43 protein-coding genes (2 of these 43 cut by a window edge) are annotated in these 57671 nt (G+C 59.4%); 20 read left to right on the forward strand and 23 right to left on the reverse strand.

Annotation, left to right across the window (positions count from 1 at the left end; translation table 11 throughout):
* The 3 genes from glmU to Q5Q88_RS04440 form a co-directional block, all read left to right on the forward strand.
* Nucleotides 1–966, forward strand: partial view of a bifunctional UDP-N-acetylglucosamine diphosphorylase/glucosamine-1-phosphate N-acetyltransferase GlmU gene (gene glmU / locus Q5Q88_RS04430; protein ID WP_302741977.1) — the 3' portion only. The gene continues 435 nt to the left of window position 1, outside the view; the window shows 966 of its 1401 coding nt (coding positions 436–1401); its start codon lies beyond the left edge, outside the window; it ends in the stop codon at nt 964–966.
* A 264-nt stretch (nt 967–1230) separates the two neighbouring features.
* The gene (locus Q5Q88_RS04435) at nt 1231–2217 is read left to right on the forward strand and encodes a ribose-phosphate pyrophosphokinase (RefSeq protein WP_302741979.1); all 987 of its coding nucleotides are present in this window, start codon (nt 1231–1233) and stop codon (nt 2215–2217) included.
* Between the two features lie 697 nt (nt 2218–2914).
* Nucleotides 2915–3865, forward strand: a complete 951-nt coding sequence (locus Q5Q88_RS04440) for a hypothetical protein (RefSeq protein ID WP_302741981.1) — start codon at nt 2915–2917, stop codon at nt 3863–3865.
* Between the two features lie 199 nt (nt 3866–4064).
* On the opposite strand, the gene Q5Q88_RS04445 is transcribed toward Q5Q88_RS04440, so the two are convergent.
* The 6 genes from Q5Q88_RS04445 to Q5Q88_RS04470 form a co-directional block, all read right to left on the reverse strand.
* Nucleotides 4065–4724: a hypothetical protein gene (locus Q5Q88_RS04445; protein ID WP_302741983.1), complete on the reverse strand. Its 660-nt coding sequence runs from the start codon at nt 4722–4724 to the stop codon at nt 4065–4067.
* Nucleotides 4725–4732: 8 nt separating this feature from the next.
* A complete protein-coding gene (locus Q5Q88_RS04450) occupies nt 4733–5461 on the reverse strand; it encodes a hypothetical protein (protein WP_302741984.1) in 729 nt (242 codons plus the stop codon).
* Nucleotides 5461–11349 carry a hypothetical protein gene (locus tag Q5Q88_RS04455; RefSeq protein WP_302741986.1) on the reverse strand — a complete coding sequence of 1963 codons (5889 nt, stop codon included), beginning with the start codon at nt 11347–11349 and terminating at the stop codon, nt 5461–5463. The genes Q5Q88_RS04450 and Q5Q88_RS04455 overlap by 1 nt, the downstream gene beginning before the upstream one ends.
* On the reverse strand, nt 11346–11963 hold the full coding sequence (locus Q5Q88_RS04460; protein WP_302741988.1) for a hypothetical protein: 618 nt from the start codon (nt 11961–11963) through the stop codon (nt 11346–11348). The genes Q5Q88_RS04455 and Q5Q88_RS04460 overlap by 4 nt, the downstream gene beginning before the upstream one ends.
* A gap of 103 nt (nt 11964–12066) precedes the next feature.
* Nucleotides 12067–12825, reverse strand: coding sequence for a SipW-dependent-type signal peptide-containing protein (locus Q5Q88_RS04465; protein ID WP_302741990.1), 759 nt, complete (start codon nt 12823–12825; stop codon nt 12067–12069).
* A 60-nt stretch (nt 12826–12885) separates the two neighbouring features.
* Nucleotides 12886–13428 (reverse strand): signal peptidase I, encoded by a 543-nt coding sequence (locus tag Q5Q88_RS04470; protein ID WP_302741991.1) that lies wholly within the window; start codon nt 13426–13428, stop codon nt 12886–12888.
* A gap of 335 nt (nt 13429–13763) precedes the next feature.
* Here Q5Q88_RS04470 and pth point away from each other — a divergent pair, with 335 nt between their 5' ends.
* The 4 genes from pth (at nt 13764) to Q5Q88_RS04490 (ending at nt 18480) form a co-directional block, all read left to right on the forward strand.
* The gene (gene pth / locus Q5Q88_RS04475; RefSeq protein ID WP_302741993.1) at nt 13764–14393 is read left to right on the forward strand and encodes an aminoacyl-tRNA hydrolase; all 630 of its coding nucleotides are present in this window, start codon (nt 13764–13766) and stop codon (nt 14391–14393) included.
* Nucleotides 14394–14681: 288 nt separating this feature from the next.
* The gene (locus tag Q5Q88_RS04480) at nt 14682–15518 is read left to right on the forward strand and encodes a sulfide/dihydroorotate dehydrogenase-like FAD/NAD-binding protein (RefSeq protein WP_302741995.1); all 837 of its coding nucleotides are present in this window, start codon (nt 14682–14684) and stop codon (nt 15516–15518) included.
* Nucleotides 15506–16912, forward strand: coding sequence for an NADPH-dependent glutamate synthase (gene gltA / locus Q5Q88_RS04485; RefSeq protein ID WP_302741997.1), 1407 nt, complete (start codon nt 15506–15508; stop codon nt 16910–16912). The genes Q5Q88_RS04480 and gltA overlap by 13 nt, the downstream gene beginning before the upstream one ends.
* Nucleotides 16913–17175: 263 nt before the next feature.
* Entirely contained in the window at nt 17176–18480 is a 1305-nt protein-coding gene (locus Q5Q88_RS04490; protein WP_233546206.1) for a putative ABC transporter permease, read from the forward strand.
* Between the two features lie 370 nt (nt 18481–18850).
* On the opposite strand, the gene Q5Q88_RS04495 is transcribed toward Q5Q88_RS04490, so the two are convergent.
* The 5 genes from Q5Q88_RS04495 to purE all read right to left on the reverse strand — a co-directional run bounded on the left by Q5Q88_RS04495 (nt 18851) and on the right by purE (nt 23029).
* A complete protein-coding gene (locus Q5Q88_RS04495; protein WP_118654048.1) occupies nt 18851–19267 on the reverse strand; it encodes a molybdenum cofactor biosynthesis protein MoaE in 417 nt (138 codons plus the stop codon).
* Between the two features lie 87 nt (nt 19268–19354).
* The gene (locus Q5Q88_RS04500; protein ID WP_118654047.1) at nt 19355–20281 is read right to left on the reverse strand and encodes a nucleotidyl transferase AbiEii/AbiGii toxin family protein; all 927 of its coding nucleotides are present in this window, start codon (nt 20279–20281) and stop codon (nt 19355–19357) included.
* On the reverse strand, nt 20269–21030 hold the full coding sequence (locus Q5Q88_RS04505; protein WP_118654046.1) for a type IV toxin-antitoxin system AbiEi family antitoxin domain-containing protein: 762 nt from the start codon (nt 21028–21030) through the stop codon (nt 20269–20271). The genes Q5Q88_RS04500 and Q5Q88_RS04505 overlap by 13 nt, the downstream gene beginning before the upstream one ends.
* Nucleotides 21031–21472: 442 nt before the next feature.
* Nucleotides 21473–22195, reverse strand: a complete 723-nt coding sequence (locus Q5Q88_RS04510; RefSeq protein WP_302742001.1) for a class B sortase — start codon at nt 22193–22195, stop codon at nt 21473–21475.
* 360 nt (nt 22196–22555) lie between these two features.
* Nucleotides 22556–23029 carry a 5-(carboxyamino)imidazole ribonucleotide mutase gene (gene purE, locus Q5Q88_RS04515; RefSeq protein WP_294122212.1) on the reverse strand — a complete coding sequence of 158 codons (474 nt, stop codon included), beginning with the start codon at nt 23027–23029 and terminating at the stop codon, nt 22556–22558.
* Between the two features lie 359 nt (nt 23030–23388).
* Here purE and Q5Q88_RS04520 point away from each other — a divergent pair, with 359 nt between their 5' ends.
* Together Q5Q88_RS04520 and Q5Q88_RS04525 are read left to right on the forward strand one after the other, a co-directional pair.
* Nucleotides 23389–27720, forward strand: coding sequence for a SpaA isopeptide-forming pilin-related protein (locus tag Q5Q88_RS04520; RefSeq protein WP_302742003.1), 4332 nt, complete (start codon nt 23389–23391; stop codon nt 27718–27720).
* Complete coding sequence (locus tag Q5Q88_RS04525) at nt 27717–28511, forward strand: class B sortase (RefSeq protein WP_302742005.1); 795 nt, start codon at nt 27717–27719, stop codon at nt 28509–28511. The genes Q5Q88_RS04520 and Q5Q88_RS04525 overlap by 4 nt, the downstream gene beginning before the upstream one ends.
* 326 nt (nt 28512–28837) lie before the next feature.
* Here Q5Q88_RS04525 and Q5Q88_RS04530 read toward each other — a convergent pair whose 3' ends face one another.
* Complete coding sequence (locus tag Q5Q88_RS04530) at nt 28838–31717, reverse strand: M28 family peptidase (RefSeq protein ID WP_302742007.1); 2880 nt, start codon at nt 31715–31717, stop codon at nt 28838–28840.
* A gap of 240 nt (nt 31718–31957) precedes the next feature.
* Here Q5Q88_RS04530 and Q5Q88_RS04535 point away from each other — a divergent pair, with 240 nt between their 5' ends.
* The gene (locus tag Q5Q88_RS04535) at nt 31958–33007 is read left to right on the forward strand and encodes a YafY family protein (protein ID WP_302742009.1); all 1050 of its coding nucleotides are present in this window, start codon (nt 31958–31960) and stop codon (nt 33005–33007) included.
* Nucleotides 32994–33914 (forward strand): YafY family protein, encoded by a 921-nt coding sequence (locus Q5Q88_RS04540; protein ID WP_302742011.1) that lies wholly within the window; start codon nt 32994–32996, stop codon nt 33912–33914. The genes Q5Q88_RS04535 and Q5Q88_RS04540 overlap by 14 nt, the downstream gene beginning before the upstream one ends.
* A gap of 21 nt (nt 33915–33935) precedes the next feature.
* Here the strand turns inward: Q5Q88_RS04540 and Q5Q88_RS04545 are convergent, their stop codons facing one another.
* Both Q5Q88_RS04545 and Q5Q88_RS04550 read right to left on the reverse strand, forming a co-directional pair.
* The gene (locus Q5Q88_RS04545; RefSeq protein WP_302742013.1) at nt 33936–36863 is read right to left on the reverse strand and encodes a helicase C-terminal domain-containing protein; all 2928 of its coding nucleotides are present in this window, start codon (nt 36861–36863) and stop codon (nt 33936–33938) included.
* Entirely contained in the window at nt 36860–37819 is a 960-nt protein-coding gene (locus tag Q5Q88_RS04550; RefSeq protein ID WP_294122189.1) for a D-alanine--D-alanine ligase, read from the reverse strand. The genes Q5Q88_RS04545 and Q5Q88_RS04550 overlap by 4 nt, the downstream gene beginning before the upstream one ends.
* A gap of 170 nt (nt 37820–37989) precedes the next feature.
* Here Q5Q88_RS04550 and rlmN point away from each other — a divergent pair, with 170 nt between their 5' ends.
* A complete protein-coding gene (rlmN, locus tag Q5Q88_RS04555; protein ID WP_302742016.1) occupies nt 37990–39036 on the forward strand; it encodes a 23S rRNA (adenine(2503)-C(2))-methyltransferase RlmN in 1047 nt (348 codons plus the stop codon).
* A 310-nt stretch (nt 39037–39346) separates the two neighbouring features.
* Here rlmN and Q5Q88_RS04560 read toward each other — a convergent pair whose 3' ends face one another.
* From Q5Q88_RS04560 to rpmH, 9 genes are all read right to left on the reverse strand, one after another.
* Nucleotides 39347–39598 carry a hypothetical protein gene (locus Q5Q88_RS04560; RefSeq protein ID WP_302742018.1) on the reverse strand — a complete coding sequence of 84 codons (252 nt, stop codon included), beginning with the start codon at nt 39596–39598 and terminating at the stop codon, nt 39347–39349.
* Between the two features lie 8 nt (nt 39599–39606).
* Nucleotides 39607–40425 carry a ParB/RepB/Spo0J family partition protein gene (locus Q5Q88_RS04565; RefSeq protein WP_302742049.1) on the reverse strand — a complete coding sequence of 273 codons (819 nt, stop codon included), beginning with the start codon at nt 40423–40425 and terminating at the stop codon, nt 39607–39609.
* 43 nt (nt 40426–40468) lie between these two features.
* Nucleotides 40469–41269, reverse strand: a complete 801-nt coding sequence (locus tag Q5Q88_RS04570; protein WP_118654033.1) for a ParA family protein — start codon at nt 41267–41269, stop codon at nt 40469–40471.
* A 666-nt stretch (nt 41270–41935) separates the two neighbouring features.
* Nucleotides 41936–42709 carry a 16S rRNA (guanine(527)-N(7))-methyltransferase RsmG gene (gene rsmG / locus Q5Q88_RS04575; RefSeq protein WP_118654032.1) on the reverse strand — a complete coding sequence of 258 codons (774 nt, stop codon included), beginning with the start codon at nt 42707–42709 and terminating at the stop codon, nt 41936–41938.
* Between the two features lie 102 nt (nt 42710–42811).
* Nucleotides 42812–43393 (reverse strand): R3H domain-containing nucleic acid-binding protein, encoded by a 582-nt coding sequence (locus tag Q5Q88_RS04580; RefSeq protein WP_199588913.1) that lies wholly within the window; start codon nt 43391–43393, stop codon nt 42812–42814.
* A 60-nt stretch (nt 43394–43453) separates the two neighbouring features.
* A complete protein-coding gene (locus Q5Q88_RS04585) occupies nt 43454–44233 on the reverse strand; it encodes a YidC/Oxa1 family membrane protein insertase (protein ID WP_118654030.1) in 780 nt (259 codons plus the stop codon).
* A gap of 30 nt (nt 44234–44263) precedes the next feature.
* Entirely contained in the window at nt 44264–44476 is a 213-nt protein-coding gene (yidD, locus tag Q5Q88_RS04590; protein WP_233546205.1) for a membrane protein insertion efficiency factor YidD, read from the reverse strand.
* A gap of 20 nt (nt 44477–44496) precedes the next feature.
* Nucleotides 44497–44832 (reverse strand): ribonuclease P protein component, encoded by a 336-nt coding sequence (gene rnpA / locus Q5Q88_RS04595; RefSeq protein ID WP_294122178.1) that lies wholly within the window; start codon nt 44830–44832, stop codon nt 44497–44499.
* Between the two features lie 6 nt (nt 44833–44838).
* Complete coding sequence (gene rpmH / locus Q5Q88_RS04600; protein WP_039910401.1) at nt 44839–44982, reverse strand: 50S ribosomal protein L34; 144 nt, start codon at nt 44980–44982, stop codon at nt 44839–44841.
* A 358-nt stretch (nt 44983–45340) separates the two neighbouring features.
* On the opposite strand from rpmH, the gene Q5Q88_RS04605 reads away from it, so the two are divergent.
* The 8 genes from Q5Q88_RS04605 to Q5Q88_RS04640 form a co-directional block, all read left to right on the forward strand.
* Complete coding sequence (locus Q5Q88_RS04605) at nt 45341–46648, forward strand: HAMP domain-containing sensor histidine kinase (protein WP_302742025.1); 1308 nt, start codon at nt 45341–45343, stop codon at nt 46646–46648.
* A gap of 53 nt (nt 46649–46701) precedes the next feature.
* Nucleotides 46702–48468 (forward strand): DnaA/Hda family protein, encoded by a 1767-nt coding sequence (locus tag Q5Q88_RS04610; protein WP_302742027.1) that lies wholly within the window; start codon nt 46702–46704, stop codon nt 48466–48468.
* A 232-nt stretch (nt 48469–48700) separates the two neighbouring features.
* Nucleotides 48701–49804 carry a DNA polymerase III subunit beta gene (dnaN, locus tag Q5Q88_RS04615; RefSeq protein ID WP_294123333.1) on the forward strand — a complete coding sequence of 368 codons (1104 nt, stop codon included), beginning with the start codon at nt 48701–48703 and terminating at the stop codon, nt 49802–49804.
* Nucleotides 49805–49968: 164 nt separating this feature from the next.
* Complete coding sequence (locus Q5Q88_RS04620; RefSeq protein WP_294123328.1) at nt 49969–51054, forward strand: DNA replication/repair protein RecF; 1086 nt, start codon at nt 49969–49971, stop codon at nt 51052–51054.
* Nucleotides 51055–51129: 75 nt separating this feature from the next.
* Complete coding sequence (locus Q5Q88_RS04625) at nt 51130–51501, forward strand: DciA family protein (protein WP_118654023.1); 372 nt, start codon at nt 51130–51132, stop codon at nt 51499–51501.
* Nucleotides 51502–51738: 237 nt separating this feature from the next.
* The gene (gyrB, locus tag Q5Q88_RS04630) at nt 51739–53763 is read left to right on the forward strand and encodes a DNA topoisomerase (ATP-hydrolyzing) subunit B (protein WP_302742031.1); all 2025 of its coding nucleotides are present in this window, start codon (nt 51739–51741) and stop codon (nt 53761–53763) included.
* A gap of 21 nt (nt 53764–53784) precedes the next feature.
* The gene (gene gyrA, locus Q5Q88_RS04635) at nt 53785–56550 is read left to right on the forward strand and encodes a DNA gyrase subunit A (protein WP_302742050.1); all 2766 of its coding nucleotides are present in this window, start codon (nt 53785–53787) and stop codon (nt 56548–56550) included.
* 402 nt (nt 56551–56952) lie between these two features.
* On the forward strand, nt 56953–57671 hold the 5' portion of the coding sequence (locus Q5Q88_RS04640; protein ID WP_302742033.1) for a glycoside hydrolase family 3 C-terminal domain-containing protein. It continues 1690 nt past the right edge of the window; only the first 719 of its 2409 coding nucleotides appear in the window; its start codon is at nt 56953–56955; its stop codon lies beyond the right edge, outside the window.

The following is a 57671-nucleotide window of genomic DNA, read 5'->3' on the forward strand; positions in this document are numbered from 1 at the left end:
GGCTACGGCCGCATCGAGCTCGCCGCAGACGGCTCGGTCAACCGCATCATCGAGCAGAAGGATTGCACGCCCGAGCAGGATGCCGAGCTGCTGGAATGCAATGCCGGCTGCTACGCCTTCGACGGTGCGCTGCTCGCCGCCCACATCGGCGAAATCGGCAACGACAACGCGCAGGCTGAGTACTACTTGCCCGACATGGTCGAGATCCTCAAGGGCCACGGCCATGCCGTCACCATCTTCCACTGCGATGACTACCGCGACGGCCTGGGCGTGAACAGCCGCGTGCAGCTCGCCGAGCTCACCGCCATCGCGCGCGACCGCATCAACGAGCACCTCATGACCGAGGGCGTCACGTTCATCGATCCCGCCCAGGCGTGGATTTCCCCCGACGCGACAATCGGTCGCGACACGGTCGTGTGGCCGCAGACCCACCTCATCGGCACCTGCCGCATCGGAGAGGGCTGCCAGCTCGGCCCCAACACCCGCCTCACCAACGTGGTCGCCGGCGACAACTGTTCGCTCGACGAAACCGTGGCCATCGATGTTGCGATCGAGAACGGCGTCACTTGCGGCCCCCGCTGCTACCTGCGCCCGGGTACGCACCTGCTCGACCGCGCGCACGTGGGCACGCATGTGGAGATCAAGAAGTCCACCATTGGCGTGGGCTCCAAGGTGCCGCACCTCTCCTACATTGGCGACACCACCATGGGCGCCGGCGTCAACGTGGGCGCGGGCTCCATCACCTGCAACTACGACGGCAAGAACAAACACGCCACCACCATCGGCGACCGCACGTTCATTGGCTCGGACACCATGATGGTCGCCCCCGTGAACATCGGCGACGACGCGATCACCGGCGCGAGCAGCTGCATCACACGTGACGTGCCCAGCGGCGCGCTCGCCGTCGAGCGTAGCGACCAGCGCATCATCGAGGGCTACACCGAGAAGCGCCGCGCTCGCCTCTAAGTTTCAATTGGGGACAGGCACAAATTGAACATGCCGCCCGAGGTGCTTCGCCAAGGGTCCGCCGGCCATCCGTCACTTCGGAAGGCCGGCTTTTTCATGAACGCCGCAGGCCCAACATATTTTCAATTTGTACCTGTCCCCAATTGAAATACCGCCCCTCTCACCGATGAAGTTTCCTTGGGCGGATTATCGATGGTCAAATAGCTGGCAAAGTGGCTAATATATAGAAGGTGTATGGATGTTGTGGCGTATAAAGGAGAAGTCATGCCAACAACCGATCCCAAGAAGACCGTTGATATGAGCAAGATCCTGCGAGTGTACTCCGGTTCCTCCAACCGTCCGCTCGCCCAGAAGATCGCCAACCAGCTCGGCGTTGAGCTCTCCGGACTCACCCTCAAGCAGTTCGCCAACGGCGAGATCTACGCCCGTTACGACGAGACCGTCCGTGGCGCCGACGTGTTCCTCATCCAGTCCGTCGCCGGCGGGAACGTCAACGACATGCTGATGGAGCTCCTCATCGCCACCGACGCCGCCAAGCGCGCCTCCGCCCGCTCCATCACCGCCGTCATCACCCACTACGGTTACGCCCGTCAGGACCGCAAGGCCGGCCCGCGTGAGCCCATCACCGCCCGCCTCGTCGCCAACCTGCTCGAGTGCGCCGGCGTCGACCGCATCATCACGCTCGACCTGCACCAGGGCCAGATTCAGGGCTTCTTCGACATCCCAGTGAACCACCTTTCCGCGTTGCCGCTCTTTGCCGATTACTATGACGCCAAGGGCTTCGATACCGACAATCTGGTCGTTGTCTCCCCCGACGTGGGTCGCGCCAAGGCCGCCAAGAAGCTCTCCGACATGCTCGGCTGCAGCCTCGCCATCGCGCACAAGGGCCGTCCACGCCACAACGCGGCCGAAGTCATGGGCATCATTGGCGATATTGAGGGCAAGACCTGCATCATCAACGACGACATGATCGACACCGCCGGCACCCTGTGCGCCAACGTGCGCGAGCTCAAGGCTCTCGGTGCGGGCGACATCTACGTGTGCGCAACCCACGGCATCTTCTCCGGCGAGGCCATCCAGCGCCTGAACGATGCGCCTATCGTCGAGTGCCTGGTCACCGACGCCATCCCCGTTGAGGAGGGCGGCAAGATCAAGACCATCTCCGTCGCCGGTGAGTTCGCCGAGACCATCTCCGCCGTGTACTACGAGCAGTCCGTAAGCACGCTCGTGGGCGGCGACTTCGCCATGTAAGGTAGCCGCGCTCATAGCTGCACCAAGCAGAGTTCTGCGGCAGGTTGCCCCCGTCTTCCAGGCTGGAGCCTGGGAAACGGGGGCTTTTTCTTTCCGATCAACTCCGTTTTCGTTCATGGAGAGCCTTACCTCCATGGTGCTCCACTAAGAAGCATCTAGGTTCTAGAAAAATGGCTAATTATTACCGTTTTGTATCCCTCAAATGATCCTAGAAGCAGTTCTTGGTGCCATCAACCACCCTCATTCGGCCCTATTCGCTTGTTTGTGCCCATTTTTAAGCAGTTTCGCCGCGTTTTCTTTGACCACAAGAGCCCAAGACCGTCGGAATCGTCCGCCAGCAGCCGACGGACGATACAAAACGGTAATTTTTAGCCACTTTTCCCAATTCACGTTTCTCGTGCCACGGGCGCGCGCCTTGATGTAGCTTCTTTACATGGACGCACTTGTTTTTTCACATATTTCGGCCTTGCGCGCAATCAGGCGTGCACGAGGGGCGTATTCTGCCGTTCCGTGGAGGTCGCTTACCGTCGCCGAACAACGCCGAGTTCTAGCGAATTGCAAGCCCAACCTCTCGACACTCGATTTTGATTATCTTGGTCGCTATGCCCTTTGGAATGGCGAGGACGGTGAGCGCCTTGACGTTCTCGTATCTGACCCAATATGTCGCCGAGCCAGAAAGCCCCTGACGTGCCATGTTATGTCGCGCGATCTTCCCGCTGGATCCATCCTCGAAATCGAGCGCGGTCTTTACTGCACCTCCCCCGCGTTCACCGCATATCTCTATTCGCGTGGCCGCTCCGTCCCAGAAATCGCCACGCTCCTCATGGAGCTTCTTGGAACGTATTCCCTGCCTCACGATGCAACGCTTTCCATTGCGAGGGGCGAAACGTGGTCGTCAATGGACGGCATCCGGATCCCCAATTCCGCGTCAGCCGAAACGCACCTCAGCGGCCTCGACACCTCCACCGAGATCGACCCAGAGATTAACGACGTCTCCGACACGTCCCTTGGCGCGCCCGACGGAGCAGCAACGCACCGCACACACGGCAACCAGCAGGTCGAGATTGAACAGACCCATTATTCATGCGAGCCCGCAGCCACCATAAAGCAACTCAGGGCAATCGCGAAGTGGACCAAAAGCAGCCGCGACCATGCCTTTCGCCGAGCGGTCGACCTCGTCGCACCCAATTCCGCCTCGCCGGCAGAAACCATCCAGTACTGCATGCTCGGATTCCCCATGCAGTACGGGGGCTTTAATTGCGCCGCGCTACCCGACGGCATGCTGCTCAACCACTGCATCGACTTTACGCATGACGCAGTGCTCATGTCATCGGGCATGCCCTATGCCGTTGCCGATGTTTTCATTCCCGCAGCCAACGTCGACGTTGAATACAACGGCACGGGGCACGAGGAGCTCCCCGCTCGCATCCACGACGGCAACCGCAACAACGGCCTTCGCTGCATGGGTATCATCGTTATCGTTATTCAACGCGACCAAATGCGCGACATCCAAGCGCTCGAAGCCATCGCGCGCATCATATACCGCTTTGCCCACGTGCGGTTTAGGTACCAAGGAAAAGGCCATCGCACCAAGCAGGCAAACCTGCTCAACGCCCTTCGAGGTGCGGTGGGGCTTAAGCCCGTGTAGCGCTGCGAGGGCTTCGAGACCATCAGCAACTTATGCTCTCCCTGCGGGGTCGTTAACACCGCCGATCCGCATCGGCGGGCCACGTGGCTGCATGGTCATCACGGAATGCGCGCCCAGGCGGCCGCCCTCTCAAAATAGACAGCCCCCGCGTCATGACATAAGACGCGACTAAACGCGGGATTGACAGCGTTGCCTTGAACTACCGCCGCTTCTTTAGAATGATGGCGCCCGTAATTAACAGCACGCCCAGTACACCGAAAACAAACGGACCGTAGGTGCTGAGCAAGTTATCGCCTGTCTGCGCAAGGAGGTCGTCGGACCCCGCCGATACGCTCTCGCCATCTTCTTGGGCGGTGAAGATCCACTTGATCTCATACGACTGGTCTTGCGCCTCGTTGCCGAGGCTCGTGGGCACCGCCATCGTTATGCGCAGGCCCCGAGCGCTATCGGCGGTATAGGCACCGAGGGCGAGGGGTGCCCCCTCCGCCGAGGCGAGCTCGGTGAGCGTTCCCTGCGCGACGAGCGAACCCGCATCATCGCGCACCTCGATCATCGCATCACCCAAAGCGTCCAGCGTCGCGCCGGGTGCATCGGGGCGCATGCTCAGCGTCACGCCCCGCTCGACATGGCGGGCGGCGAGCTGAAACTCTTGCACGATCACGTCTCCGGGCAAGACGTCGGCAGCCGTCGCGATAACATCCTGTTCCTGCAGGTTCTCGCCGTGCCACGCCTTCGCCGCACCGTCGTACACCACCAACGGCTCGCCAACTGCGGGAGCCGCGCAGGCAACGGACGGCAAGCCGAAAGCGAGCACGAAGGCACAGGCAGCGGCCATCGTTGCGAAAAGCCTCTTCACCATATCGCCTCCTACTTCCTCACAAGCACACCGTCGACGCCGACCGCAAGGCCGCTCGATGCCGACCACACCTTGTCGAACCCTTCGCCGGCAGACAAATTGGCCTGCAAAGCCTGAGTCGAGATATCGACCACAAGGCTTTTGCCCGCCACCGTGCCCGTCTGTCGAACCTCGTCGATGAGATTCTCGGTTTTGCCACCAGCCTCCACGGGCACGGACCAGTAGTAATAGCCGTCGGCGCCTTTGATCCAGCGCTCGCCCGTAGACGCCGTAAGGGCATCGCCCCACGTGATCGAATAGCCCTGGCCCTCCTGCGGCGCATCCCAGAGCTGGTTGCCATTTTTGTCTTCCCAATAGATGGATACGGTCGCACGCATGTATGCCGGCGCCGTACCTTCGTTTTTCACGAAGACGTTCTCTTTGACCGTGGAAGAGGCATCGAACGCTTCTTCGATGGAAGGCTGAATTTCGCCACGCGTGAACGTGTTGAGCACGTTGTCCTGCACTCCAAACCACGCCACCGCACCGCCGGCACCGCACATGGCGAGCACGGCGACGGCGACGATCACGGCGCGCTTGAGGGGACGCCGGCCGCCGCGACGCACCGGCGCGCCCCCCAGTGTCGGCTCCCCAGCGCACCCGCACGCATCGGCGCTGCCGACGGGGCGGAAATGGGCGCCCCGGGAGCCCTGAGGCGTGCCCGCCCCAAGACGGTCCCTATCGCGCTTGCCGATCGCCATCAGCGCCCACCTCCATTCTCAACCGGATTCCTGCCGACTCCGAACACGTTCTTCGCACGGTCCTCGCCGTCGAGGTACTTGTCGTTCGTAAGCGCGTTGGTCACCTTGGCCGTGCCCTGGCTGCGGACCAGCACGACGTTATCCGGCCTACCTTCGACGGTCATGCCGCCTTCGAAGAACTGATACGTCGGGCTGTAGCGCCAGCCCCAGCTGGTTTCAACAACCTTGTAGTAACCCCACGGCACGTTGATCGTCTCCGAAGCGGTTGCCGCGCCCTGGCCGTTGTCCTGTGCAGTCATGGTCACCGTCGCGCTCTTAGCATCTTGCGCAACCTCACCGTTCTCGTCGCATTCAGTCACCGTAAAGGTGAAGGTGGAGCCGGCAGCCATAAGCGGAGCGGTCTTTTCGATCGTCAGCGAACCTGTGGTATCGAACTCGAACACGGCATCGCCTTCATGGCCCACGCCCAGATGCCCCGTCGCCTTCTTGTCGAGCTGTTTGGCCTTCGTAAAGTCGAAGTTGTCGAAGATGGCAACGAGCTTGCCGTCGACAGAAGCCGCACGGTCCGCCTCAGGCTTCGCATAGTGAACCTGATCCATATGGACAGTCAGGGTGTCACCCAAATAAAGCGTGCGAGGACCGAACGCAATCTTGACGGCGGGCGTTGCGCCTTCGGCGTTGGGATCGGCAACTTCCTTTTCCAGTGCTGCAGGGTCTATCTGCCACACCAGATTGGAAGCGGCGTACGGCGCGCCATCCTGGTCAAGTGCGTTCAGGCGATGCGTCACCGGATACAGGTGCATCTCCGTCACGCCCGCATTCGTCATGCTCTCGACAATGGAAGCTCTGCAGAACGCATCCCAAGGCACGGTCTCCGTGTCGGATTTCTTCCACTCCCACTCCTTGAAGAGCTCCTTCACCTGGCCCTCGGCGTCTTTCTTGGACAGGAAGCCCTCCATGGCGGCCGTCTGCTCGCCGCCGACGACCGTAGCCTCAACTTCGACGTCCTCCATCTGAGGCGTGCCGTCGGGGTTATAGACAGGGTTGCCGTCGGGTCCGATTATGGGCTTCTGGACAGTTATCTTCTGCACAAAAGCTGATTTGTCATCGGCGGTGAACTCGATCGTGTCCGTGCTTGCCTCGAGCGGACCGTCCGCCCCGTCCATGTCCGGGAAGTGGTAAACCACCTTGTACACCTGCGTCTTCTGGTAGACCGCGGTATAGAGATTGCCGGCAAACATCTCATCGCCCGTCACGCGACTGCCCGGCACGGGCGTGCCTTCAACCGTGGCCTTGCCATCCGCGTCGACGGTCATGTCAATGTAATCCTTGTACCAGCCGATGAACTTATAGCCGTCCACCGCATCGGCCTCAAGCGCTACGTAAGTCTGTGGGCCCTGCGGGGTGCTTGCGGTTTTCACCGTCGCACGACGGTGATCCACGCCGACGCCGTCCGTATTGTCGATGTTCGAATTCACGCGCACGTTGGCCTGATCGCCTTCGGTGCCGATGATGCGGTATATCGGCCACAACTCCATCGAGTGCTCAACAATCGTGTATTCGTCAACCATCTTGGACGCGTCGGCCGCATCGAACATGAGGTACTCGGCGCCTTTGGCGGGCTGTTGCTCGGTCCAGCCCACAAAGGCGGCGCCATCCACCTTGAACTCCGGCACCGGGCCGCGGCCGAGCGGCTCGCCCGCCTTCTTTGCGACAACCTTGGTCGCGGAGCCTGCTTCACCAGAGGGACGCACGTGATACGTCACATCCAGCTCAGCATCGCGGGTCGCCTCGTAGTTCGCCACGATCACGTAATGGGAGCCGGCCTTGATGGTGTAGACGAGCTTCGCGTTGTCGTTGCCCACGGCTGCGCCGCCGCTCGTGACCGGATTGCCGTTACCGTCCGTCGCGCGGATGGTGTCAATCACCGTGCCCTCGGGACTCTCGATGGTCCAAGATGCCAGCGAATACTTCTCAACCGTAGCCGATTCGATGTCGGCCTTCACCGCAACAGTCTTGGTGCCGTCACCGTTAATTGCCACATCGGCCAACGCGGGGGTGATTTCAGGGTTCGCAGGCTCAGTCAGTGCAGTGCCACGCGTGATATTGGTCGTAGTCTCGCAACTGTAGTCTGCATACACGGGATACAGCATCATGGGGCGATCGCATAGACGGTCTTCCTTGACCAAATACGGCTCGATCGTGTCGATGGATACCTTCGCCGTACGCGTATCTTCGCTATATAGGCTCTCGTACTCGCCCTCCGTCATCGTTCCCGCTTTAAGCTCGTATTTGTCGATCCAGCCCAGGAACAGCGAATCGGGGCGCTTCTTCTGCATATATTCATCAGACGGAGACGCTTCGATAGCGACCTTCAACCCATTAGGCTCTTCGCTTGCATCGCCACCGGTGTATTTCAAATAGCGGAATTCGTACTCAGAATCCGACTCCATGAACACCTTCTGGAATCCATCTGTGAACCCCGCATCACCGGCATAATCCGAATACGCACGGCTCACCACCTTGTCTCCGACATTTTCGCCAGCGTCAACAAATCTCACCTGAGCAACAAGATGGGCCTCATATGAATAGCGATTCGGCTTGGTGAAGTGTGCACCCGTCTCCCACGGATTGTTCGGGCTGGTTCCCTCGTTGCTATTCTGCTGCCACGACCATCCGATGAACTTAAACCCTGCGGGGTCTGTTGGCTCAGCTTTCAGCTCGAAGTTTTTACCGATATTATCGGGGTTGCCACTCATGTAGATACGTGCGGAATTGGGAAAATCGAACGTGGCAACGATATCGTACACGCCACCACTAGTTTTTTCGTTATGCCCATTCACTACATGATGGGCAACAATGCCACCCGCGAGCAACGTTGCGGCGTCATCGCCGGAAACATGGCCGCCAATCATTTCGTTCAAAGACCAGTGGTCGATGGTTTCGCGATAAAACTCAGGACCCCTCAGCTTGTCAAAGCTGGAACAATACGTCTTCCAGCGCTCCGTATACAAACGAGGGGATTCCCATTCAGCGATTCCACCCATAAGATACGCCGAGGCGTAGTAATCCACGCGGTACTCAAAGCGGGCGTAGTAGTAATGCTTCTGCGTTAGGTCGACATCGTCGGGAATCGTCACCACCGGATCGCCGCTCAACTTCCTGCCGAACTCGTACTGATACGCCGTAGACCTATCACCCGCCGCGTTATACACCACGTCCGGCTTCTCCTTATACACCGGCTCGCCGTTCGCGTTCTGCTTGACCTCGTACCAGCCCAGGAAGCGGTAGCCATCGGGCAATGCGCCTTCGGCACTGAGGCCGTTGATTCCCAGCTCGTATTTTCCGTCTTTCGCAGTGACCGTAGCCTGAGCAACGCCTTCGCGCACATTCACATCCGAACTGGTCGAATCGAGCTCGTGACCCTCGGCGATCACATTGATGTTGGCGCCGAGCGATGCGTAGACGGGATACAGGTCCATGGGACGCTCGATAGGCTCGCCGCCCTCGAAAAACGTGCCGCTGGCCTTCATGGCATTGAGCTCGGGCGTGGTCACATCGGGCCAACCGCCACCGGTAACTTTGTTTTTCTGCGTGGTCCAGCCCAGGAACTTCGCGGCACCGGCCACCGGAGCGTTTTCGCCGCCCTCGCGGTCGGCCTTCGGCTCGCCCACGCCGGGCAGCGCGTCCTGGTGGTTGTACCAATCGTCATCCGTTTGCGGCGTCGCCTCCGTTGCAGAGCTGTCCTTGTCGATCACGTCGCCCTTCACATCGTGGAACAGCACCTGGGCCTGGTAGTAGGCAACAAACAGGTCGTTATCCGAGAACTGGGCGCCCTCGTCGGCGCCCGTTCCAGAATTGGTCGCCACGTGCTCAAGTTCGGCACTCACCTGCTCGCCGTTCGGCTCGGGCGGCACCATGGGGTCGAAGAACGCGTGCTTGCCCTGCTGGATATGGTTGGACGTCACGCCCTTGTTGCGGAACCACCCCTGGAAACGGAAGCCCTCGTTGGCATCGGAAGACACCATGGCCAGCGCCGTGTTCGCAGCGCGGTCGTTGTTCACCGTTGCCGTGAACGTCAGCTCGGTCTCGTTGGCACTCACTGGCTGCACCGCGAAGTTGTACGGGTCGGCCGTCTTCTGCTCTTTGCCGAGCGTGGATTGCGAGATGGTCACGTCGCCCGCGCCCGGGAAGTCGAGCGTGGCCTTCACGGAGTCGCCGTGGACGGGGATGCCCAGGTAGTCGTCCATGATCCACTTGTTCACATGACCGGGGATCTGGTTGTCGATCGTGGAGAGGCGCACCTCATCTCCCTCGAAGTCATAGCCCTCCCCTTCCCAGAACAGGCGGTCGGCGTACTTCGCGTCGTCCACGATGGGGCCGTAGCTGAAGCCCTGGGCAGACGGGCCGTGCTCGCCGCCGCTATAGTTGAGGCCCAGCCAGTCGCCCCAGGCGCGTACGTAACCGTTGGGATGCGGCTTGATGGCAGAGTCCTTGCCCACGATATCGTTGCGCTTGAAGTACGAGTTGTAGAGACCCGTATCCTCGTTCCAGTCGCGCTCCACCAGGCCGGACAGGTACACGTTGCTCTGGATGATGGGGATGACGGCGACGGCGTTCCACTGATAGCTCTCCATGTTGCCGGCGTAATGGCAGCGGATGACCTGGCTCGCGTTGGCGCCCTCGCTCCCGCTCTTCGCATGCGCGATGATGCCACCCACGTAGCCGATGTTGCCCGAACCCACGCCTACGTAGTTGGCGACCCAGGTATGCACCCATGCCGTGGAGAAGCAGTCCACCACATCGACGTCGTTGGTATAGCCCACGATACCGCCTGCATACACACCCTGGCCCGCCACGGCGCCGACCGCCACCTCGTAGCGGTTGTAGACCTCGGTTTGATATTTGTAATGGCCGTTGTCGTCGCGAGCGTACACGCTGGTATCAGGCTTCGCCGACCGATCGATGTAGTACTGATTGTTGGGGAGCACACGGCAATACTCGATCTGGGAGTCCTCCGCCGAGCCCACGAGCGCACCCAGGTACAAGCCCTCGCCGCCCAGGCCCGAGACGGCGACGACGGAGTTGTTCACCGCACGGCCTCCCTGGACGGTGCAGTCGTACATGTACGACTTGTCGAGCATCTCGCCCGCGATGATGCCGCCCATGACGCCCGCGTTGGTGATGAGCGACACCGCGTTGTTGGCCGGCGTGACCGAGATGGTGCAGTCCTCCATGCGCACCGATTCGATGCGCGTGTTTCTGGCCTGGCCCACCAGCACGCCGCCGCGGAAATCCGCGCCGACGTAGCAATCGGAGAAGTGCACGTCATGCAGGTAGGCGCCCTCGGTGAAGCTGAACAGGCCGGTGTTCGCCTTGGGTTTCCACAGGTCGCGATGGTAGTCGAGGTGCCTGATGTAGTGGCCGCGGCCGTCGAACTCGCCCCTGAAGGGGTGGTCCTTATCGCCGAAGGTGAGCGACCCCAGCTCGGTGATGATCTGGTCGATCTTTCCCTCGCCGTCGGGAATGGATGTGAAATCGATGTCGGCTTCGAGCGCGATCGTCTTGCCCTCGAAGCTCATGTAGTTTCCGTCCACCATGCCGCGCGACTGCTTGATGAGCTCGATCATCTCATCGACGTCGTGCACCAGGATGGGATCGACACCGCGGTCGAGGGCCAGCGCCCCCTGAGGCACTGCGAGCGAGCAGACCGCCAGGACGAGGGCGCCCAGCACGGCAGCCAGGACGACGCCTCTTGGACTCCGGGGCGCAGGAGCACCCTCGCCTGCCACTGCGCGCAGCCCGCGGCCGCCATGCGCCGCCGTCCTCGTTTCAACGCGGGCATCGTGAGCAATACCGCCCGGTTGCCTCTTCACGCTGCTCATCATGCCGGCCACCCCTCAGCCTCAAGCACGTCGTCGCTCTTCTGGTTCTCGCTCTGCACGCCGTAGCCGTCGGCCACCAAGCGGTAGGTGCACCCCTCCCCATGGCGGGCGATGGCGGCGGCGGTATCCACGTCCACACCGGTGACGGCAGGCTCTGAAATCTCGCCAGGCTCGAGCGCGGCAGTGAGATATAGGTAGCCATCGGACGGGTTACGCTGGATCCACGCGTCGTTGCCGACGTCGTAGGAAACGAGGTCGTCGGCCGGGTGCGGCGTTCCGGCGGCATCGATGCACTCGAAGCGCAGCTTGGCGCGGATGAACAGAGCGTGGCCGCCCGTGTTCTTCACGCGGACGATGCGCTCCATGTGGACCGACCCGGTACCCAGCTCGCCGCCTTCGGGCGCAGGGATCTCCGCACCGGTCTCGTCAATAGTGGTGATGGAAGTCTCGATCCCGACCGTGCCGAATTGCAGACGATCGAGAAACGGCTTCTCACGCGTGATGACAGAGAGGGTCTGCGCAGCGGCGAACACGCAGATCACTGCGGCCAGGAGCACCCAGAGCCGCATGCGTGTCTTCGTTGAGTCGGCCTTAGCTTGCGCGTTATCCGCAGGCATGAGCAGACCCCCTTTCTCATAACGCGGGATACCGGGGCGAGAGCGGCTCTCGCCCCGGCAATCGAGCCCGCACGTCAATCAGTGCGGACAGGCAAACCGATCCTTATTTAGGATTGCTTTCGGACCATGCATTAGCCTTGGCGATGATTTCGTTCTTGACGTCCTGGCTAGTCATATCCTCACCATCAGCAGACGCGGCGGCCATATACGCCTTAACCTCGATGGTCTTATTCGCATCAAGGGTGAAGTTGGAATTGGTGTAAACCTTGTTGAAGGCTTCGCCCGTGTACATGTCCTTTACGCCCTTCGGATCATGCTTCAGCATCGCCATGCCCGTTTCGTCGACGGCTTTGGAGTCGCCCACATACACGAACAAGCCGCTGGTGTAGCAACGAGTCTTTTTGTCCCCGCTGATGGTGACATCGTACTCGCCGTTGTATGCGGTCGCTTTGCCATAAACGGGAGCCCAGTTGCTGCCCAGAACGAAGTACGCATTCGCGCCGAGGTTATTCTCAACCTCCATAAATACATATGCGTCCTTGGAGGTCTTGCCAATGCCAACATTGGGGTTCTTGGGAACAATGGCGCCCGGGGTGATTGCAGAATTATCATTCCACTCGGTCTCGGTGATGTACTTATCATCCGACTTTTTATCCTCAGTGCTGCCTTCCCCGCCGCCTTCAGGCTTGGTGGGGTCGGGCTTCTTCTCGGGCTCGGTCACGCCGTTGCCCTGCACGAAGGTGTTGGTCTTGCTATCCTGCGCGCTAAACCACGCAAAGACGCCACCCACCGCGAGGATGCAGCAGAGCGCAAGCGCAACCACCAGGCCCGTCCTCTTCCTGCCCGTCTGTTTCGAATCCATGGTGTACATCCTTTCTGCTTTCGGATCCTTCCCGTGTGCCAAGGCGCATCGCGCCCCGTGTCACCTCATGTGTTTGGGGGCGTGGGCCGCCTCCCGCTTGTCGTGCCTGCCGGCGCCCACCAGCTCGATCACGATGCTCACGCCGATCACGACGGCCACGCCGGCGATCACCATGAAGACCCCCGGCGGCTGCGTGACGAACACGTTGACGTAGCCCAGAAGCGGCACGCACGCCACGACCGAGCCCGCCAGGCTCGACCACGGGACCGGCGCCGCATCGGGCGAGATATTTCCTTGTGAGTCAACATTGGCGATACCATGTGTCTTGAACTCGCGCGCGGCGGAATCGATTTCATAGACCTCGTGGGTCACGAGCGTGCCCGACTCAAGCTTGAACGTGATGGCATCGCCGACCACGACCTCAGATGGGTCGACGGCGCGCACATATATGAGCGACCCCACGGGAAGCTCCGGCTCCATCGATCCGGAAAGCACGGCATACGGGGTGAGTCCGATCAAGCGAACCCCCGCAAACACTATGACCAATGCGGCAACCAGCGCAAGCAGTACCGCCAGCACCGCGTTCCAAATCCGAGCCAACATCTTCCACACCATCTCGTGCCGTCGCGCCAAGGACGCGGCGCAGGGTCGAAAACGACCCCTACGATTAGACACACAGGATTTATTAGTTATAGCCCCCCCCCCGCACACTTTGTCAACTTTGTGTGTTGGTTCATTATCAAAGCTATCTGGCAGTTTTTATGCTCGCAACGATGCGCCTCCCCCCACTATTAGCGATTGGTGCACCCGTTTTCTGTAAGCCCCTCGGAACTCACGGGGGCATCGCCCAACTTATGCTCTCCCTGCGGGGGTCGTTGACAGCGCCGCACGGCACACGCACCATGTTCTGCGGGAAGTATCAACAGCAAGGAGACCTCATGGCCGCAGCACAGCCCAAGAAAACCCGTATGGTCGCCGGCCTCGGCAACCCCGGCGACGAGTACGCCGCTACCCGCCACAACGCCGGCTTTTGCGCCATCGACATCCTCGCTCGGCAGGCGGGCGTAAGCTATTGGAAGAACCAGGCGGGCGCCGAGGTCGCGCTCATCAGCGTGAACGACCCCGAAGAGGAGGGCGGCAAGCGCGAAGTCGTGCTGGTCAAGCCCCAGTCGTACATGAACACGAGCGGCGGGCCCATCTCCAAGCTCTGCGCGCAGTACAAAGTGAAGCCCGAAGAGCTGCTCGTGATCCACGACGAGCTGGACATCCCAGCGGGCGACGTACGCGTTAAGGTCGGCGGCGGGCACGCCGGCCACAACGGCCTGCGCTCCATCATCGACAAACTCGGCAGTCGCGACTTCTCGCGCGTCCGCGCCGGCATTGGCGACCCTCCGGGACGTATGCCCGTGGCCGATTTCGTGCTCAAGCAACTGCGCGCCAAGGAGGCCGAGGATTTCGGCTTTATGACGCAAGCCGCCGCTGAGGCCGCCGCGCTGGCCGTGACGCGCGGCGTCATCTTTGCCCGCGACCACGTCAACGGCGGCGCGGGATCCAACGGCAAGCACTAGGAGCCCAACCTCAATTTAGGGACAGGCACCGAATTGAGATGGAGACGCCAACGAACACCGCCGGGCAGTCGTTGTAAAACTATCCCTAGCTGCTTCCCAGCAACGCCCACCGAACAACGGCCCACCATTGGCCCGATAGCACATCGGTTCGAACCCCGAATGGGAAACGCGCGGTATACTGAACACCGTATGCGCATATTCGCCATGCGCATATGCCGCTTAGGCTTCATCGGGGAACTCGTGCGCGCTACCTGCGCAAACGCCCCCGACCAATCAGAGAGGGGTTCTATGTTTGAAATCCTGAAAAAGACGCAGTTCTCGGACAAGGTGTTCGAGTTCCGCGTCCACGCCCCGAGGATGGCCAAGAAAGCTCACGCCGGCCAGTTCCTCATGGTGCGCATCGACGATACCGGCGAGCGCGTGCCATTCACCTTCGCCAACTGGAATGCGGAGGAGGGCTGGATCGAGTTCATCTTCATGGTGATCGGCAAGACCACCAAGTGCCTCTCCGAACTCAACGAGGGCGACTTCATCCGCGACATCACCGGACCGCTGGGCAAGCCCACCGAGATCGAGGGCGACTCCGTGGCCGTCATCGGCGGCGGCGTGGGCTTGGCCATCGCCTACCCCGTAGCCCGTATGCTCTGCGAGCAGGGCAAGAACGTCTACGTCATCATGGGTGCCCGCACCAAGGACCTCCTCATCCTGCATGAGCAGTTCGACGCACTGCCGCTCGCCGGCCTATACGTCACCACGGACGACGGCACCATGGGCGAGAAGGGCGTCGTGACTCTGCCGCTCGCGCGCCTGTGCGAGACGGACGCAATCGACCACGCCTTCTGCGTTGGCCCCGTGCCGATGATGAAGTTCTCCTCCCTCACCTGCCACGAGCACAACATCCCGATCATCGCCAGCCTCAACCCCATCATGGTCGACGGCACCGGCATGTGTGGTTGCTGCCGTGTCGAGGTGGGCGGCGAGACCAAGTTCGCCTGCGTCGACGGCCCCGATTTCGACGCCAGCGCCGTCGACTGGGACGACCTGGCCGCGCGCCAGGCCAGCTACCGCGGCGAAGAGGCCGTTTCCACCAAGCGTCATGAGGAGGCCTGCGCATGCCAGAAGTAAAGAAGTATCGCCCGAACATCGGCGCTCCCCGCACTGCTCCGAACGAGGAGCCGGCCGCTGAGCGCGCGTGCGATTTCCGCCCGGTCGACACGGGCTTCACCAAGGAAGACGCCATCGCCGAGGCCAACCGCTGCCTCGACTGCAAGAAGCCCCTGTGCATGCAGGGTTGCCCCGTCGGCGTGAACATCCCCGGCTTCATCTCCAAGATCCGCGATGAAGACTGGGCGGGCGCCCTCGAAACCATCAAGGGCGACAACCTGCTGCCCTCCGTCTGCGGCCGCGTGTGCCCGCAGGAGAACCAGTGCGAGGGCAAGTGCATCCTCGGCCGCAAGGGCGAGGCCGTGGCCATCGGCCAACTCGAGCGCATGGTGGGCGACATGGCCGACGAGGTCGGCCGCGCCCCGGCGTGCAAGCCCAAGAACGGCAAGAAGGTCGCCATCGTGGGCTCCGGCCCCTCCGGCATCGCCTGCGCCGGCGAGCTCGCACGCGAGGGCTTCGACGTCACCGTGTTCGAGGCCTTCTTCACCGGCGGCGGCGTGCTGACCTACGGCATCCCCGAGTTCCGCCTGCCCAAGAAGATCGTCAAGCGCGAGATCGACGGCCTGGAGCAGCTCGGCGTGCACTTCGAGTACAATTCCGTCGCCGGCCGCCTGTTCGACGCCGACGAGCTCTTCAACGAGGAGGGCTTCGACGCCCTGTACCTCGCCGTGGGCGCCGGTCTCCCCCGCTTCCTCAAGGTCCCGGGCGAGAACCTGCCCGGCGTGTACTGTGCCAACGAGTACCTCACCCGCACCAACCTCATGCACGCGTACGACTTCCCCGTCTACGACACCCCGATCCGCCAGGGCAAGAACGTCGTGGTGTTCGGCGGCGGCAACGTTGCCATGGACGCCGCCCGCACCGCTCTGCGCCTGGGCGCCGACAGCGTGACGCTGGCCTACCGCCGCACCGAGGCCGAGATGCCCGCGCGACTGGCCGAGGTCCATCACGCCAAGGAAGAAGGCGTGCACATCCTGGAGCTCGTCAACCCGCTCGAGTTCATCAAGGGCGAGGACGGCTTTGTGTCCGCAGTCAAGCTGGAGCGCATGGAGCTCGGCGAGCCCGACGCCTCCGGCCGTCGCCGACCGGTCCCCGTGGCCGACTCCGCCTTTGAGATCCCCTGCGATGTGGCCATCACCGCCATCGGCACCATGGCCAACCCCTTCGCCAAGCTCTGCGCCGACGTCGAGCTCAACCGCTGGGGCCTCATCGAGGCCGACGAGGACGGCCGCACGAGCAACCCCAAGGTGTGGGCCGGCGGTGACATCGTGACCGGTGCCGCCACCGTCATCCTCGCCATGGGCGCCGGCAAGAAGGCCGCCGCCTCCATCAAGAAGGAGCTGCTGGGCGAGTAAGCGCTCCGCGATTCCCATAACGGCATCCGGCCCGTCGACCACACGGTCGGCGGGCCGTTTTGCGCCGCGGCGATTGCGGAGCCCGGGCAGGACGCCATCGTGCGTGCCATTGGGCATGAACTGCGCAGCCGACCCCGGCGCCGACCGATGCGTACGCGTCCCTTTGTGCACGCCATGCCCGCAGGCCGCCCGCTCCCCCCTTGCATGCCAAAACGGGTACCATGAGTACACAGCCCATTTCGAACGCACGCAAGGAGCAGCACGTGACCAGCAGCACGAGCGCCGCGGCCGGTACAGCATCCAACCCCGACTACGACCTGCCCGGTAACGACCTCGATCCCAACAACCTCACCGCCGAGCAGCGCAAGACCATCCCGCTCATCATCCGCGTGTACGGGGCGCTTTGCGCACTCGACGGCATCATCGCGCTCCCGCTTATGGGCGCGTACTTCGGAATCATCCTGTACCGACTCGCCATTGGACAGGAAAGCGCGCTGATTGGCTCCGACCTCACGCTCACCTTCACCATGACGGCCATCGGATCGGTGCTGACCTTCATCTCCTCCGTCGCGCTCATCATCTTTGGCTGGACGCTTCTCAAAAGCTACCGCCGCGACGCCGGACGCTGGGCATACGCGCTCATCGTCATGACCGTGGGGCAAATCCTCATCGACGTCATGCTCCAGGGCATCGGCGTGCACCTCATCCGCCCCGCCATCCAGCTCGCCATCCTCACCGGTCTGTCGACCACCATCGACCCCACCTTGCGCGAGGAACGCGAACTCCAGCGTCACTTGCGCGACCTGGAAGACCGCGTTGCCGCGGCAGGCGGCATGCTCGGCCGCGATCTTACAGGTGAGGGTTACATTAAGCTGAACTTCTTCAACCTGTTCTGGGTCTTCATGGTGTGCTGCGTGCTCGGTCTCATCATCGAGGTCATCTTCCATATGGTGTACGTCGAACCGGGCGTCTACCAGGATCGAGCCGGCCTTCTGTTCGGGCCGTTCAGTCCCATCTACGGCTTTGGCGCCGTGCTGCTCACCATCGCGCTCAACCGGTTTTACAAGAAGAGCTTCGTCATTATCTTCCTAGTGAGTGCCGTTATCGGCGGCGTGTTCGAGGCTGCTGTGAGTTGGTGGATGCAGACGTCGTTCGGCGCCATCGCATGGAGCTACTCCTATGAGCTGCTGCCCGGCGTGCCCGATCCGATGGCGATCCTATTCGCCGGGCGCACGTCTACGCCGTTCATGCTCATGTGGGGCACGCTCGGCCTATTCTGGATCAAGCTGTGCCTGCCCAGGCTTCTCAAGCTCATCAACCTGATCCCCTGGAAGATGCGCTATTCACTCACCACGGTAGTGGCCGCGCTCATGTTGACGAACGGTGTCATGACGCTGCAGGCGCTCGATTGTTGGTTCTGCCGTGAGAGCGGCATCGCGCCGAGCTCGCCCGTCGAGGAGTTCTACGCCGAGCACTTCGACAACGCGTACATGGAGCATCGCTTCCAGAGCATGACGATCCACCCCAAGACCTCGAGCCGCGTGGATTCGCCCAAGACGGAGGCGTAGGATCAGCCGCAACATGCCAAAAAAGGGGGGGGCGAGCCCCTTGACACGCGAGCCTTGGCGAAGGAGAATGACCCGAGACACCTCATATCTGCAGGCGCGCCAAAACTGGCTAAAAAATACCGATTTGTATCCATAAGCGCGGCGCCATGCTGCCCATTTCACCCTAAACGCGCCCCTAACTGGGGTGCATCATGTCGCGAAAACGATTCGTGGAAACACTACACCCACGTGAACAGGCGTTTTTCCAATCTCGGTCCTTTGGCCGAGGTGTCCTTGGCGGGACGAGCGATACAAAACGGTAGTTTTTAGCCACTTCGGGGATATATACGATCCACATCCATTGAACTTCCGGGCAGAACGCAATCGAGCGTCACTGCGCCCGCCCCTCCCCATGTTCAATCTCGTTGACGCACTCGTTTTTGATGGTTGCCACGAGATGCTGCAGGCCGTCGATCACACGCGGGCGGATGTCGCCGCCGATGAGCACGAGCATGATGTCGTCGCCCACCGCAAGCTCACCGGAGTTGAGCCATACGCGCACGTACCCAATGCCGGGCAGGGTGCGCGCCTCCTCTACCGCAGCGGCGACCTTGTCCTCGTCGTAGGAAAAGTGCATGCTGGTGACTTTGTCGCCGGGCTGGACACCATCGGTTTCGATTCCGCGTGCTTCGGCTTTGGGGGTCTCACGCACGGTGCCGTTGTGGACAAGGTACATGCCGCACGCGCGGAACGACGGGTCCGCTTTGGCCTCGCGCAACCACGCGTCGATAGAGGGTATATCTGCCATGGGTAAACTCGCTTTCTGCCATATGGCCCTTGTTGGAACACCTGAGACGACTCGCATGGCAAGCGCGGACATCACGCCGCCAGCACATCAACCACCCATCTTCTTTAGATTGAGCAGTTTCCATTGTGCCTCAGGACTCTGCGCGGCGCGCTGCGTAACTTCACCATCTCCAAAAAGAAGCTCTGGGCAGTAGTCCCCTTGGGACAATCGCTCCAGGTATTCTTTTTCTAAATCGTTTTTGGGAAGGACGAAACTCTCGACAAACCTCTCCGCCTTTTGCATAAGACTATCGAGAGTCGGGGGTTTTTCAAGCTGGCGCAACATGGGGACGAGCTGCTCTTCGACCTCCTTTTCACATTTTTCAAAACGAAGTGACCTGCCAATAAAGCTGTTTGGAAAATGAGCGGACAGCGAAGCATAGTACAGCAGCACCTTGTGAAGCAGCTCGTCTGGCGCCTCTACGCCGCTACAGTGCTCCGCCAGATTTCCGATGTCGTACAAATCGCGTATTTTGACCCTGTCAAAATACGCCTTGACCTTGCCCCCTGCCAATTCATAATCGTCAAACATCAAAACATCCAAATCGGGGCGCAGCGGAGACTGCCTCACTCGGAGCGGAATCAGGGGCGACCTATTCATGTAAATGCAATCGATCTTTACATGATCATTTCCCCAGTTTCCCCTATACCTCAATACAAATGTCCGTCCCGCATGCCCGCCTTCGCGAGCGTCAACTCTATATCCTAAATAGCTTGCAACTTCCTGTATGCCGCGCTCGATCCCTGGACGCTCTCTCATCATTTCCGCCCGTGAAAGACTCCCCACGTACGACATGTCTATATCAACCGACAAACGCGGAAGACCAAACATGAACAGGTTGATCGCTGTACCACCATGCATCGCAAGCTTGCCCTTTAAATCTGGGTGGCGACCCATTTCTGCCAGCAGCTCCAAAAGGCGGTTGACCTTGTCGAGCGTTTCCGGTCGGAAGCTTTCAATATCTATAGGACCCATGAGCGCAGCTCCTCTTGATCCGCAGGCAAACACAGGTTCCAGCGTTTTGACCAACCCGGGCTTCGCGTTTGTCTTTTGTCCAACCTGTATGGTCCGCCCGTCACCATGGTCTCTAGTCGGTCGAGCTGCTCATCTAGCACACGCCAATCGCGCTGCTTTTGCTCTAACAACCAGCCAACCCTCGCAGCAAGCGAGGCTGACCCTTGCTCCACAAGAGCAAGCAGCTCATCAACATCAAGGTAGGGAAAAAGCGAAAGGGATCGCAGCGCCTCCTCTACGCCACCCGCCCTATCTGTATAGCGCAAACAATCGACTAGCGTTTGCTCGCGCGTGGTAACTCCGGCCCCATTAGCGCCAACCGCTCCTATCAACTGATAGCGAATCGATCTGTCGCAAGCGTATGGTACATACAAAACACCGCCATAGGAGAACTTGGTCTTTATTGTTCTCGACCTAAACTGACACATGCTTGATACATTATGAGCAACGCCGTGGACCTCAAGGGCAGAGTGAAAAGAAATGACTGCATCTAAATCGATCGCCGCAAGGACATCCAGCGCACTCACGCCCGCGCCAGAATAATCGCCAATCTTTGAAACGTATGCGCCGCGTCGAATTCTCTCGATGCTTCCATGCTTTATCGCGCGATCCAAAGTTGTCCTCACCGATGCGGCAGACATACCAGACTCCGACATAAGCTGCTCAACGGTGAAGACTTGATTTCTTTCTATGTAGTCTCTGAACTTCATACTGACAAATTATAGTAGAAACAACTACACTTTGTATACTTTTCTAGTGATTATTGTCAGTATTCCATATTAACAGCCTCCAGAAACGAGTACCTCAATCAAAAAGTGTGGGATTTATCGCAGACCCTCGGACGCGTCCCGAGGCCATTCCTCAACTTCTTAAAGCCACGAATCGGCCGATTTTGTAACGAGTTTCCGAACACCCCGAGTAGAGGGACAATGATAAAAGATTTTATCTGCGGCGATGATGCCAAAAATGTCCCTCTACTCGGCACGCCTCAAAACTCGTTACAAAAACGCCCGATTCGTGGCACTCCACCCGCAACAGGGTCCCGGCGTGCCAAAAGGGGTACGTCCCCAAATGGCACGCCGGGCGGTTTGGCGTTTGGGAACGTACCCCCTTTGGAGCGGGGACGGATTTTTGGAGCGCGCGGTTTTACGCTTAGGGCTGGACGGTGTCGTACTCGGCGATGAGCGTGCACACCATTGCGGCGCGCTTGGTCTGCGCCAAGAAAGCATCGTCGCAGGTCACCAGCGTGAGCACCTTGGTTGCGTTGCTCAACTCCGTGTCGGCGTCCGTCGCCTTCGCCTCGGCGTGCTTAATGGAATCAGAGAGGTACTGCGCCAGACCACCATCACCCTCGAACGACGTCTGCCGCGCTTCGACGTAGTCGTCATCAACACGCATCGTAAACAGGGGCTTCAGCTCGTAGGTCTTCTCGGGCGTGATGTAGTAGACCTTCTCTATCGAGTCGAACTTCTCCTGATCAAGCGAATCGTACACCTGCGTGAACATCGAGCCGTCGTTCATGTGGTGACCGTACAGCGTCGTCTGCTGGTCAACAAGACCCGGCGCGGTTCCTTCGGAATCGAGGAAGACGGTGCCGTTGGCGTTATAGTCGCCCGAAATCAGCGCACGCAGATAGGTGTCATTGGTTTTGCCTTGGACGACGACGTAGTTGATGTTCGTGCCGGGAATGTAGATCCAGCCCACCACGTCCTCGTTCACCTTTTTGAGCGCATCGAAGTCGATGACCGGCACACCATCACCGCCCTCATCGGAGAGCGTGACCGCCTCTTTGGTAAGGCCATCGTAGAAATCCGCCGCCTGCTTGTAACCAATCTGCGCATGAACGAACAGACCGCCGGCCACGAGTAATAGCACGACCCCTATGGCGATGAGCACGTACGACGCGATATTGCGACCACGGCGGGGTCGTGGCGCGCTCGACGTCGACCCGGGCCTACCGCCGCGCGTGCCCGTCGAGCCTTGGGGGCGCGCATAAGGAGAAGCCTGAGCTACGCGGGGCGGCCGAATAGGCTGGGACACCCGCGCCCCGCTTGAGGGCGCGGCATTGTACGTCGCCCGGTTCTGCGGCGCGGTGACGTGCGACATCTGGCGAGGCGGTGAGGCGGCATGAGACCCCCGGTTCTGAGAGGCGGCGGCGCCTCCCATTGAGGTCGTATTCGGCTGGTGCGCGGCACCACTGGGCTTAAAGTGCCTTCCTCCGGTTGCCATACCGGGCTACGCTTCGGCCATATCGCGCTTGAGCCGCGCGATCGCATCACGGTACTCGGGCATGGTGGCGCCGAGAATCTGCGTGGCGTAAATTGCGGCGTTCTTGGCGCCATTGATGGCCACGCAGGCAACCGGCACGCCGGAAGGCATCTGAACCATGGAAAGCAGGGAGTCGAGTCCGCCCAGGTCGCTTGTCTTCATGGGGACGCCGATCACCGGCAACGGGGTGAATGCCGCCACGACACCACCCAGGTGGGCCGCCTTGCCAGCCGCGGCGACGATGACCTTGATGCCGCGGTCGGCGGCGGTCTCCGCCCACTCGTGGACCTTCGCGGGATTGCGGTGGGCGCTCGCAATGACGAGCTCGTAGGGCACGCCGAGGGCGTCGAGCTCGGCCGTGCAGCCCTCCATGACGGGCATATCGGATTTGGAACCCATGATGATTCCGACGAGCGGGGTCTTCTCGGAAGCGTTATCCATGGTAGTACCTCTCGGTCTTGTGTCTACAACGCTTCAAAGTATAGCCGAGACCGGCGAAATGCCAGCTATTAGCCTACTTGTTTCTCGGGTATCCGCATGTGCGTTCACCGGCTGGTCGAAACCTTGGCCGAAGGGTGACGGGCCGTGCGGATATGGGGAGATTATCCGATGATTCCGAGGGCGGTTGCCCCCGTTGCCTTCGCTCCTTTGGCAGCGTATTACCTCCTAGCTTGAATTTTTGCGTGCTGTCAGATGTTACCGGTGCCCAGGCCAGACAATCCGGGCATCATGCGGGAAAAAGGGACAAAAGCGTCCCCTACGCTTTCCTCCCCATACAACACGGGAGAACGGGAGGAACGGTGAAACGCTTTCGGACACACCTCGCCGCGCGCCGGCGACACGATCACTTCATCGCATCGAGAGGGCCGCGTGCAATACCGCGACGTCCCGCTCCCAAGCTACTCGCCGCGCTCGCCGTGGCCGCCGTTGTCGCGCTGGGCATGCTGGCGGGAACGATGGAGGGCGGCAAGGCTACACCTACCGCATATGCGGCACCCAGCACGATCACCGGCAAGGCGGACATCGTCATTACGAACAAACAGCAGGCATACTATGAAGGTGCCGTGGCCCAATGCAAGGCAACGATCCATCTTCCCGATGGGTCGACGCAGATCGCCTATGGGCGCTGCATCTCGGGCATTCATTACGCCGTCCCCTACGACGGAACCTATGACTATGTGGGAACTCTCCAGCAGGACGGCACGTATTCCATCGTCATCCACTCCAACACGAGCGGCGGTGCAAACGCCGACGCGTTCCTCGAAGGCGAGATGTGGGGAACGCAGCAGATGGGAGAGATCCACCTGCGCTACAACCCCAAGGTAACAGTACGGTTTACCAAGACGTCGGCGGATGTCGAAATCACCAAGGGAAACGGGACGTACTCCCTCAAAGGCGCCGTTTACGACATCTATCGAGCGTCCGATGGGGCAAAAGTCACCTCAATAACAACGGACGAGCATGGGCACGCCTCCTGCGAGCTCACGCCCAACACCTCATACTACGCCATAGAGGTCAAAGCGCCGGCAGGGTTCAGCCTCAACAAGCAGCGCATCGAATTCTCCACCGGTGATTCCGAGGGCTCGGTCCCCCTCTCCGACAAGGCGGGGACCGTACGGCTCATCATCGCCAAAAAGGATTCCGCCACGGGCGGGAAAGCGCAGGTGGGAGCATCGCTCGAGGGTGCTGAGTTTCGCGTGACATCAACCTCCACATCCGGCTGGAGCGCAACGGGAACCACAAACAAAGAGGGGTCAGTCGTGTTCGACGCGGTGCCGCTCGGAAACATCGTCGTCACCGAGACCAAGGCACCTGCGGGATACAAGCTTGATCCAAACGCCCATACCTACACGGTCGGCGCCGATCAGCTGGGAGATGCCGAGGTCATCACCCTTGAGCCCGATGATTTCATCGAGCATGTCATCGCGTTCGACATCGACATCGTCAAATACCGTGACACCGGGGCCGAGGGATCGGGGCTGCAACATGCCGGGCCGGGCATCCGATTCGAGATCATCTCGAACACAACCGGCAAAACCGTTGGCTCCCTCATCACCGACGAGAACGGCAAAGCGTCCACCGATCGCGCCGAGACGGTGAATCGGGAGGCGATTGCCGCCGACAAGACGGATGACCCGCAGAAACCCTGGATGGGCGAGGGAAAACGCGTGGAGGGCATATCCGGCGCGCTCCCTTATGATGCCAAGGGCTATACGGTCCGCGAAGATCCTTCCACCACACCTGAGGGCTATCGTCCCTGTCCCGATTGGACCATCGGCGTGGACGCCATGGCAGACGGGGCGAGCCTACATTACATCGTCGATAACGACCTCATCACCTCGCGCATCCAGGTGGTCAAGGCCGATGCCGAAAGCGGGCAAACCGTACCGCTCGCCGGCTTCTCCTTCCAACTCTTGGACAAAGATCTCAAGCCTATTACCCAAGAGGTTTGGTATCCCAACCACAGTGAAGTCTCCATATTCGAAACCGACGAGACGGGAACCGTCACGTTTCCCGAGGCACTCAGGTCGGGAACGTATTATCTTCGCGAGGTGGCGGCGCGGGAGCCATATCTTCTTCCAAACAAGGATGTCAAGGTCGTCATTTCAGACGAGCATGAAACCGGCCCGGTGACTGTTGTCCGTGTGGCGGACGAGCAGGCACGGGGAGTCGCATCCATCCACAAGACCTGCTCTGAAAAGGATGATTGTCCACACCTTACCGAGTTTCAGGAGCCCAGCAAATCGCTTCAAACAGGGAAAATATCATCCCAGAGCAAATATGATGCAGCCTATGGCCTTGCAGGCGCCGAGTTCGATGTGGTGGCCCTCGATGACGTTATCAGCCCCGATGGAACCATTCAGGCAACCGCCGGACAGATCGTCGATCACGTGGTGACGCAGGAAGGCGGCTGGGCACAGTCCAGAGAACTGCCCTTAGGGATGGGCAGCGCGCGCTATGCCTTCGTTGAAACGAAGGCTCCAGATGGGCACGTTCTTGACGCGACGCCGCTCGAATTCACCCTCACATACCAAGACAGCTCCACGAACCTCGTGTATGCGGATGTCGAAGCGGCCAATGAACCCACGCATCTTGAAGTCGATAAGAACATTACGGACAACGGTGCTCCTTTGGAAGGTGCGTCCTTCTCCTTGTGGGATAGACGAGACGAGATCTCCGTCTCTCCGAACGAGGGCGGCGCGATCGCGGTGCGTGCTCCCGAGGGATCAACCGTCTGCGCCCAGCAGCGCGTTCCCTACGCCGTCATCGAGCTCGTCAAGCCAGACGCCATATCCGTCTCCCTCCAGCGTGAGGGAAGCTCTCCCCTCGAACTCACAACATCCCAAACCAACCTCGAGCCCGGCTTATACGCGCTTTCCGTTATTCGCGATGGCAAGCAACTCGACATCGACCTCAAGGAACTCGACATCGTCGAAAACCAGAGATATGTTCTTTCCATCACACAAGGGGTGTTCGGTACGAGCGCGACACTCGCGCATGCGGGAGATGCGTGCAAGCCGGTTGAGCTCACGTATCGGAAAGAAGACAACGCTTACACAGCAAGCGATCTTTCTGCCGGGCGTTACGAGCTAACCGTCGATGGAGGTGAGGCGCACACCGCAACCTTGGGAACCACCGCCTCATACGCCATGTTCGATTCGGGGACGTGGACAGATCTCCCCATCCTTCTTACCGGCGGCGCCACAACGTTCGACGCCTCCACGGATGCGAGCGGAACTCTGACCGTAAAGCACCTGGAGGAGGGGGCGTATGGCCTGCGAGAAACGGGGGCTCCCCCTGGTTTTATTGGCCCATACCTTCCTATCTTCTTCTCAGTCGACGCACATGGCCAGATTGAGGGTAAGCAAACCCACACCGTGACCGTAGAAAACGACTACACAAAAGTCGAGATCTCCAAAAGGGATATCACCAACGAAGAGGAGGTGGAAGGAGCCAAGTTGAGCATCCTCAACAATAAGGGTGAAGTCGTTGAGCAGTGGACGAGCGGAAGTGAGGCCCATCGTATCGATCGACTCGCACCGGGTACCTACACGCTCGTTGAGGATATGACCCCACGCGGGTACGACAAGGCCAAGAGTGTCGCGTTCACCGTTGAGGAAACGGGGGCGGTGCAGACCGTCACCATGTACGACGAGCCCGTTACCGTTCAAGGGGAAATCGACAAGCGTCAGGAAATCGCCGACCCAACGGCACCCGATACCGTCGAAAACGGAGACGGTCTTAATCAAGCGAACGTCACGGTCTCCCCCGAAGGCCGATTCGACTACAGCATCGACTTTAGAAACACAAGCTCCACCTGGGTCGACGAGTTCACCGTCACCGATGACCTGGATGCCGTGCGCGAGGGGCTGGCGATATTCGAGGGAATCACGACGCCGGTTGCGCGCGAGGACTTCGACGGCAAGCTCAACGTGTGGTACACCACGAACAACATCGATGATGACCATATGGATGAAAGTGGTGCAAACGCGACGCGTGACGATGGGCACGACAACCCCTGGCTCACCGACCCCGCCACGGTGCATCTAGGCGATGATGGTCGCGCGGTCTCTTATGCGGGCTGGGCCCTGTGGACACAAGACCTGCCGGCAGACGAAGCCCACATGTTGTTCGCAAAGGACCTTGGCCTAGGTGAGGGGGAATACATCACGGGTATTCGCCTTGAGTATGGTCGAGTGGAGCAGTCGTTTACGTCACGGCGCGATTCTTGGAAGCGTGATGACCTTAAAGATCCGCACGATGATCTAGACCGTATCGAGCGCGCGCAAAGCTCAAAGAGCGAGGGGGATAATCCAGCGGAACAGTCGTTGTCCCCCGCAGTCATTCACATGCGCGCGACCGGCGAATATCTCGCCGGCACCGATTTGTCTAATTCAGCCCACGTGGATTTGTATCGCAACGGAGGCGGTACCGGACTCGAAAACCATGACGAAGACTACGTAACCCAAACGCCGGGCAATGAACCCAAGGGCCCGCTCGCCCAAACGGGGTGGGCATCACCGGCGCCCTTCCTGCTTGCCGGGGCACTAGCCGCCGGCGGTGTGGGCCTCGCCTGCGGCAGGAGAGCACGTGTTCGGCCGCAGCGCCCTTATCTCAAACGGCGATCATGAGCGTTGGAGGACGACGTATTCGACCGCTCTTCAAGCGCGCCATGATGCTCACTGCAACGCTGCTCGCCGCGACGGCGGGCATCATGGCCGCCGGCACGTCACGCTCACTATCTCGATATAGCACGCTTGAGGTCGAGGTGATTGGCGATTCCCCAAACAACGCGGCAAAAGAGGGCATCGACTGGCCCTCTCTGAGGAAGGAGAACCCCGATGTAGTCGGATGGCTAACGGTTGAGGGCACGAGCATCAGCTACCCCGTTACATCAGAACGGGGAGAGCATGCTGGCGGATGGTATTTGAAACACGATTTTTGGGGGAGGGCAAGCACCTTGGGCTGTCCCTATATCGACCCCCGTTGCACTACGGAAGCTTCCCATATCCTCATCTATGGACACACCGTGGATGCGCCAGACTCGATGTTCACGCCGCTTTCGCACGCCTATGAACAGCAGACCTTTTCACTCATCGGAGATGCGCATTGGTCAACCCCCGAGCATGGAGATGCAACGTTTAAGCCTCTCATGGCAATCAACGTCGATGCCTTATACCCAGACATCCAGCAGTTCCGATTCGCCAGCAACAGTGGTCTGCGCTCCTTTTTGCGCTCCCTTTCCAAAGACGCCTCATGCTGCGCCGAAAACAAGGAGGAACTTATCGAACGGGCTCGCCGTGTGCTCAGCTTGGTGACCTGCCCGTCACCCCATGAAGGAGAGTGCACAAGAACCATCGTGATCTTTGTCCAACTGCAAGCACGATCGCGACCACTTCGTACAAAGCATTTCCAGCCATAAAAGGGCCTCCCATTTCTTGTGTCCAAGAAATGGGAGGCAGTTCAGGCATATCGCTAGGGCCGGGGGCAAACGACAAGGGCGGGCGCCAGAGGCCTACTCGGTTAGCTAGAGACCCACTCGGTTAGCTCCTCGTCCTCCTGGGTTACAGCCTGATTCTCCTCAGCTCGCTGAGCGCGCACGCTATCAGGTGTAGACCATTTCTCTCCCAGATAGTACGACAAGCCCAACCCGAGCAAGACGGCGATGGTCGCCCCGATCAAATACTGAACCCAATGTTCCTTGATGTACCTGAACACGGTCTCTCCCCTATAGCATGTGTACCGCTTTTACGAGCGGCGGATGACCTCGGTGACCACATCGGACACGAAGGCAACGTTGTCCGTATCCACGTTGTACGGCTGATCCTCCTCCGTATGGGCGAGGGCGAAGCCGGTGCCCTCAACACCACCGATGGTCAGGGAGCGCAAGCTCATACCCATGGCGACATGGGCATCGGTTGTCACGTACGGCATGTCGACCGTCGCACACTCGCGATGGAAGTCGCTGCTCACCTGCTGGACCAACTTCATGATGCGCTTGTCACCCTTGAAGACGCGTTGCTCACCTTCGGTGGCGAGCATGGCGAGCTGACCCGCACCCACGCTCTCGAGGTTGATGAGGAACACACCGCGAAGCTTGTCACGATGGGCATCGAGGAAGGCGCGGATGCCGGCGTTGCCGTTTTCGGATGCGCCCGTGGCCACGAACCAGATGTCGTGTCCCAAAAGCTCGTCATCGCCCATGTCGGCAACGGCCTCGCGCAGCTCCTCCTCGGTTGCGCCGTCGTAGCCAGCGGCGCCGCCCTTCCATCCGTCGTCGAAGTTGTCCCAGGAACCGATGTCGTTCCCCGTGGACTTGGCATCAAACGAGTCATCGACACCAAGCCACTCACTCATGCTGTCATCGTTCTTCCTCTTGCGTCCAAAGAGGCGGCCGATTCCACGGTGCGGCTTCTCTTGAGCGGGCGCCGGGGCGCTGATGGTCTCAAACGACTGCTCAGGAGCTGCAACGGGCTCGGGAGAACTGATGACCGTAAAGGCACTGCGGGCCTCGGAGGCGACATCAGCGGTCCCGCTTTGGTTCGGAACATTTGGGACACCCTGAACGCCAAACGGATCGGCCGGGGCGGCGGAAGGATCAGGTAAATCGAACAAGGAGGCGCGGTTCGCCGTCTGGGGTACCCGGGGCACAGGGGCGTCCGCCGTGCTCGGCACGTTGATGGTGCGCTTGGGGCGTGCCGGCACCGCAGAGTCTATCTGGGCCATGAGGGAGTCAACCGTCTCCACAGGCTGGACGGAGGGCTGGACGGGCATGGCAATCGTGCCGGACATGTCGGCTTCTCCGCGAGGCGTGGCAGAGGGCATCGCGAACACCTCAGTAGCGCCAGCTGCGTCCTGATCCTCGTGATCCTCCTCCACGTGATGCTCTTCCTCAACGGGCTGCCCCGCAGGGGCCTCCTCTGCAGCAGCGTCAACGGCGGCGTTCCCATCCTCAGAAGGAGTCTCGTCGCTCGCCGCCATGGCCGTCTCCTCAGCAGCTTCGTCCTCAGCCTCGTCCTCGATGACCTCATACTCAGCTTCCATCACGACGTCGAAGTCGTCTTCTTCCTCGACCTCTTCCTGAGGGGCGAACGCTTCTTCAAATCCGTCCTCATCCTCAGCCTCATCGTAGGCCTCGGCGAGCTCGCTCTCATCGTTAGTGTCCTCTTCGGAATAATCCTGCTCGAGCTCAACATCCTCGTCGTAGGTGTCGTATGCGTCATACGCGTCGGCGGCGGGAGCCTCCTCCTCATGCTCAACCTCAAACGCGGTTGGGGTCTCGGGCTCGGGCTCATCACCCGGTTCGTACAGCACGACGCAGCTCTCGGGAAGCATACCCAAACCGCGAATCACGTCAGCGCCAAAACGAACGTTGCCCGCGCTGTTCAAGTAGAAGGGAAGCTTGGGCTCGGGGGCGGCGGCATCCAAATCAAGCTCGGACTGCGTCCCGGCACCGAGATCTTCTTCCTCGCTCTCCAGGTCCTCTTCGACAACAGGCGCGCTATCAATAGCGGGCATGGTGGCGACCGTGGCATCGGCGTCGAGCTGCTCCTCGACCTCATCCTCCGCGGGAGCGACATCGTTCTCGACATTCATGGTCACCGTCGACCCAAGATCAACAGCAGGAAGATCGGTAGCCGTCGCGCCGAGCACGTCGACGGGCTCGAGCACCACAGGCACCTCGGGAACCTGCTCGACAACCTTACCAACCTCGGCGGTCTCGGTAACCTCGTCCGCCTCGCCATTCTGCTCGTCTTGCCCCTCAACCTCGTGGGGGTAAGCCATGGCAGCCTCCGCCTCAGCGGCAGCAGCCGCCTCTGCCGCGGCGATCGCGTCTTCGAGGATGCGCTGCTGCTCGGCGAAATACTCGTCCGCCGGCGTATCATGCGGGAATTCCTCACCAAGCTCGTACGGCGAAACGGCATCCATCACGCCGAGCATCGCGGCAACGGAAGACTTGTTCGACACGGCACCCGTGGTATACGGCAACACGAAACGATTGGCAATAATCGCAACGCCGTTCGCCAGCGGAACCAAAGCAGCAAGAATGGCGAGAACCCAAAGCACCGCTTTGGCGGCACCCGGAACGGGGAACAGGCGAATGAACGCGAGAACCGCGGGCGCGACCATCGCAAAGGGCAGCAACTTGACGATGAGGGGCTTGTACGCCGCGAACGGCTCACGGGCAAGCAGGTCCTCACGCGGCGAATCGTAATGGGCGACCACCACGACAGGGCGGTTGCGGGGCGAGGCGAGCGGGCCGGAAGCACGATGGTAGGCGATGACATTCTGGCTCAAACCACCAGAGCCCAAACCGGAGATCACGGGGCGACCCGTGCGCTCGAGCACGTAGACAACGGCGGCGGCGAGGGCCAAAAGCAGGCCGACCACGCCAAGGGCCCCTCCAATGCCGCAAAGCACGGCACCGACGAAAGCGACGATACCCAAGATGGCCTGGGCAACCTTGGTCATGCCACTCGCGCTGAACTCTTGCATCTCGGGCGTGAATCCGTGATCGGCAAAGATCTTCGCGATGACGTTGGCCGCCTCGCGCTCCTCTTCACTACACGCCGGAGTGATACCCGTGTTCTGCAGTAGGTGGCTCAGGTATTGTTTCGTATTCGCCATGTGGGCTCCACATCGAACTCGCTTATGTGCAAACGCATCGAATTCACGATGCGCATGTATAGTCGCAAGTATACCCTTACTTATGCTTTACCTGCAGAATTTCAACCCCTCAATATGGTTCCTGCAGTCGCAATTCCCCATTAACACACGGCGAACATGAGCAGAACACCCCACCTCCTTACACTAGAATGAGGTAACCAACGAGCAGGTGTTGACCAAGTGGGAAACGGGAGGGTGCGCATGCAGAACGGAACTTCGAATGCCGCACATGACGAGGTGAAACCGCGTGCGTGGACGAAGTCCGAAGACATCGCGCGGCGCATGCTCAACCTCATGTTCTCCCTCAGCGTGGCACAAGAACCCCTCACCACTGAGCACATCATCAACGACCCCGAGATCGGCTACACCAGTCCATCTCGCGAATCGCGCATCAAGGCGTTTGCCCGCGATCGCGAATCTTTGGCCTCTCTCGGCGTCCATATTCGAGAGGCGTCCGACTCCCACAACGCCAAAAACGAGCAGCGGAGCTGGGAGATAGACCGAACTTCCACGCATGCCGACACTGCCGCGCTCTCGCCGTACGATGCGGAGGAGGCAGTTGCGGCAATCGACCAGATATTTGCACTTCACGCCGATGATCCAGCGCGTTGGCCCCTCCAAATGGCCCGCACCAAACTGTGTGAAACCGCGGGCATCTCCCCGGAGGGCTCCAGCACGCAGCCGCTGAACATCAAGCGCGATCTCACCAACTTGTGGAACGCTTTTTCGCGCAGAAGGCCGGCGTCGTTTACCTATCGCGATGCACGCGGAAACGAGAACATCCACACCGTCGACCTCTACGGATCTTTTGAACGGGGGAGCTACGTATATCTTGTCGGACGCGACCATGGGGCAAACGGGCTGCGCACCTTTAGAACCGACCGCGTTGTCTCCGCGAAAAGCTCACCGGAATCGAGCAGGCCCTACGCGATTCCCTCCGAGTTCGACATCACCGGCTCTCAATTCCTCCCCTTTGACTTCTCCGCATGCAACCCCGTCTTGGCGGAATTCTCCTTTTCGCCCGGCGTGGGCGCTCACGAGATCGAACTCATCACCAAAGGCAGGGGAGAGACACGCGATGAGGAGGACGGGTCGACGCAATGGTCCGTCGACGTACGGGACGTTGATGCCGCAGCGCGATTTGCCCTCGAGCACGCTCATATCGGCCTTTCCGTTCGTGGACCCAAGGTGCTCGTCGACTGCGTGAACCTTATAAAACAAAAGGCGGTAATGGCGCATGAACAGCAATGATAAGCCCCTGGGTAGGGACGAGATGACGAATCTGTGCTTAATTCTTCTCACTTCCCTCACCGCATCGACAGGAGGCCATATACGCGTCACGGATTTTTGCCGCAAGTTCGGCATCAGTTCATCCCAGTTCGAGCGCGTTTTTGAACTGCTCCAGTCAATCGCCGACGAACGCACGGGTGCGCGCATCGCCATCGTGCGGGACGAAGATCGCGTCTCCCTCATGGGCAACGCCGGAGCAATAGAACCCGTTCGCCTCACCGCTCCCGAGGCACTTGCGCTCAACCAGGCGCTTGAACGCTGCAACCTCGACAACCGCGTGCGGGAACGAATCGCGGCGGCACTCGCCCCCATCACGCATGAGGCCACAGGCAAGCGCCTCCTCTCCGGCGATGCCCTCTTCGGCGGATTCTATCCCGCCGTCGCCGAGGCAATCGCCTATGGGGTGCGTCTGCGCATGAAGTATCGCGCCGCATCCGAAGATGCCCCGTGCGAACGAATCATCGACCCCGGGTACATCGAGGTCGCGGGTGATGCCGCATACCTCGTGGCGTGGAATGTCGTGAAGGGTGGGCAGCGCAGCTACCGGCTCGATCGCATCGATTCAGTCGAGTTGACCGAGGATTCCGTAATCGACCATCCCTTTGTCCGCCTCTCCGCCGCGGAAAGCCTGCAAAAGCATGGAAACACCGCCAAGATGCGGTGGAGCACCCAGGAGGCATTCGACGCGTCCACATGGGCGGGTATCGACCGCGATAGCGCGAAGCGCAACGACGATGGCACGGTCGAGGCGAACGTGAGTTATACCTCAACGCCATGGCTCTTCGACCAGGTGCTCGCTGCCGGTGGAGAGCTCATCATCAAGGCGCCGGATGAGCTCAGAGCTGCTCTCATCACCTACGCACGATAGACACGGGGCGCGGCGACCAAACTACCGGTGGCTGGCACGCCAAAGCTCAAGATAGCGACCCACCTGTGAGCTTTCGATACGCTGGTACGCGGCGGGCAGAGACGAGAGGAACTTCTTGCCATACCCCTTGGTCACCAAACGCGAATCCGCCAACACCAAAACGCCGGCGTCGGTCGACGTGCGAATCAGTCTGCCAGCGGCCTGTTTGACCTCCAACACCGCCTCGGGCAGCGAGTAGCGGGCCCATGCGCGATCCTCGCGCACACCGCGTTCGCACGAGAGCGGGTCCGTCGGGCTCGAGAACGGCAACTTGGGAATCACCACGCAGCGCAGGGTGTCACCGGCGGCGTCAAAACCCTCCCAAAACGCCTTGAGAGCAAACAGGGAACTCGTCTCGTCGGAGAGGAATCGATCGCGCAGGATCTTGGCGGACGTGTTCTTCTTCTGGCAATCGAGAGCGAGGCCCCCCTTTGACAGGCGGGGAGACACGCGGTCGAACAGCTCCTCCATGTCACGCCTATTCGTAAAGAGAGTGAGCGTTGAGCCCCCCATTGCCACATGTACGTCTACCAGCAGGTTTTCCAAGGCATCGAGGTATGCCGCCCGATTACGCGGATCGGGGATATCGCCCGCAACTACCACTGCCATATTTCGCTCGAAATCGTAGCTCGAATCGAGGTGTAGAGTCTGGAAGGACTCACGTCCCAAGCGATCCAACCCCACGGCATGGGTGAAATGATCAAAACTGCCCGAAACTGTCATGGTCGCCGAGGCGAATATCGCCGTGTGCATCTCGGGCAGCCAATTTTCAGCGAGAGCCTCGCCAATATCAAGGCGCTCGGCGCTTAGGCTCTCCCCACCCGCCTTGATGCGGCGGTTGACCTGGCACGAGTAGACATAACGGTCGTTGGTGCCTTCCACCACAAGCTTGAGTCCGTCGTGCAGCTCCTTGAGACGGCGTTGCCCATCTGCGACGTCTGCGACAAGCTCCGGCTTTTCCTCCGCCACAGTCTCAACGAGTGAGGCGAGGTTCTTTGATGCCTCATCGAGTGCGTCGATGGCCGTATTCGCGACCTCGGCGAACACACCCCATGCGGCACTTTCCCGCACCTCGCGGCCAATCCACATGTTGGCGGTATCGTATCCGCTATCCGAGCGGGCAGATCGCGCGAGATCGCGCACGGCATCGAAAAGATCGGCCATGGCCAGGGATGCACGTTGCGTGCTCGAGGTCGCCTTGGCGGTCAAACCCATGAACAGCGTGGCGGCGTCAGAAGCTGCGAGGTCTCGGGTGATCCTCCCCAGCGAACCGATGCGCGCACCGCCCAACCGCTCAAAAATCGATCGGCTCTCGTCCGCGGAGACCGTGACCGCCCACTGCCTGCGAGCCTCACCTTCGATCGAATGGGCCTCGTCAACCACCCAATGACGAATAGGCGGCAGGATCTTTCCGTCCGCCGCGACATTGCGGAAGAGCAGCGAATGGTTGGTTACCACCACATCCGCGCGGGCGGCGCGGCGGCGAGACCCGTGGACCATACATTTGTCGGGGTAAAAGGGGCACAGCCGCCGAGCGCATTCGCGTGAGGAGGTGGTGAGATCGGCCTTTCGCACACTCCTCCAGCGAATGCCCAATCCATCGAGATCGCCAGCGGGCGATTGGCAGGCGTAGGCGTAGATAACGGCGATGGCGGTGAGCGTGTCTGCTGGGTCGCGCGTGGTGTGGACCTCGCTGGCGCGCGCCAAGCGCTCAAGTTTTCGCAGGCAGGGGTAGTGGTCATAGCCCTTGAGGGCACAATACGTCAGACCGCCCTCGATTTCACGGGCCAGACGGGGCAGCTCGTGATACATCAGTTGATCCGCCAGATTATTCGACTTCGTGGCGATGCCAACCGTGATGTTGTTGCGTTTTGCCGCCTGAGCGAAGGGCACGAGATAGGCGATTGACTTGCCCACACCGGTACCAGCTTCGATCACGCGATGCGAAGAAGTCGCCAGGGCATCGCGCACCTCGGCCGCCATCTGCACCTGCTCCATGCGCGGTTCGTAACCAGGGTACATGCGGTTGACGAGCCCGTCTGGCTCAAAGCACGCTTCGACCTCTTCGCGCGAGGGCAAATTAAGGCCTGGAAGCTCATCAGCATCGATACGCGCAGAGGATCCCGCCGCAGACGAAGAATCGGCGGCCAAAATGTCATGTCTGGCACTTACCAGCGAAAACACTGCTTCGGGATGGCTGCCGGCCAAGAAGCTAAAGATCGGCCGGTAGCTCCACGGTACATCGGGGTGCATATCCGCCAAACGGCGCATGAGGCCGAGCGGCAGGTCATCAAGCCCGCAAAGCAGGATGCGCCAGACACCGCACAGCGCCTCGACATCGGCATTCGCACGATGAGACACGCTCGCACACCCAAACAGCTCGGCCATGGACGCGAGCTTATGTGAACTCAAACGCGGCAATGCAATGCGCGAGAGGGCGAGCGAATCAATCCAGATGTCCGACACTTCCGAGCCGCCACTCACGGCCTCTATGAACCCTCGGTCGAAGGCTGCGTTATGGGCAATCACCGGCGCGCCACCCACGAACTCCGCAAGAGCGGCAACCGCCCCTTCGGCGGAAGGGGCGTGAGCAACACCGGCATTCGTGATACTCGTAAGCTCCGTAATCTCGGCCGGTATAAGCGCCGAGGGCTTGACGAACGTATCAAAGCGATCGACGATCTCGCGACCGCGCAAACGGGCGGCGGCGATCTCAATCAGCTCGTTCTCACGATGGGATAGCCCCGTGGTCTCGGTATCGAGCACCACCACGTCATCTTCTATCAGGCCAAACGAACGAGTCTCGGCACGGGCGGCGAGCGTTGCGTATGCGTCAATAACCTGCTGCGGAGTGCCCGGAAGCACCGCCGCAGCCATCGCGAGCGGTGATGCCGCGGCGGAGGCGCTCATCGACCGGCTCGCTCGAGGGCCAGATCGACCAGTTCGACACACAGATCGCTAAACGCGATACCGGCGTGGCGTGCCTCATCAGGCACGAGAGACTCAGGCGTCATGCCGGGAATGTTGTTAGTCTCGAGGATGACGGGGCCTTCCTCCGTGACAATTACGTCTGTACGCGAGATACCGTACAGACCCAACGCCTCATGCGCGCGACAGGCGATATCCTGCACCTGTGCGTAGACATCCTCAGGCAGCTGGGCTGGAATCCGATGGATTTCGGCGGGGTCGGCGTACTTCACCTCGAGGTCGTAAAACTCCGACTGCTTGGGCATGAGGATCTCCACCACGGGCAGAGCGCGAAGGGTGTCGCCATCGCCAACGGCGGCAACTGAACACTCGGTACCAAAGACCCGACGCTCCACCATGACCTTCTCACCGTGCTCGAATGCGAACTCAATAGCAGCGGCGAGCTCCGAGGGGTCCTTCACCAGGGAAATACCGTAGCTCGAGCCGTTCACCACCGGCTTTACGAAGCTCTGAGGCCCCACAACCTCGATGATCTCCTCTATCGAAGGCATATCGGCGCGGCCGAACGTCACACTCGGCGCGACGGGCAGGCCGGCGCGGCGATAGAGCAGCTTGGAAAGGTCCTTGTCCATGGCGATGCCGCTCGCAAGGGGAGACGAAGCCGTATAAGGGATGCCCATGAATTCCAGCACGTGCTGGGTCATGCCATCCTCGCCACCGCGGCCATGGAGGGCGATAAACGCCACATCGAACGACCCCGTGGACATGGTGTTGAGAAACGACGGGTCGGCGGGATCAACCAGCTCCACCGCTCCATAACCCGCCTCCTCGAGCCCCTGTACGACATGAGCACCCGAAGCGAGGGAAATCTCGCGCTCATCCGAGATTCCTCCCGCAAGGACTGCAATCTTCATGTCCTGGCGCGTCTTGTCGCTCATGATGTCACCTTTCAGGCTCGAATCCCCCTCAAAGCCCGTTATGGCGAGGGAGCGGTGTCCATTTCACGCAATAGCTGCGCATCTGCATCGCAAATGCCCAACAATACCCTATTGTATAGGTATATATGCCCTTGAGACGCACGAGCATCTCACCACCCGAAAGGCGACAAATGGAACGCACCGATCGTGCACGCGATATACGTCTCCTCGATTTAGAGGAACTGCAGAATTTGGTCAAAGAACTCGGTCAACCTGCTTTTCGCGCCAAGCAATTGAACGAATGGATTCACGAGAAGAACGTATGTTCGTTTGATGAGATGACCAATCTCCCTGTGGCAATGCGTGAGAAGCTATCAGAGCGCTTTTCCTTCAATGTACCGGTTGAGCTTGTTAAACAGGTCTCCAAGGATGGCTCTCGCAAGTACCTCCTGCAATTTGCCGATGGCGTCTCCGTCGAGACCGTTGGCATGCCTAATCGAAACAAGCTGGCCGTCTGCATTTCTTCTCAGGCGGGCTGCGCCATGGGATGCGCCTTTTGTGCGACCGGCCTTGCCGGCCTTTCCCGTTCTTTGACGGCTCAAGAAATGGTCGATCAGGTGCTCCATGTCTCCCGTGACTTCGGCGAGCGCGTTACGAGCGTTGTCTTCATGGGTCAAGGTGAGCCCTTCGCTAACTTCGACGCTACGATCGACGCGTTGCGAGCGCTCAACGATCCCGATGGACTCGCCATCGGAGCGCGCCATCTCACCGTCTCCACCTGTGGCGTTATCCCCGGCATTCGCAGATTCGCTGAGCTTCCCGAACAGTTTACGCTTGCGATTTCTCTGCACTCGGCCGTCCAGGGAACACGCAACCAGCTCATGCCTGGCGTGAAGAAGTACACGCTTCCCCGGCTCCACGAGGCCATCCAGCTCTATGTTGAGAAGACCGGCCGCCGCCCAACGTACGAGTTTGCCATGATCGACGGCATCAACGACACCAATCCCGAGATGCAGGCTTTGATCGACTTCTGCGCCGGGACGCTCTGCCACGTCAATCTCATTCAGCTCAACAACATTCCCGACAGTCCGTTCCGTCCTTCTCCCATCGAGAAGGTCGAAACGCTGCAGCGCCGCTTAACCATGCACGGCGTCGAGACGACTATTCGAAATTCTCGCGGCAGCGATATCGATGCCGCGTGCGGCCAGCTCAAGCAGCGCCGCTTCCGCGTTCAGTAGGGGACACTGCCAAGGAGACGTCGTCCAGGTAGTTACTCAAGGGACCAGCCGGGAGAACTGTCCAAGAGCGCTTCCTATGGGGCGAACAGGAGGCACCACCCAGGGGAGACCATCAATCCACGGGTGATGTGTTTCACATGAAACGAAGTAGGGGTCGCGAATTGTGTTCGCGACCCCTATGTTTATATCTCTCTCATCAACCCACATGAAGGAGGTGTTATTCAAAGCCTGAGGCTAATGCTTAGCATTGGGTGGATCAAAAGCATTGAGGTGTCTTCCCGAGTATTCACACCTACTTATTGTTAGGTACCTAATAACCTATTGACTCCCACTGTCTTTCCACCCAGTCCTGATTGACTTGAGGATTCTTGGTCAACCGTGCTGTTCGCAGAGCAACTTCTTCCGACATCTCGTCTACCTTCTTTTTCGAAGTTGAGAAGATATCGGTCACACCATTTTTCATTCGTTCGATGGACTCGGGCCGCGTCACAACAATGAATCCAGCAACAGCTCCAAGCCCCACTGCCAACGAAGTTAAAGCAATCTCAGATGCCCTGCTCATCGTTTACCTCAATCATTATTTACATCGACCATAGATTCAAGGATGCGTTGCAGGTCATCCTCATCCTTGAACTCGATTTCAATCTTATTCTTACCCCGTGTCGCGCGCACCTTAACATTGGTATTGAAGATCTGCCGCAGCACACGCGCTGCCTTTTTATACGACTGCGGTGTGACCGGACGAGGTGCACGCGGCGAATCTCCGACTGAAAATAACGGAGCAAGGTTTTCAGTCGCACGAACTGACAAACCTTCAGCAATAACTTTTTCAGCAAGCTTAATCCTTGCATCCTCAAAGGGAACAGCAAGAATGGCGCGCGCATGACCAGCAGTCAGCTTACCCTCGTACATCATCTGCTGGACCGACTCTGGAAGGTCAAGGAGACGAAGTGAATTCGTTATCGCTGAACGAGACTTAGAGACAGCTTTCGAGAGAGCCTCCTGTGTCATTCCACTCGCCTTGATGAGCCGCTTGTAACCCTTTGCCTCTTCTATGGGGTTAAGATCGGATCTCTGAAGATTTTCGATCAACGCAAGTTCGAGCATCTTCTGATCGTCAACGTCCCTAACAATAACCGGAACTTTTTCGAGTCCCGCTATCTTCGAGGCCTGATACCGACGTTCACCGGCAATAATCTCATATTTAGAGCCATTCTTTCGCACGAGGAGCGGTTGCAGGACACCATTCTCGCGAATTGACTCACTCAACTCCTCGAGTTCAGATTCATTGAAATGAGTTCGTGGCTGATTGGGGTTTGGAACGATCTGCTCCAACGGCATCTCCGTCTCAGGGGCTGCAAATCCAGTCTCAGACTGAGCTTCCCCCATAAGAGAACCCAGACCACGTCCGAGCGCGGGCTTTTTCTTTGGACTAGGCACGACGAATCACCTCTTTAGCCAGATCCATATAGGCAATTGCGCCCTTGTTATGTGGCGCGTACTCAATCACAGGCATACCGTACGAAGGAGCCTCAGACACCTTTACAGAACGAGGAATGCAGGTTTTGAAGGCGGTATCTCCAAAATAGTTCTGTACTTCCTCAACGACCTGATTCGACAAAGAAGTTCGCGAGTCATACATGGTCATTAGCACACCATAGGTATCAAGGTCTTTATTAATGCGACCTTTAACCATACGCATCGACTCCAAGAGTTTCGTTACGCCTTCAAGTGCGTAATACTCGCATTGAATCGGAATGAGTACACTGTCTGCGGCAGCAAGTGCATTAATCGTTAACAAGCCAAGTGAGGGTGGACAATCTATGAGGATAAAATCGAATTCCTCTTTAACGGGATCCAGAAGATCTTTCAGACGTGTCTCTCTGGCCATAGCAGAAACGAGCTCAATTTCGGCACCGGCAAGTTGAATAGTTGCCGGAATGATGAATACCCGTTCACTAACCGTATCGTGAATGAGTTGTTCTGCGGGAACATCATGCAGGAGCGCATCGTAGATGCATTGCGAAAGTTCCTCTTTATCGACTCCGATTCCGCTCGTACTGTTACCTTGTGGATCAAAGTCGACAATCAGAACCTTACGTCCCTGCTTTCCTAATGCTGCTGCAAGATTTACCGTTGTTGTCGATTTTCCGACGCCACCTTTTTGATTGATTATTGCAATTGTGTGCAATGGCTTAGCACTTTTCGAGCGCTTAACGTCGCGAAATCCCACATTCCCTCCTGGATCTTCAATATGTATGCTGCATTACTCCCATAGGGATCAAGTTTCACGTGAAACATTGCGGACACAACAACGTCCTTTTGTCCCAACGATATAACTCATTAACAATCTTAATATGTTTCACGTGAAACAGCTAGTAAGAGATATCTTGTTTTTAAATTCACCTATGCCGTCAATTCAAGCTGCTTATGGCTTCACATTGGGATATCAATAATGAAATTTCCATTCCAATTGAGCGAACACTATTTGCGCACTGAATACCGATGCTTCGTGATTGTTTTGAACATAGTACTTATATGCTTAGTTGCCAGAGGATTAGATCTCTTAAGAAACAAACAGCCATGAACTAGCTAGAAATTTAACAATCATCTGCATTACATCAAGCCAGATGAATCACAGTTTCACGTGAAACAAGATCGGGAGACTGAGGGTAAACGCGATTGTGTTACCCTTCAATACCTGTTTCTTCTTTTAATAGCATTCTCGACATGAATGGATGATCTATTTAGATTGGTTCAGTTGGAAAACACAATAACCAACACTTCGAACATAACTCAAAACTAGAAACGCATAACGTAAAAGACAAGACGAATAAAGAAATAACCACCCCCAAACATGAGGTGGTTACAATAAAACAGACATGAATTGGAAAAGAGACTAAGAAACCAAGGGCTGTTTCTTAGCAAGACCAACAGGTCGAGGGAGATGAATCTTTGGATTCGAGACTTTCTGGTAAAGAAACACTGTGCGATGACCCAACCCACGAGGCAACTCGAACTCATCGGAACCAATGAGTTCCAATCCACATATCGAAGCTGTTTGATCTGCAATATGACATTCATCTTTGGAGGGGTTTGCCTTTGCAACAATCAAATAGCCATCTTCTTCAAGAAATGGAGTGGCATATTCAACAATGAGATTCATCTGTCCAACTGCGCGCGCAAGGACGATATCGAAAGCGTGGTGATGCGCGGTAGCATATGATTCGCAGCGATCGTGAACAGCCTCGACACCTTCTAATCCAAGTTCCTCTATAAATGCCTGAACGGCTTGAACCTTCTTGCCAACCGAGTCGAGTAACACACCATCACAGCCGGTGTAAACACAGAACGGAATACCAGGGAAGCCGGCGCCGGTACCAATATCCAAGAATCTTTCCGGTTCAATGGGCAGATCCCTGGTAAGGGCAAGGGAATCGACGATATGCAGAATCAAGGCATCGTGAATATCTTGAATCCTTGTGAGATTCATATACTCATTGACCTGATTGACCATGAGTAGATGCTTGATACACATTTCCGCTTCGTCCCTACTGACCTCAATATCAAGCTCTAAACAGTAGGAGATAAGCTCATTTACGAGGTTTGAAATTTGCTCCTCGGATTCACCGAGTGCATGTAGTTGAATCCTGCGAGACGTCTCTTGCGACATAGACACCATCCAATCAAAATGACTGAGGTTAGTGTATCAAGAAGTTCAGTCATAAGAAAAGGGCACCCGAAGGTGCCCTTTCGCAAGCAAATACCTTGAAGCTTATCGAAGCGTAATGACCACGCGACGCTCAGGTTCCACACCTTCGGAGTGAGTATCAATGCGATCGTCTTCACGAAGAGCGATGTGAACAAGACGGCGTTCATATGCCGACATAGGAGGAAGGTTAACCGAACGACCCTGAGAAACAGCACGAGAGACAGCGTTCTTTGCCATGCTCACAACCTTGTCGTGGCGTCGACTCTTGTAACCCTCAACGTCAATAGACACCGGATAACGGAATCCAAGCTTACGACTCACAAGCAGGGAGACAAGCGTCTGAAGAGATTCAAGCGTGCGACCATGGCGGCCAATCAGGACAGCTAAGTCGGGGGCAGTAATATCCAGAATGAGCTCACCCTCATCACCTTCGTACTCGTCAATGGAAGACCCTTCCGCATCGAAATGAGAAAGGATGGAGCGCACCACGGAAATGGCGACATCGGCAATGGTGTCGAGCTCTTCATCAGTTAAGGCGACGCCTTCTTTATAATGGACGGCAATCTCGGGATACTGGCCGACAATCTGCTCATCAGCAGACTCTACAGCCTCGTCGATAATCTCTTCAACAAGTTCGTCAGCCATGATCTTCTCCATAGTTTGGTACCTAAATAAGATTACAATCCGCTACGTGAGCTAGCGACATTAGCGGCTTTTATGGGGGCGCTTCCTGTGCTCGCGACGAACCACATCGACCTCGATGGGAGCGTTCACCATGCGCTCCTCCTCCTCGGCCTTAGCCTTCTCGATGACCTTCTGGGTGACGAAGATCTGCTGGATGACCTGCCATGCGGAGGAAACGTCATAGTACAACAGGACGCCGGCGGGAAGACCCCAGCCCATGAAGAGCATCATAACGGTCATGACGACCATCATCATCTTGGTGCTCTGCGCCTGGGCGCCCGTCTGGTTGCGCGTCATGTACAGCTGCGGGATGAACGTCAGCAGACCGAACAGGATCAGGGCGAGCAGGTACGGCAGAGCCTCGGCAAACCCACCAGCAAAGGCCTGGGAGGGAGACATGACGAGGTTGGGCAGGATGTTGAAAAAGGAGAAGCCCTGCTCAGCAGCACTGGGGAAGTAATGACCGAGGTCGCGCAGGAGGTTGAATAACGCGATCAGGATCGGCATCTGGATGAGCAGGGGCAGGCACCCGCCAAAGGGGTTGAACTTGTTCTCAGAGTAGAACTTCTGCATCTCCTCTGCCTGCCGCTGGGGATCGTCCGCGTAGCGCTCTTGAATCTCCATGAGCTTAGGCTGCAGCACCTGCATACGAGCGGTCGATTTGGTCGACTTGAGCATCATGGGCGTCAAAGCGAGGCGAATAATCACCACCAAGATGATGATGGAAAGACCCCAGTCGCCCGCAAAGCCCTGTATGAGCTGAAGCGCCTGGAAGAGAATCTGAACAATCCAGTCCCACATACCAATAATCCTTACAGTAGGAACCAATACTTACGGCACGGGGTCATACCCGCCGGCATGAAACGGATGACAGCGCAAAATACGCCGCACACCCAGCCAACAGCCTTTGACCACGCCATATTTCTCTATTGCCTCAACAGCATACTGAGAACAGGTGGGGATGTATATACACGCATCGGGTAAAAGGGGCGAAATATACCGCTGGTACCCGCGAATCGCGGCAAGGCAAAAGCGCTTGAACATCCCCGTACTCCACATCCTGCTCAGTTGTTGTGGACAACGTGAGCCCGACGCAAAAGAGCGAGCAGAGCCAGCCGCATCTCCTCAGGAGAAGCGGTACGAGTGCGGGGCGTCGCGAAGAGGATAATCTCGTGGCCCTCGATGGGCAGCTCACAGGAACGCGCGGCTTCTCGCAGCACACGCTTGGAGCGGTTGCGGACCACGGCATTTCCCAACCTTTTGGCAGCAGCGAAGGCGACCCGAGCCGGATCGCCTTCGCTGACACAATCACATATAACCATGCGAATCAGAGGATGGTTGAGCCGCTTCCCCTGAGTAAACACCCGCTCAAAGTCCTGATGGGACTTGATGGTCTGCATGAGAGCTTAGTTGTCGCTCACCGTGAGACGCTTGCGGCCCTTAGCGCGACGACGGGCGAGAACGGCGCGACCGGCCTTGGTGGCCATACGGGCGCGGAAGCCGTGGGTCTTGGCGCGCTTGCGCTTGTTCGGCTGGTAAGTACGCTTCATGGTTAACATCCTCCTGGTGCGTTTCGACTACTCGAAAAATATACGCGTGAGCTAAGAGATTGTAGGGAATATGGTGCGGGAATGTCAATCTCGCAACCATGAAATACGCATACTTTTCGAAGGTGCGCGATCAAGGGCATTGGCGCCTCCCGTCACGAACCGTTTCTTTCATAACTTTTCATGCACTTATCAACAGGTTGTTAGCAGTATGTGGATAACTTTTCAGTTCTTTCCAACACTTTTCAACACAATGGGAAAACTTGTTGAAAAGTTTTGAAAGCTTCCAACGTGACCTGCTATCCTAGGTTCACGGCAAACGTAGAAAGAACGCACCATGTCAGAAGACTTCTACCCATTTGTGGATTCCGGCGATCCGGCTCCGGACAACACCCACCTCACGGGAGCAGCGCCAATACAGGAAGCCAACCGTAGCGGCGCCTCAACGGGGGCGACGGAGCGGTCGCAATCTGCATACACGACGCGAATCTCGGTGTACGACGACATGTTGTCCACACCGCGCGTCATCGTAGTCGAACAGGCGGATGTACGTACGTACCTGGAAGATGTGACCAACACCGTCCATCGCACCATGAAGGAACAGGGCGGTCACCTCTCGCTCATGATCATCCGCGAACTTGTGGAAAACTTCATACACGCGCAGTTCAGCGAGCCGGTCATTTCCATATTGGACAACGGCGACACGATTCGCTTTGCGGATCAGGGCCCCGGCATCGACGACAAGGAGCGCGCGTTTGAATTCGGCGTGACGAGTGCGGATCGATTTAAAAAGCGATACATCCGAGGAACCGGCGCGGGACTCCCCATGGTGCAGCAATATGTCGAGGCCGCCGGGGGCGCCATCTCGGTGGAAGATAACCTGGGCGCGGGGACGGTGGTCACGGTGAGCGTGAATCCCGTGCGTGTTGAGGAGATCGAGCGGGCCGTTTCACGTGGAGCAGCCGTGCGCAGTGGGCACCATGATGAGGTACCCATGCAGGCGGGCGCGCAGCCAAGTGGATTCGGGGCCGTGGGGGCGCAAACAAGTCCGAATCCGAACTGGGGAACGGGAATGCAGGCGGAAACCGATCCGCGGGCGATATCCATGGGGACGATGGCCCCGCCGTACCCACAAGGGTATCCATGGACGCCGGGGGCGGGTGTGGGTTACCCGGCATATGGCAATCCGTACGGCATGACACAGCCATACGGCGGTATCCCGCAAGGATACCCAATGCAGATGGGGCAACTGGGGCAGCAGTCGCATCAAGCGATGATGGGCGGGCAGATGATGGGAATGCCCAATCTCGGCGGCATGACCGGCGGCGCAGAGACGGCGCCCGCGTCGATGGCACCCGGGACAGCCATGCCCGGCGCGGCCATGCCCGTAGCAATGCCAACGCCGGGCATGCCGACGAATGCCATACCCGGCGAGCAGCAGCCCTCGCTCGCACCAAGACCATATGTGAGCGAGCGTGGGGCCCTTGCTCTGCGTTATATCGCACAAAACGGCAAGGGAGGCCCAACCGACCTCACACGCACCTACGGAAATTCAGATGCAACGTGGTCGCGCGAGCTCGACACCCTCTCGGGGACGGGGCTCATATATAAACGTGGTCAGAAATACGTGCTCACCGAATTGGGTCAAGGATGGGCGCAGCAACAATAGCCCACGCACGACGGTTGGACCGCCCCTCGATGCAGAGATGAGGAATGGGGAAGATGGATAACGAAGCGCGCATACTCCTCGATGACGTCATCGAGTTTTGCCGGCGCGACGAGCGCGAGCCGCGCCTCATACATATGCTGGAACAGTGTCAGGCCGTCGCATTCGACGACGAGTCCCTCACCGTGCAGGTGCCAAGCCGGTTCGCCTGTACCTACCTCGTTAAACAGCGCGAGTCTATCGAAGCGTACCTCGAGGAGATCTCCTTCATGCCCATGAGGCTTGAGGTCGTCGTCGACGGACGAGGTGCCGCTGGAGAATCGAGGGCCACCGCAGCAAGTGTGCGGGAGGCCTCACGCCGACAGGCGGAGCCTCCCCTCGCGAGCATACTCGCAGATACCAAAAGCATGCGCAGGGAGGATCCCCTCCCCTCCAACGAGAACGGCGCGGCTCCCCAAGAGAGCGTGCCAGCCGCGACCCACCCCCTCGACGCAGCGGTCTCGACTCCCACGGGCGGCGAGACCGGCCGATCGGGCATCAGCGTGGTGAACACCGTGTCCCCCGACACCTTCCGCCGCATGATGCAGGAGATGCGCGCGGGCGACCCAGGTGCAGAGAAGCCCTCCACAGGAGAAGCCGCCGCGCGCGGAAACAACCCCACGATGGTGCGCGCGGCGGCGGGGGACGGCTCCCAGCCAGGCAGGGGCCCGGCGGGCGACATCAACGCCAAATACACGTTCGACAGCTTTGTCGCGGGCGACGAGAACCGTCATGCCTTCAACAGCGCCATGCGCTTCGCGGCGTTTGCCGAGGAGCCTGGGCAATGCCCCTCGCTGTTCATCTACGGCAACTCGGGTCTTGGAAAGACTCACCTGCTCTTCGCCGTGCGCAATTACCTTGCCAAGGAAAAACCCTATATCCGCGTCAAATACGCGAATTCCCAAGCATATCTCGACGACTACATGAACGAACTCGGCGGGCAAAGAGGTCCGGGCAGCCTCATCATGCGCGAGTATCGCGATGCGGACATCCTCATCATCGATGACGTGCAGAACATCGTGGGCAAGCAGGCGTCGGTCGAGTTCTTCTTCCAACTCGTCGACAGCTTCATCCGCGATGGCAAAAAGGTCGCGTTCGCATCGGATCGCGCGCCCAAGGACCTCGCCATGGACGAACGTCTCACCAGCCGTTTTAGCCGTGGCATGCTGTGCCTCGTCTCCGAGCCGGGATTTGAGATGAAGTACGTCATCCTCAAACGCTATTACGAGAACATCATCAACGGCTCGGGCAATCTCGACGGACTCAACGTCGACACGTCCCTGCTGTCAATGCTACCCGAACACGAGGGGCACCTCACTGACGAGCATCTGCGCCACATGGCGGAGATCTCGGGCAACAACATCCGCAACCTCGAAAGTTTCTGCGAACGCTGCGCGGGGCTCGCTGCCGAGCGCGAGGCGGCAGGGCTCGAACTCTCGGCGTCGGATATCGATGAGACGGCAAAGACCTACTTCAACACCGCGCGCAAGATCATCCATATCGATATGGTCCAGCGGGTGGTCGAGGAGTTCTACCACGTGAGCCACGAGGAGCTGATAGGTCCCCGGCGCACCGCGACCATCGCCTTCGCGCGTCATGTCGCGGTCTATCTCGCCAACAACTTGTGCGAGATGACCACACCGGCCATCGGATCCGAGTTCGGCGGTCGCGACCATTCAACCGTACTCAACTCGCTCAAGGTCGTGGAAAACAAGATGCGCGAGGACCGGCGGATCTACGAAGACGTCCAAAACCTCAAGAACACGATCATGCTCAAATCGTAGAAGACACCTGTGGAAAACCTGTTGGAAGGTGGGGGTAGAAGTTGGGGACAACGCGGCCGTCCATGTTGAGAAAAATATGGGTCGACTCACGATGGGCAAAACTCAACGGTTGTCTACAATGGATTGTTGAGAGAAATCAATGGGTGTAACTGGGCAAACAAGCGTAGTCCACACCATCCACCGGGTTATTACTGTTGTTACTTATATATATTTAAGAGAGGAATAAAAAGAGATGAAGTTCACGGTCAGTCAATCTGCGCTCTCTGATGCCATCGCCGTCGTCATGAAGGGCATTGCGCCCTCATCGACCCTCCCCATCCTCTCCGGCGTGCTCGTGCGCGCAGCAGACGGCGTCCTCGAATTCCAGACGTCCAACTACACCATCTCGATCCGTCATCGCATCGCCGCGCGTGTGGACGAAGAGGGGCAGGTCGTCATTCCATGCAAGATGCTCTCGAACATCTGCAAGACCCTACCCGATGCGCCCGTATCCTTCGATGTGGCCGAACACCAGGTGAGCATTACGTGCGAGCGCTCTACGTTCCGACTGAACACGCTCGACGCCGGCGATTTCCCCGAGTTCCCAACGTTCGCCCTCGAGCGCTCCGTCGAGCTCCCCGCGAACATCTTGAGCGAAATGGTCTCTCGCGTGTGGCGCGTCACCTCGACCGACAAGAATCGCCCCGTGCTCAACGGCGTCTACATGACGGTTGAAAACAACACGATTCGCCTGGTTGCCACCGACTCGTACCGCCTTGCCGTGTGCGACACGCAGGTGGAGACTTCTACGCTGGAGGGCAGCTTCGAGCTGAACGTCCCCGCCGACGCTTTTAACGACGCGCTGGCCATCACCGGCGGCCAGGGCTCGATCCTCATCGGCTCGACCGATACGCAGGTCGTCTTCGTGGCGGGCAACACCACCTACGTCGCCCGTCGTATCGAGGGCACGTACCCCAATTACAAAGCCCTCCTCCCCGCCGCCTGCGCCACAACGGTCAAAATCGACGTTGCCGCCCTTAGTTCGGCGCTCAAGCGCGTTTCGACTGTCGCCCAGGCGAACTCCGCGGTCAAGTTCGATATCTCCGCGGAGACGGGCACCATGGTGCTTTCCGCGATTTCCAACGACCAGGACGCCGCCACCGCCACCGTCGAGGTCGAGGCGGAGGGCGTATCGGGCGTCATCGCGTTCAACTACCACTACATCTTTGGTTGCCTGAACGTTCTATCGCACGAAAAGGAAATCACGCTTGAGCTGCAGAGCTATAACCAAGCAGGTGTGTTCAAGTCGTATGACAAGATCAACTACCTGTACCTCGTCATGCCGGTGCGTATTTAGCGCCGTCGCGGGTCGGCGGCCGAGTGCGCCGCGCCCGCCGACCGCGCGTGCCCGTTGCGTCCACCCGGCGTGTTGTTATGTTGTCGTGGTACGTCCCCAGCTGCACCAACCGCACCACATCCCCGATCCCTTCGCCATCCCGACCATCTGAGGTTTTTCGTTCTATGAGCATCACCGCGACGGAGCTCTCCGTTGTCAATTACCGTAGCTTCGATGAGCACGTGTTGTCGCTCAGCCCGCATGTGACGGTACTGGTGGGCCGCAATGCCGTGGGAAAGACCAATCTCGTTGAAGGGCTGCAGCTACTCACTGCCGGCTCGTCGTTCCGCAAGCCGTCTCCATCCGAGCTGCTGCGCGCGGGCGCATCGACGGGCCGCGCTCGGCTCTCGCTTGCGGGTGACGGAAGAGCACTCGAGATGGGGCTTGAGCTCGCGGATGGCAAGCGCGCATTCACCCGTAACGGCAAGCGCACCACCGCCGCCGGAGTGCGCGGCGTTTTGCCGAGCGTGCTGTTTTGCCCGGATGACCTCGACATGGTCAAACGCTCGGCCTCGGTTCGCCGCGCCGCCCTCGATTCCTTTGGTGTCCAGCTGAATGCTCAGTACGCCAAGCTGCTCTCGGCATATGAGCGCACGGTCGAGCAACGCAACAGCCTGTTGCGCGATTGTCCCGCACCGGAGCTGCTTGAGGCGTGGGACGAATCCCTGGCGGCGACGGGAGCTCAGCTTCTCATGCATCGGCGCGCCTTGCTCGCGCGCATTCGAATGCATTTTGTTGACGTCTATCGCGTCATCGCCCCGCATGAGGAGCCGGATGTGGCCTACGAGTCCACGATAGGTGAGCTGGGGGAGGGACGCGAGGAGATATCCAGCCAGTTCCTAGGGGCACTCCACGAGCGCCGCACGGACGAGGTGCGCCGGGGGCTCACGCTCGTGGGCCCGCACCGCGACGAGATATCCTTCACCATAGATGGGCGCTCGGCGCGCGACTTTGGGAGCCAAGGCCAGCAGCGATCCATCGTGCTTGCATGGAAGATCGCCGAGGTGGAGGTGACGCGCGATATCTTGGGCCGCCCGCCCCTGTTGCTGCTGGATGACGTGATGAGCGAGCTGGATGCCACGCGCCGCGAGGCCATCATGGGATTCGTGGCACAGGAGGTCCAAACGGTCATTACCACGACGAACCTCGGGTATTTTTCGGACGAGGTGCTCGGCGGCGCAAAGGTCGTACGCGTGGGGTCCATCGATTGATGAGTATCCGCGTGCCAGGGGGTGTGTTCCCCCTTGGCGCGCGAGCTTGGCGCGGACCTGCAGAAGGAGGAGCGGATGGGTCGTGTGACCGAGAAGGGGCGCCTTAACGCCACAGCCGGATTAGGGGACTTTATCAATTCCGAACGCAGCCGTCTGTTCGACGGCGCGACCCCCGAGCGCCGGCAGCAGTTTCGGCAGGCGGAGCGTCGGCATGAGGTCTATCATGCCTGGAATCAGGTGTGCGCCAACTCCCGCGAGGGCAAGCACGTGACCGGTCTGCATTACGTGCCCGAACGGGACGAGCTCGTGGTGTACACGGACGGCGCCTCCTGGACGCAAGAGCTGAGCATGATGCGCGAGATCATCCGCGCGCGTATGGAGCGCTTGGGCGGCGCCGTGGGCAACATCGTGGTCAAGACGTCGCGTCCGGGGTTTGAGCGCGCATAGCGCATGGGACCTCCGAGCAAGGCCCCTGAGACTCTTGGGTTCAAGCCGACACATCGCCCTTGAGCGCACTTCTCTCATGAGGAGGCGGGAAGGACGCAGAAGAGCCCTCTATCGCCCTAAATGAGCCCTCATTGGCTTCCAGGGGTATTTGTGATGTGATCGATATCGCGTTTTGCCATTGGTTCATGCGATAAACTGTAAAGGTTAGCCATACTTCACAGCATAGAGGGAGATTACGTGGCGGATCAGAACGAATACGGCGCGGGCGAGATTAAGATCCTCGAGGGCCTCGAGGCCGTCCGCAAGCGCCCAGGCATGTACATCGGTTCGACCTCGGTGAGCGGTTTGCACCATCTGGTGTGGGAAATCGTGGACAATTCGGTGGACGAGGCCATGGCCGGCTTCTGCACCACCATCGAGGTTACGGTGCATCCCGACAACTCCATCACCGTTGTGGACAACGGCCGCGGCATTCCTGTCGCCGAGCACCCGGTCAAAAAGATTCCGACGCTCGAGGTCGTCATGACGATCCTGCACGCCGGCGGCAAGTTCGACAACGCTGCCTACAAGGTCTCCGGCGGCCTGCACGGCGTCGGCGTCTCCGTCGTCAACGCGCTCTCTAAGAAGATGAACGTTCGGGTTCGTCGCGACGGCAAGATCTACGAGATGGAGTTCAGCCGCGGCAAGACCACCCAGAAGATGCGCGAGATCGGCACCTGCGACACCACGGGCACCACCACCACCTTCTGGCCCGACGAGGAGATCTTCGAGACCACCGTCTACAACTACGACACCCTGCGTGATCGCCTGCAGGAGACGGCGTTCCTCAACAAGAACCTCAAGATCGTCCTTAAAGACGAACGCGCGTCGACCCCCCAGGTGGACGAGTTCTGCTACGCCGGCGGCATTATCGACTTCGTCAAGTACCTGAACGACGGCAAAACCGTGCCCGACGGTCTCAAGAACCCCATCTACCTTTCCGGCGCCTCTGAGCCCGACGCCCCGGTGGAGAAGACCGGTGAGGTCGAGATCGCGATGCAGTGGAACACCTCGTACTCCGAGACCGTCATGAGCTTCGCGAATGACATCAACACGCCCGAGGGCGGCATGCATATGGAGGGCTTCCGCACCGCCCTCACCAGCGTGATCAACGATTATGCACGTAAGAACAACATCCTCAGGGAGAAGGATGCCAACCTTACCGGCGACGATGTTCGCGAGGGTCTTACCGCTGTGGTCTCCGTCAAACTGGCCGACCCCCAGTTCGAGGGCCAGACCAAGGCGAAGCTCGGCAGCTCCTTCATGCGCACCCTCGTTCGCAAGATCGTGGCCGAGCAGTTCACCGATTACATGGAAGAACACCCCAAGCAGGCGCGCGAGATTATCAAGAAGGCGCAGCAGGCGAGCAAGGCCCGCAACGCCGCCCGCAAGGCCCGCGAGGCCACGCGCCGCAAATCCCTGCTCGAGACCGCGAGCCTGCCCGGCAAGCTCGCCGACTGCTCGGTGCGTGACGCTGAGTTGACCGAGCTCTTCATCGTCGAGGGCGACTCGGCGGGCGGCTCAGCCAAGGACGGCCGCCGCCGAGACATCCAAGCGATCCTGCCCCTGCGCGGCAAGATTCTGAACGTCGAGCGCGTGGGTGACCACCGCGCGTTCTCGAGTGATACCATCCAGTCCCTCATCACCGCCATTGGTTGTGGCGTGACCACCGGCAACGGCGATGGCGGGGACTTCGACATCACCAAGGCGCGCTACCACAAGATCATCATCATGACCGACGCCGACGTCGACGGCGCGCACATCCGCATCCTGCTGCTCACGTTCTTCTACAAATACATGCGCCCGCTCATCGATGCCGGCTACGTGTACGTCGCCTGCCCGCCGATCTTCGGCATCAAGGTCCGCAACAAAATCCACTACGTGTACCCCAACGGACGCCAGGCTGAGGACGAGATTCTGCGCGAGTCCATCGCCGCGCTCGGCCTCAACCCCGACGAGGGCGATGACGAGCAGGCAAACGGAAAGGTCACCAAAAAGCGCAAGGGCTACACCGTCCAGCGCTACAAGGGCCTCGGCGAGATGGACCCCAAGCAGCTGGCGAGCACCACGATGGACCCCAAGACCCGCATCCTGCAGCGCGTCACCATCGAGGACGCCGTGGTGGCCGACCGCGCCGTGCGCGAGCTCATGGGCTCTGAGGTCGGGTACCGCCGCGAATACATCGAAAAGCATGCTCATGATGCTCGATTCTTGGACGCTTAAGGAGGACACGTGGCTGACGATATGAACAACGACGAGCGCGAGTTCGAAGGCGCATCCGAGGGCATGCCCGAGGACCTCAAGCGCCTGCTCGCCCGCGCGAACGAGGACGAGGACGGCGGATACGACCCCGATGCCGACTCCGACGAGGAAGAGGGCGACGACGAGGAGCTCGAGGAGAGCTTTGGCGCCAACGACCGCGGCGAGGACGCCGGCACCGATGTTAACGGCGGCTCCCTGCAGATCAGCGAGTTCGGCCGCGAGATGAAGCAGTCCTTCATCGAGTACTCCATGTCGGTCATTACCGCCCGTGCTCTGCCCGATGTGCGCGATGGGCTCAAGCCGGTCCATCGCCGCATCCTGTACGCGATGAACGAGAGCGGCATCTTCCCCAACCGCCCACACAAGAAGTCCGCGTGGACGGTCGGCGAAGTTATCGGTAAGTACCACCCGCACGGCGACTCCGCGGTTTACGACACGATGGTTCGCCTTGCCCAGTGGTTCTCCATGCGCACGCCGCTCATCGACGGTCACGGCAATTTCGGCAACATCGACGGCGACGGCGCGGCGGCCATGCGTTATACCGAGTCCCGCCTGGCAAAGCCCGCCATGGAGCTCCTACGCGACTTGCAGAAGGATACGGTCGACTGGCAGCCCAACTACGATGAGTCCCTCGCTGAGCCCACCGCCCTGCCCGCGCGCTTCCCCAACTTGCTGGTCAACGGCAGTCAGGGCATCGCGGTCGGCATGGCGACCAACATCGCACCGCACAATTTGAACGAGGCCGTCGAGGCGACCTGCTACCTTATCGACCATCCCGACGCGACGGTCGACGAGCTCATGCAGATCATGCCCGGCCCCGACTTCCCCACCGGCGCCCTCATCATGGGTACCGACGGCATCCGTCAGTCCTACGAGACCGGACGCGGCTCCATCACGGTGCGCGCCAAGGCACATGTGGAGTCCACCAAGACCGGCCGCAGTCGCCTCGTTTTCACCGAGATTCCGTACATGGTGAACAAGGGCACCTTGCAGGAGAAGATCGCGAGCCTCGTCAACGAGAAGCGCATCGAGGGCATTTCCGATATGCGCGATGAGTCCACGCAAAAGGGCCTGCGCCTCGTCATCGAGCTCAAGAAGGGCGTCATCCCGCAGGTCGTGCTCAACAACCTGTACAAGTACACCTCCCTGCAGACGACCTTCGGCGCAAACAACCTTGCGCTCGTGAACGGCGTGCCCAAGTGCCTGTCGCTGCGTGAGATGCTCTCGCACTACATCGACCACCAGGTCGACGTCGTGACCCGCCGCACCCGGTTCGACCTCAAGAAGGCCCAGGCCCGCGCTCACATTCTCGAGGGCTACCTCATCGCGCTCGACCACATCGACGAGGTCATCTCCATCATCCGCTCCTCGCAGACGGACGCGGAGGCCTCCGCGCGCCTCATCGAGCGCTTCGGCTTCACGCCCGAGCAGACCACGGCCATCCTCGAGATGAAGCTCCGCCGTCTCACCGGCCTGGAACGCGACAAGATCGAGGAAGAGCTCGCCGGCCTGCGCCGCGCCATCGCCTACTACGAGGACCTGCTCGCGCACGAAGAGAAGATCCTCGGCGTGATCAAGGAAGAGATGCGCGAGATCGCCCGCAAGTTCGGCGACAAGCGCCGCACCCAGATCACCGGTGCCGAGAAGGACCTGAATGTCGAGGACCTCATCGCCGACGAGGACATGGTCGTCACCATCACCCACACCGGTTACGTCAAGCGCATCCCGGTGGCCGCGTATCGCGCGCAGAAACGCGGCGGCAAGGGCGTCTCGGGAGTGAGCCTCAAGGAAGACGACGTCATCGACGAGATGTTCATCGCCAGCACCCATGAGTACGTGCTGTTCTTCTCCACGCGTGGCAAGGTGTACCGCCTCAAGGTGCACGAGCTGCCCGAGGGCACGCGTCAGGCGCGCGGCACCGCTATCGTGAATCTACTGCCGTTTGAGGACGGCGAGAAGATCGCTTCTGTCATTTCTTGCCGCGAGTTCCCTGAGGACGAGTACCTCATGTTCGCCACGGCGGGTGGCATGGTAAAGAAGACGGCTATGGCGGCCTACGACCGTTCCCGCCGCGACGGCATTATCGCCATCAACATCAAGAGCGGTGACCGCCTGCTGGGCGTGCGCCGCGTGAAGCCTGGCGACAAGATCATCATGGCGACCACCGCCGGTAAGGCCATCATGTTCTGCGAGGACCAGGTGCGCGCCACTGGCCGCGACACGAGCGGCGTGCGCGGTATCAGCATGAAGGGCGACGCCGAGGTTCTGGGCATGGAGATCACCAGCGGCCAGGGCGAGCTTTTCGTGATCACCGAGCGCGGTTACGGCAAGCGCACCCCGGTTTCCGACTACCCGGAGCAAAACCGCGGCGGACAAGGCGTCTACACGATTCAGATGACCGAGCGCAAGGGCGCACTGGCGGCCATGAAGGTCGTGGGTCCGCAGCATGAGCTCTTTATCATTACCGAGGGCGCGACGGTCATTCGCGTCAAGACCGCCGAGATTTCCCAGACCGGTCGTGCCACACAGGGAGTGAAGATGATGAGCGTGGATGACGGCGACCGCGTGACGGCTGTGGCTCGCATGACGAGCGCCAAGAAGGAGGCCGAGGATTCCGACGAGACAGAGGGCGGGGATTCATCCGACTTGGTGGCCGAAGGCGAGACGGATGCCGAGGCTCCCGGCAGCGAGGTCCGCGTGGACATCGGATCCGGCAGCGAGCCACTTGAGGACACGATGGACGAGTAGTCCCGTTTGACACAGCGCACTTCACCAGAAAGGCCCCGTAAAGGGGCCTTTCTGGTGGGTGGCGTGCCCGCCCCCCCCCGCCGAAATGCACAAATGCGGGGATAAAAGGCGAAGGTGGAAGTATAGGAGAAATGCATCAATTCCCTGACCTGCATGTTTTTCATCCTGGGAACCGCATATGCTCTGCAGATCCCGAGATTATCCCCGCATTTGCGTATTTCCGTGCGCCTCGTGGCTCCTGAGGGTGATTTTGCGCACGGACCCGGCATCCCTTCGTGCCTTAAGCGTCGCCAGGGGGCGACGGCCCCGCCCTCCGCGGGAAAGGGTGCGCGCTTTCGCGCCGGGTGTTCATACGTGGGTACAAGGTTTCTGTGGTCGACAGGCGCGGGGGAGGCCGTGGGGATGACGCTCAAAGAAAAAGCGCGGGTGCTGGCCGGCGCATCGCATTGGCGTACGCACGCACTGCGTGCATGCGGCATCGAGTCGCTTGTACTTTCCGACGGTCCGCACGGTCTGCGTAAGCAGGAGGGGAACGCTGACCACCTGGGCATTGCCGAAAGTCGTCAGGCAACATGTTTTCCCACGGCCTCGGCGCTCGCGTGCTCGTTCGACCCCGATCTCGTCCGGCGTGTTGGCGCGGCTATTGGCGAGGAGGCCCGCAGGCAGGGAGTCGACGTAGTCCTCGGGCCGGGGGTGAACATCAAGCGTCACCCACTATGTGGCCGCAATTTTGAGTATTTCAGTGAGGATCCCCTGATATCCGGCGAGTTGGGTGCCGCTATGGTGTGCGGCATCCAAAGCAAAGGAGTCAGCGCATGCCTTAAACATCTGGCTGGCAATAGCCAGGAGCACGCACGCATGGTCTCCGATTCCGTTATCGACGAGCGTACGTTACGCGAGCTGTATCTGGCGCCCTTCGAGCGCGTTATTCGCCGGTCGCATCCATGGAGCGTCATGACGGCGTACAACAAACTTAACGGCGTGTATTGCTCCGAGCACGAGTGGCTTCTGCGGGATGTGCTTCGCGGCGAGTGGGGGTTTGACGGTGTAGTTGTGAGCGACTGGGGAGCCATGAGCTCGAGCGTCTCCTCTGTGCGCGCCGGTCTCGACCTGTGCATGCC

Source organism: uncultured Collinsella sp. (assembly GCF_959026545.1).
Lineage (GTDB): Bacteria > Actinomycetota > Coriobacteriia > Coriobacteriales > Coriobacteriaceae > Collinsella.

What these genes read in the sequence shown, in the direction of transcription:
- rpmH (WP_039910401.1), bottom strand. Translation starts at nt 44,982, where the DNA reads ATGAAGCGTACTTACCAGCCGAACAAGCGCAAGCGCGCCAAGACCCAC.
- Q5Q88_RS04540 (WP_302742011.1), top strand. Translation starts at nt 32,994, where the DNA reads ATGAACAGCAATGATAAGCCCCTGGGTAGGGACGAGATGACGAATCTG.
- Q5Q88_RS04480 (WP_302741995.1), top strand. Translation starts at nt 14,682, where the DNA reads ATGTTTGAAATCCTGAAAAAGACGCAGTTCTCGGACAAGGTGTTCGAG.
- dnaN (WP_294123333.1), top strand. Translation starts at nt 48,701, where the DNA reads ATGAAGTTCACGGTCAGTCAATCTGCGCTCTCTGATGCCATCGCCGTC.
- Q5Q88_RS04550 (WP_294122189.1), bottom strand. Translation starts at nt 37,819, where the DNA reads ATGAGCGACAAGACGCGCCAGGACATGAAGATTGCAGTCCTTGCGGGA.
- Q5Q88_RS04450 (WP_302741984.1), bottom strand. Translation starts at nt 5,461, where the DNA reads ATGGCGATCGGCAAGCGCGATAGGGACCGTCTTGGGGCGGGCACGCCT.
- Q5Q88_RS04440 (WP_302741981.1), top strand. Translation starts at nt 2,915, where the DNA reads ATGTCGCGCGATCTTCCCGCTGGATCCATCCTCGAAATCGAGCGCGGT.
- Q5Q88_RS04620 (WP_294123328.1), top strand. Translation starts at nt 49,969, where the DNA reads ATGAGCATCACCGCGACGGAGCTCTCCGTTGTCAATTACCGTAGCTTC.
- Q5Q88_RS04470 (WP_302741991.1), bottom strand. Translation starts at nt 13,428, where the DNA reads ATGTTGGCTCGGATTTGGAACGCGGTGCTGGCGGTACTGCTTGCGCTG.
- Q5Q88_RS04445 (WP_302741983.1), bottom strand. Translation starts at nt 4,724, where the DNA reads ATGGTGAAGAGGCTTTTCGCAACGATGGCCGCTGCCTGTGCCTTCGTG.
- Q5Q88_RS04460 (WP_302741988.1), bottom strand. Translation starts at nt 11,963, where the DNA reads ATGCCTGCGGATAACGCGCAAGCTAAGGCCGACTCAACGAAGACACGC.
- gyrA (WP_302742050.1), top strand. Translation starts at nt 53,785, where the DNA reads ATGAACAACGACGAGCGCGAGTTCGAAGGCGCATCCGAGGGCATGCCC.
- Q5Q88_RS04545 (WP_302742013.1), bottom strand. Translation starts at nt 36,863, where the DNA reads ATGAGCGCCTCCGCCGCGGCATCACCGCTCGCGATGGCTGCGGCGGTG.
- gltA (WP_302741997.1), top strand. Translation starts at nt 15,506, where the DNA reads ATGCCAGAAGTAAAGAAGTATCGCCCGAACATCGGCGCTCCCCGCACT.
- Q5Q88_RS04525 (WP_302742005.1), top strand. Translation starts at nt 27,717, where the DNA reads ATGAGCGTTGGAGGACGACGTATTCGACCGCTCTTCAAGCGCGCCATG.
- pth (WP_302741993.1), top strand. Translation starts at nt 13,764, where the DNA reads ATGGCCGCAGCACAGCCCAAGAAAACCCGTATGGTCGCCGGCCTCGGC.
- rnpA (WP_294122178.1), bottom strand. Translation starts at nt 44,832, where the DNA reads ATGCAGACCATCAAGTCCCATCAGGACTTTGAGCGGGTGTTTACTCAG.
- yidD (WP_233546205.1), bottom strand. Translation starts at nt 44,476, where the DNA reads ATGTTCAAGCGCTTTTGCCTTGCCGCGATTCGCGGGTACCAGCGGTAT.
- Q5Q88_RS04535 (WP_302742009.1), top strand. Translation starts at nt 31,958, where the DNA reads ATGCAGAACGGAACTTCGAATGCCGCACATGACGAGGTGAAACCGCGT.
- Q5Q88_RS04565 (WP_302742049.1), bottom strand. Translation starts at nt 40,425, where the DNA reads ATGGGGGAAGCTCAGTCTGAGACTGGATTTGCAGCCCCTGAGACGGAG.
- Q5Q88_RS04585 (WP_118654030.1), bottom strand. Translation starts at nt 44,233, where the DNA reads ATGTGGGACTGGATTGTTCAGATTCTCTTCCAGGCGCTTCAGCTCATA.
- rlmN (WP_302742016.1), top strand. Translation starts at nt 37,990, where the DNA reads ATGGAACGCACCGATCGTGCACGCGATATACGTCTCCTCGATTTAGAG.
- Q5Q88_RS04495 (WP_118654048.1), bottom strand. Translation starts at nt 19,267, where the DNA reads ATGGCAGATATACCCTCTATCGACGCGTGGTTGCGCGAGGCCAAAGCG.
- Q5Q88_RS04610 (WP_302742027.1), top strand. Translation starts at nt 46,702, where the DNA reads ATGGATAACGAAGCGCGCATACTCCTCGATGACGTCATCGAGTTTTGC.
- Q5Q88_RS04560 (WP_302742018.1), bottom strand. Translation starts at nt 39,598, where the DNA reads ATGAGCAGGGCATCTGAGATTGCTTTAACTTCGTTGGCAGTGGGGCTT.
- Q5Q88_RS04435 (WP_302741979.1), top strand. Translation starts at nt 1,231, where the DNA reads ATGCCAACAACCGATCCCAAGAAGACCGTTGATATGAGCAAGATCCTG.
- Q5Q88_RS04500 (WP_118654047.1), bottom strand. Translation starts at nt 20,281, where the DNA reads ATGGGTCCTATAGATATTGAAAGCTTCCGACCGGAAACGCTCGACAAG.
- Q5Q88_RS04625 (WP_118654023.1), top strand. Translation starts at nt 51,130, where the DNA reads ATGGGTCGTGTGACCGAGAAGGGGCGCCTTAACGCCACAGCCGGATTA.
- purE (WP_294122212.1), bottom strand. Translation starts at nt 23,029, where the DNA reads ATGGATAACGCTTCCGAGAAGACCCCGCTCGTCGGAATCATCATGGGT.
- Q5Q88_RS04465 (WP_302741990.1), bottom strand. Translation starts at nt 12,825, where the DNA reads ATGGATTCGAAACAGACGGGCAGGAAGAGGACGGGCCTGGTGGTTGCG.
- Q5Q88_RS04580 (WP_199588913.1), bottom strand. Translation starts at nt 43,393, where the DNA reads ATGGCTGACGAACTTGTTGAAGAGATTATCGACGAGGCTGTAGAGTCT.
- Q5Q88_RS04505 (WP_118654046.1), bottom strand. Translation starts at nt 21,030, where the DNA reads ATGAAGTTCAGAGACTACATAGAAAGAAATCAAGTCTTCACCGTTGAG.
- Q5Q88_RS04455 (WP_302741986.1), bottom strand. Translation starts at nt 11,349, where the DNA reads ATGATGAGCAGCGTGAAGAGGCAACCGGGCGGTATTGCTCACGATGCC.
- rsmG (WP_118654032.1), bottom strand. Translation starts at nt 42,709, where the DNA reads ATGTCGCAAGAGACGTCTCGCAGGATTCAACTACATGCACTCGGTGAA.
- Q5Q88_RS04530 (WP_302742007.1), bottom strand. Translation starts at nt 31,717, where the DNA reads ATGGCGAATACGAAACAATACCTGAGCCACCTACTGCAGAACACGGGT.